Here is a 57671-nt window from a genome sequence, read left to right as displayed (position 1 = left end):
CATAGCTGGTTAGGAGGGGATGTGGCCAGGTTAGAAACTGGCTTAGGCGCATTTGGTGGAACATGGGCCAGTTGCCCTGACAGTTGGCCGGGCCACCCTCGTTGTTGACCTGCTGGAACTGTTCCCATTCGTGGCGGACGATCCGCTCGCGCAGGGATTCCTCATCCTGACATTGCTCGTCGTTTGCCATCTTTGGCTCCTTTCAGATGCTGTGCAGAACCGGATCGTCGCTGGAAATGTGGGCCTCGACGTAGGGGCGCTGCCATTCCAGGAAGGTTTCCGGGCTGTTGGTCAGGCCTTCTACTTGCAACTCTTCTACGATTCTGGCGCAGATTGACTCCACAAGCTTGGTGACGCGTTCGGCAGCCGGCCGGGCTCCCTTGCCGCCTTCGCCGAAGCCTTGCCCCCCGTAACAGGCAGCTGAAGCCAGGCGCAGGATATCCTCCAGTTGCACGGTCAGGTCGGCCAGCCTGGTGGCCATTCGTCCGCTCAATCGCCGCAGGGCTGCGAAGGTCCACTTGTAATAGGGCAGATAACCGACGGTCAGCGGATTGTTGATCAGGAAGATCAGGGAGGCGCAGGCTTTGATGAATTCGTTGATTGACAGCATGGCTGCAGCCCCGTCGCCCCGCTGCAGACTCCGCGGCAGATTGTACTGGCCCGCCTGGGCGATCATGCCCAGCCGGCGGGAGATCAGGCAGAAGCGCACATCGTCGGGCATGGCCTTGAACCCCTGCCGGGTGGCCAGCATCTGTCCCAGAGGATCCGCGAAGATTCTGCCATTGGTGGCCGCCGCCAGCGTAGCCTCATCCAAGAGCAGCCACTCGTGGGGGTGATCTTCCGGGGGTGCCTGCCGGTAGCCGGTCAGGGATTCGAAGAAGGCGCCGATCTCGAAGACACCCACGCGGCGGTCGGCTCCCTTAGCTCTGACGCTGTCGGTTCGTGAGCCGAACCCCATGAACTCGGTGGGCAGGGCCTCATAGTCCTTCTGCAGCTGGTCACCGATGGCCTGGTAATCCTCGCTGGTCAGCCACAGGCAGAAGCCGGGGCCGAAATCATGGTCCCGGGAGATGGCATCGTCAAAGCCATAGCAGTCCGAGCCATGGCCCATCAATCCCACGGCAATCCGGCCGCGATACTGGGGGTAGCGTTCCTCCAGCATGGGACGGCCCACCTGCTCCCAGTAGGCCTTGGCCAGGTCCAGCCCTTGAATATCCGGATGGGAGCCATGCCGATCGTTGTCACTGCTGTGATTTCTGGCCGGGGTCCGATCTGAGCTGGCTTTCGGCTGGCTGGATGCTGCTTCGTCGGCCTGCTTGGATTGGTCCTTGTCCCCGGCTTCTTCGGCGGCGGCCTGGGCCTGGTCCAGATTGGCCTTGGTGATCTGGTAGTAGTCGCTGCCCTTACCGTATCGATCCTCGATGATGGCCAAGGCCTTGCGATAGGTGTATGCCGACTGACTGAACCGACCGGTCATGTAGCAGACTTGAGCAAAGCCGGCCAGGGCTGAGGCATAGTGTGCGCTATTTTCCAGGTGGCCGGTTCGATAGATGTCCAGGGCTGTGCGGGCCTGGCCCCAGGCCTCTTGCAGAGCCTGCGGACTGTCACTGCGCTGCATGAGCAGAAGGGCCAGATTGGTGTGGGTGGTGGCCAGATCCAGATCCTGGGAAGGATCAGTGCTGGAATTCTCCAGGATGTCCATGGCTTGGCGCAGCTCCTGTTCGGCCTGGCCGGGTCGGTCGGTTTCGCTGTAGAGCATGGACAGGTTGTTGTGCAGGGCCGCCAGCCGCCTGTCCTTGGGTCCAAGGGTTTTGGCTGCAGAGGCAAGTGCCTGCCGGTAGAGGTCTTCAGCCTGGTCGTACTTCTTGGCTGCCCGTAGACCTGTGGCCGCATTTATCAGGGTGGTCGTCCAGGCCTCGGACCCTTCGATGCGCATGCGTGAGGCCAGCTCGATGGCGCGCTGGATCATCCACATGTTCTCCTGGTGGCGGCCCTGGGACCGATAGAATCCCATGGTTTCGTTCAGCACCGTCAGCAGTCCGGCGTCATCACCAGCGTTCTCCGCATCCACCAGCGCCTGTTGCAGATAGGGTTCAGCTTCGTCGCGGGCCTTGCCGGCGCTGAAGATGGCGTCGAGACCGTCCAGGAAGGCTTGGGTGTCGAAGCCGCCGTCCGCTTGCATATAGGCCTGTTGAGGCTCTCCCTGCTTGCTGCCTGTGATCGGTGTCTGGTCCTGGCTCATTTGGCTCCCTTGCTGTCAGGGTATCTGAAGGTGCGGGTTCCTCATGGAGCCCTAGCGCCCTGGTTGCTTCTACCTACCAGTCTAGGCTGATGGTCTTTGATGGACTTCAGTCGGCTATGTCGCCTAGGTCACACATGCTCGGTGCAGCTGCCTGAATAACGAACGAGAATCTCGGCTAAACATCGCTCATGGTTTTGGAAGTGATGGTTTCTTCGGTACTGCTCAATGACACGACAGAGCTCGTCCGCATCATTCCAATATTGACGTAAGAAAGCATATTGCTTGATCTTGTGCAACCCCAGTTTCTCCTTGCAGAATTCGCTGGGTTTCATGTTATTGACATGCGTCCAGTCCCTGTAAGCCCCCTCTTTGATGATGGCCTGGATCTCGATCTCCGGACGGGTGGTCAGTGTATATACACGGGCTTTGGACTGGTACAGAGGCGACAAGTGAAAGCGTTCATTTGGCGAGTCAATAATACGAACGATATTCACGCACGAAGAACCATAGGTAACGGAAAGGAACCGTTCCTCAATTTCCCTGTCTTTGCGGCAACGAGTATAAAGCCGACCAGTCTGCGGATCCTCAATAAGCGAATCTTTAGGAATGATCAGTTTTCCTTCTGTCAGCAGGAGTTCGAAGATGACGCTTTCGGCAGATCCTTCGCAGATAACCAAGGTAGGTTCATTATAAATCGCTTGACTGTCCATGAACCGTTTCCTTGACGTAGCTCCGCAAGGCGCTGATGGAAGTGGCTGAGGGCGCGGTTCCTTGCAGGGCACCTGACATGAACTGGACGCTCTTCTTCAGTTCACCGCGGGTGACCAGCTTGTTATACCGGATCAGTTGGAATCCGGCGTTCTCATGCCTGACAGCGAACCAAATGTTGTCTTTTCTGGTGAAATGGTCCAGCAGTTCTGGATAGTGCGTAGAAAAAACGAGCACCGCCCCATGCGGGTTAGTAGCAGGAGAGGAGAACAGGTCGATGATAGCGAAGACCAACTGCTTGTTTATGCTGTTTTCGATTTCGTCGAATAGTAAGTAGCCTCCTTGCGCAAGTGTTTCGATAGCATGTTGTGCCAAGGATGTTCCACGCAATGTTCCCGCCGATATCATGGCCATAGCTTGCGAGGGGTCATAGTCACGCTCAACCTTTTCATTGCGGAACTTGATATGCAACTGGTGATCGCTTACTTCCAAGTGTTCGATGGTCGGATCGAATAGACGTACCACTTGCGATGGGGGAGTGACAGGAATGGACATTTGCAGCGGATTTTGCAGACAGAGTGTGACCATGGTCTCCTTGGTGAGCAGAATCCCCGTCGTCAGAGAGCGATCGGGGGGCAAAAATCTCTTGACATCCTCGGCCAGCTCCTTTTCGTCGCCCGACTTATTCATTCCTCGAGTCGCTACAGTCCACCAGGATTCTTCGTCGCCATCTATGGTTCTTTTCAAACGAATCTTGCTCAGACTTCTGCCTGCATACTGGCACAGCCGTTCCTTTTCGAAAACTAAGGGGGAGTCGGCGGTGGCCTCGTCCTTATCGGCGCGCCGGAGTGTGGCATTGAGCAGCCAAGCCTCGCCGTTTTCCTCGAAGATAATGCGTGCTGTAATCGTGTGCTCAAGAATGTCCATCAGCGGATCGATGGTGGTGCGTTGAGTTCCCAATGAAGCGCCTCTGGCAATGTTGATGATTAGAGAAAGCAGGCGTAGATCAGTGGTTTTGCCGGAGGCATTGATACCGGAGATGCCAATGGCTGTGACGATGCCAAGCGGTGAGGTGGTGCTCTGAAGGCGATGGGTGAAGCTGCCATCGGTAATCCTATCTTCGGCGAACAGGATCATGCGTAGTGCGCCCTTGTCGTATAAGCGAAGTCCTTTAAGGTCAAAGGCTAAGATCCGCATTATGCTCCTTTGAACAGAATATTTGTTTATATACTACATCTGAATGCTGATGATCTGTCGCTCCGTTCCGAGGAACCTCAATTATTGATGCAGCGGATATTGGTACAGCGGAAGATTTCAGGATCGTTGGGGCTGTGATCCCAAACTGATAAAAATGCGAGAAAAAACGAGAATCGCTTTTGCCTTTTAACTTTTGCTTTTAAGAAGAGAAAGGGCATGGCAAGGTTATTGTTCTTGCACATACTGATCTCTAAAAGTTACGAATACAGAAATTCCGGCCCGTAAGGACCGGAATGCTTGTCGGGGTAGGGGGATTTGAACCCCCGGCCTCTTCGTCCCGAACGAAGCGCGCTACCAAGCTGCGCTATACCCCGTGACAACGTTCTATATAGTACACGTATGGTCGGCCAAACGCTATTGTCTGCGCGGCGCGACCATTCAACCGCTTGCCGTCAGGCGGCAACCGGGGCCAAGTACCGGCTCATGCGTAAAATAGCGATTTATGAATGACTCATCGGAAGAAACCCCTCGTCTGACGACGGTCGAGCGTGCTCAGGCGCTGCTCGACCAGGATATGGCCATCACGGAGAAGATTGATCAGGGCGCCCAGTTGGATGACGCCATTGATCCCGGCAACCTAGAGGAGAGCGCTGAAGGCCATCCCGAACAGGTGCGCATGCGCGTGGCCAAGAGGGCGCTCATGCTCAAGGAGGGTATTGAGCCCTACCCGGTCCATCTGGATGTGACCGACCGCATCGAGGATGTGCGTCGCAAGTATCAAGACCGCCTTGAGCCAGGCCAGGAGACCGAGGATGTGGTTGGCATTGCCGGCAGGGTCCTCTTCCTGCGCAACGGTGGCGGCCTCTGCTTCGTCCAGCTGGCGGCAGGCGACGGCACCCGCATCCAGGGCATGATCTCCAAGCGTGAGATCGGCGCTGATTCTTTGAAGCGCTTCAAGCAGCTGGTCGACTTGGGCGACCACCTCTACCTGCGCGGCCGTGTGGTCGCTTCCAAGACCGGTGAACTCTCTGTCTTCGCAACCGAGTGGAACATCGCAGCCAAAGCTTTACAGCCCCTGCCTGCCCTTCACAAGGAACTGACCGAGGAACAGCGCACCCGCAAGCCTTACCTGGCCATGATCGCCGATGAGGATGTGCGGGCCATGGTCCGCCGCCGTTCCAAGGCCGTCTCCTCCCTGAGGCGTACCTTCGAGGATCACGACTTCATGGAGGTCGAGACCCCCATGCTCCAGACCGTGCATGGCGGTGCCGCGGCCCGACCATTCACCACGCATATGAACGCCTTCGACATTGATCTCTATCTGCGCATCGCTCCCGAGCTCTTCCTCAAGCGCTGTCTGGTCGGCGGCATTGAGCGCGTCTTCGAGATCAACCGCGACTTCCGCAATGAGGGCGTGGATGCCACGCATGCCCCGGAGTTCACCATGCTGGAGGCCTATCAGGCTTACGGCACCTACGACACCATCGGGGAACTGACCAAGGAGCTGATCCAGAAGGCGGCCATGGCCACGTCGGGATCACTGAAGGTGACCCTGCAGGATGGCAGCCAGTACGACTTCGGCGGCGATTGGCGCCAAATCAGCATGTACGACTCCCTTTCCGAGTCCCTGGGCGAAAAGATCACCCCGCAGACCAGCGTGGACCATCTGCGGACCATTGCTGACAAACTGGGCCTGGAGGAGGAGCCTGCCGAGAACCATGGCAAGCTGGTCGAACACCTCTGGGAGCATTTCTGGCAGGACAAGCTCTACGAGCCGACCTTCGTGCGTGATTTCCCGGTCGAGACCTCGCCCCTGGTCAAGGCCCACCGCACCAAGCCGGGAGTGGTTGAAAAGTGGGATCTCTACGTTCGCGGGTTCGAGCTGGCCACGGGCTACTCCGAGCTCAATGATCCGGTGGTCCAGCGGCAGCGGTTCGTCGAGCAGGCCAAGATGGCCAGCCGCGGCGATGTCGAGGCCATGGATATTGACGAGGACTTCCTGGAGGCCCTGGGCGTAGGCATGCCTCCGGCTGGTGGCATGGGCATGGGCATCGATCGGCTGTTGATCGCCCTTACCGGCGCATCCATCCGCGAGACCATCACCTTCCCCTTGGTCAAGCCGCTGGTCTGAGACGATATGAGATGATGACAGGGAAGGGACGGTCATGAATATCAGGCTGTGGATGGATGGCATGCGTCCCAGGACGCTGCCTGCCTCGGTGGCGCCTGTCTGCGTGGGCGCTTCGGCAGCGCTCCTGGAGCGGTCACGGCTCTTGGAACAGTGCACCAGCTCCTGCTCGCCCAGGCCTGTCGACCCTGCCCTGAAGGCGACCACGCCGGGAAGGCTGGCCCTGATCGTGGTCCTGCTGGTCCTGCTCGCCCTGTCTATGCAGGTTGCAGCCAACTTCGCCAACGACTACGCCGATGGTGTTCGCGGCACTGACTCCGGCCGTGGAGGCGAGGAGGCCGCCTCTGGCAGACCGAGGCGTCTGGTGGCCGCCGGCGTGCCGCCCAAGAAGGTGCTGTACGCCACCATGATCTCGGCGGCCTTCGCCTGCCTGATGGGCCTGATTGTCATGGCTCTGACCGGTCATTGGTGGATGATCCTGGTCGGAGTCTGCTGTCTGATAGCCGGCTGGTGTTACGTAGGCGGCCCGCATCCATACGGCTACCACGGGCTGGGTGAGGTCAGCGTCTTCATCTTCTTCGGTCTGGTGGCCACCCTGGGCACCGAGTACTTCCTCATTAATAGGGTCGATGCCGCCGGCATCCTGGGCGCCTGCGTCTGCGGGCTCAATGCCGTGGGCCTGCTCATGCTCAACAATTACCGGGACCTGGATGACGACCGCCGATCCGGCAAGCACACATATGCTGTTCTGGTGGGGGCGCGTGCTGCGGCTATCTCCATCTACCTGGTCTACATCCTGAGCCTGGTCCTGGGCCTGATCCAGTTCGTTCCGGCTGTCATGCGGCGTGGCCTGCCTGGCTTCCCCCTTGTGCTGGTCCTCCTGCCTGTGGCTGTTGTCTTTCTGCTGATCTGTCGAGCCTTTGCCCGCGGCCAGGTGCCCAAGGCCTTTGGCATGGCAGGCAAGGGTACTCTGGTCTCCGCCCTGTGCTGGTCGGCGGGCCTGCTCCTGCAGCTGTGAAAATCCTGATACGCTCATAAGAGAGCAGTCCGACTTTCAAGCGATTTGGTGGATAATCAGGCAATCATGTTCATCACACTTCAGGAATACAAGGACGCACTGCGACCCTCGGCCCTGCTTTGCTCGCCCACGCCGGTGCTGATCGGCACGGCGGTGGCCCTCCGGCAGCTGTTCAGCCAAGGGTTGAGGCCGGATGCGCGCTTCTGGCTGATCGCTCTCTTGTGCTGTCTGACTGCTGTGTTCATCCACAGCACCTGCAATCTGGCCAACGACTACTTTGACGGCATCAGGGGCACTGACGAAGGTCGGAGCAGCCTTTCGGGAGCTGGCGCCGATGGTTCGGTGCCTGATCTGCCCAGAAGAGGGGTGGCCGGTGGTGTGGAGCCTCGCAAGGTCCTGCTGTCCGCCTACCTCAACATCCTTATGGCTTGCCTGTCCGGACTGACCCTCTGTTGGGTGACCGGCTACTGGTGGATGATCCTGGTCGGCATCTTCTGCCTGTTGGGAGCCTGGTTCTACACGGGAGGCAAACACCCTTACGGCTATAGGGCCATGGGCGAGCTGAGCATCATGATCTTCTTCGGCCTGGTGGGCGTGTTGGCCACTCAGTACATGGAGACCGGCATCGTCGACCGCCATGGGTTCATCGGCGCTCTGGTTGGCGGTCTTATCTGCATTCCCGTTCTGGAGATCAACAACTATCGGGACATTGATGCGGATCCTCTGGCCGGCAAGTACACGCTGTCTTCCTTCATCGGAGCCAAAGGCACACTGATTCTGATGGGGTCCTGCTATGCCCTGGCTGTGATCCTGGGCGTGGTTGAGTCATGGTTCCTGTCTGGCGGCTCCCTTGCGGCCGCTTGGCCCCGCCTGGTCTGTCTGCTGCCTGTCCTGGCGCTGGCCATTGCCACCACAGTGGCCAGTTGTCGGAACCGCTTCAGCAGGGCCTTTGCACTGTCGGGCTATACCGATCTGCTGACAGGGTTCTGCTGGCTGGGCGTCTGCCTGCTTTAAGCGACTGCTCTACAGGGGGGAGCTGTAGGTCCGCCAAACAGTCCCTCTTAGGTCTTAGAATTTTCACTATGACCTACAAACTAGTATTGCTCAGGCACGGCCAGAGCGCATGGAACAACACCAATCAGTTCACCGGCTGGGTGGACGTCCCGCTGACCGAGCAGGGCGAGCAGGAGGCCCGCAAGGGCGGCAAGCTGCTCAAGGATAAGGGTGTCCTGCCGGACATTGTTTTCACCTCCTTGCTGCGCCGCGCCATCAACACCGCCAACATCGCCTTGGACGAGGCTGACCGCCTTTGGATCCCCGTCAAGCGTGACTGGAGGCTGAACGAGCGTCACTACGGAGCACTGCAGGGCAAGAACAAGACCGAGATCCGCGAGAAGTACGGTGATGAGAAGTTCATGCTCTGGCGTCGTTCCTATGCCACCCCGCCGCCCGAGATCGACCCTGACGACGAGTACTCGCAGTCCCATGATCCCCGGTATGCCGGAGCCCCCGTGCCCCGAGCCGAGGCACTGGCCAACGTGGTCAAGCGCGTCACCCCCTACTGGGAGAGCGACATTGTCCCGGAACTCAAGACTGGCAAGACCGTCCTGATTGCCGCCCATGGCAACTCGCTGAGGGCCATCGTCAAGATGCTCGACAACCTGACTGAGGACGAGATCGCCAAGGTCAACATCCCCACGGCCATCCCCCTGGTCTACGAGCTGGATGAGAACTTCAAACCCATCAAGCCTCGCGGCGAGTATCTGGATCCGGAAGCAGCCGCTGCCGGTGCTGCTGCAGTGGCGGCCCAGGGCCAGAAGTGAGATCAAAATCCAACCGATGATCTCAATCGGACTTTGAACGCAGCACGTCCAAAGTTTTATTGAGGTGGTGCCGTCTCCTTTGTGGAGGGCACCACCTTTTCGTATTCCTGATACTTTCATACAGGAAAGGGCGGGAACGATGTTCTCGCCCCTGATGCTTGCGGGTACCTATCTGGTCCTAATGGTCAAAGCGATACTCTGCCCAGGTTCGACCTGCTCCTCCACGCCAACTGCTGAGCCATCGTGAAGATGGATAACGCTGGCTTGGTATCGTCTGCTCTGACCGTTGAGTGTGACATCTTCCAGCATGGTGTTCGGTTGCATGGCAATTTGTAAATAGGCATGCAGGGGTTCATCGGTTCTGTTCGTGAAACGAAGCGTGTCGTCTTCTTGCTCGAAATCAACATGGCCACCGCAGAAAGCCAAATCCTTCCAGCTAAAGCGGCGCCACGGCGTGTAAGGAGCGATTCTGATGCTGCGGGTTTCCTGGTCGCGCTCGACTCCCATGATGTCGTGCAGGAAGAAGCTGACGAATTCACCCGCACACCAGCCGCACTTGCCCAGGCCACGTTTGACCTTGGTGGGTTCCTGCTCAGCATGCTCGAAGGGCCACCACCAGAAAGATCCATCCAGATCGGTGGTTCTGCGCAGCTCAAGCAGGGCGTCCTTGAGTTCTTCTCGGGTGTTCGCCCTGCAGAGGCCATGGATCTGGCCGGGATAGGTAATTCCGTTGCTGTCGTCAAAGTCCCAGAAGTCGATTCCACCTGTAATCGGGGCATAATATGGGTCTCTGGTGCTGTGGGCCCATCTGGCGTGGTTGCGTATGCGCTCGTCGTCACGACTCGTGAATCCGTAAACGGAGGCCAATGTCAGGTCGCTTTCCTCTCCGTCATGGATGCCGATGATGCTTCCATCCCTGTTGGCCCCTTCCACATACATGGGGCTGCCATCAATGCTGCGGACGCATTTCTCGTTAAGTGACTGATGAAGTTCTTCAGCTATTTGCTCCAGCTGCTCTGCCTGACCGGTATCCAAGAGATCCGAGAAGTCCTCGGCCATAACCTTGGCGGCCTTCCAGGCCAGTATGTTGGACCCGGTGTGGTAGTCGCCACGTGACGGCCCGTCCGAAATGTAAAGGGTCTCATACAGTTGACCTTGCTTAGGTCGTTCGGCGATCAGATCGGAGGCCAGCCCACGGACGTACTGGGTGAATGTACTTTGTTCCGCAGTGAAAGCCTTGCGGCCATGCCGATGAACCAACATGGAAGCCAGAACTGCAGCGAGGCAGGAATTGCCCAAGGAATGTTGGAATCCGCTGGCCTCGGGATGCATTCTGGCCTCGCGCTCCCAAGCATGGTCGGGTATACCATACTGCGCAAGGAATTCGATCATGGGATTGGCGAGGTCAGGGTTGCTGTCGACCAGACCCATGGCGCAGTAGCCGAAGTCTCTGGTCCATACGTCGGGGAGTGGGTTGGCGTTGGATCCCCAGAATGAGCCAGCCGCTTTGCCGTCTGCCAGCAGAAGAAGACTTTGTCGGGCTAGTTCCGCCGAACGGGTGATGAGTTCACCGTACCATGGGTCTTCTGGAATCTGTACTTTGCCCAGGCTGCCCTTACGGGCTTTCAAGGTAACGTTCAGAGCTTTCCGGCATTCCGGAATGGAGTTGAATGTCTGGAGGTTATCCTCTTGCTCCGAAAAATCGAAGACACTGGCCACGCTCCGACTTTCTCCTGGAGCAAGCCTAAGCATGGACTTACATGTGTCACGCGCGACAGGACTGTCCGATTCACTTAGAAGATTGTATTTCAGGGGTAAAAGTTCTGTACCATTCTTGCCCTGCGTTGACGACAGAATCGATACATTTACGTCTAATGGCGTCGTTCCCCTATTGGTAAGTTGACAAAGCTGAATCAGACACAAAGGTCTGCTGGTGCTTTTCTGGGGCACGAAGACGATGGTCTGGCTGTGCAGATCCCCCATCGATGCATCGAAGACTGGTATGAGATCTTCTATGAAGCTAAGTGCGGGCGATAGACATTGACGGTTTAGACAATTGATCTGCATTCCAATGTGCCCTTGGCAGAAGGCCAGCTTCTTGTATACGTAGACGCCAGGGATGGTCTTGCCTCGCATATCCTGGCGTCCTACCGCAACAACCGCGCGTCGCACCTGTCCAGTTCTGTCTAGGGCGGCCAGAAGGCGATTGTTGGATATATCGACGCTGAAAGGATAATCAGTGTATCTGCCCAGGTCGTATTCCATGACCATATCGTCAGGCCATTCGAGGCCTGCGGCGGCAAAGAAGCTCGCACGATTGCCAGCGGCACCCTTCGCATTGAACCCCATTAAGGTTTTCTCTGTTTTGGTTTCTTGTCGATCCGAGGTTGGCGACGGCATCAACTGCTCCTTTCAGCAAGTCTGTGCGGAACGCGGGTATCGCTTCATAAGCATGCTCGAGGGCCCATCTATGGTCATGGAGTCCGCATGGCTGCAGCCATGCTTCCAAGCACATGATAACGTATACATCTGCAAAGAACAAAGAGGTCGTCGCAAGTTCGACCATCGTGTACTTAAGCTAGTGTCCGGTTGCGGATATAAGTCTTTGGAAATCCTGTCGTTGACATGCTAGCGGTGAGTCAGCGCTCCGGAGGGGCGGTCGTACTGCGAACAGCTAAGAAAGATGGCTGAATTTGCACGTTCTGGTCAGGGTCCTCGCCTTCTAGCAATTTCAGTAGTGTTTTAGCGGCCGACTTTCCCATCTCGTAGGGATCCTGATGAATAGTGGTCAGCCCGATTTCGCGGGCATATGTCGAATCGTCGAAACCTGCAACCGATACGTCTCGAGGAATTGTGTATCCCGATCGCTGCATGCAGAAAAGCAGAGGAAGGGCATATTCGTCATTCATACAGATTACGGCTGTCGGGTACTGGTCCAACCTGGCCAACTGGGATAAGGCAAAGTCCGCTCGAGTATCGTCTTTGGGTGCATATACGACTGTTGGACTGACCTGATCCCCTAATTGGGAGCAGATTGAGTGGAATGCCTGCAGACGTGCCCGACCATTCCATTTGAAATGTTCAGTCTCTGGATTCAAGCAGACATAGGCGATTTTATGATGCCCGAGGTTGACCAGATGGTTGATGATCAATCTCATGCAGCTGGTCTCGTCTATGCCTACGGTTGCCGAAAATTCCGGAATCGGTTCGGTGTTGATCCCGATAAGCGGGATGCCCGTCGTGGCTAATTTGTCGGCCTCTGTGCAAGGTATTTGGAAGGAGACCACAAGTACAGCATCAGCATTGCGTTTGATAGACATATCCGAAAAGAATGCATGGCGTTCCTGCGTATCTGATACGGCGTATAAAGCGATGTCATACCCTGCGTCATGGAGGACGGAATTGAGGCCAGCCAGAACATGTGAGTCATACCAGGAGTCCAATTCTCCGCCAGTCAAGAAGGCGATTCGTGCCGACTTGCCCGACTTCAATGCTGAAGCAGATCGTGAAATGGTGTAGTCCAGGTCCTGTGCGACTTTGAGGACTTTTTCCCTGGTTTGCGGAAGAACCTTGTCGGGGAGGGTAAATGTACGGGACACCGTGGCTATTGAAACCCCGGCTCGATCCGCTACGTCTTGAATGGATGCACCCACGATGCCCTCCTATTGTTACCGGGGCTCTTGCCTGCAAAATTTTATCATGCTTGATTAAATAATGGATACGTATACATTATGTATTGGTCTTTTGCTAGAGAGACTTGTCTCTGAACAAAGGCGATGAAGCCTTATCAGACCGAATATCAGGCAGAACTTGCTGAATTGCTTGGCGGTTAAAGAACTTGCAGGACAAAATTATAGGTGCTAACGTTTACATCAGCTGGCCGGAATGCCAATGTGGGTTTCTGTAAGTTCCATTTCGACTGGTCTAACCACAGGTCGAACCGTATTGTGCAGCGCGGCGGTTCGAACGGGCAGAGGAGAAACGTCAATGAAGATGACGAAGAACACATTGGTGCGTGTGCTCGCGGCAGCTCTTACTGCCGTGGCTCTGGCACCTCTGTCAGCATGCGGTGGATCCGGAGGCGCCAATGTGACGACGCTCAGCTTCTTCCAGACCAAACCAGAAGCAGTAGAAGATTACACCAGGATTATCGCGGACTTTGAGCGACTGCATCCGAACATCAAAGTGGTGCAGAATCAGGTCTCTTCAGCCGACACGGCCTTGAGGGCTCTTCTAGTCAAGGATCGCACGCCTGATGTTATAGCGTTGAATCCCAACGGAAGCATGGGCAAGATGGCCAAGGCTGGAGTATTTTATGATTTCAGCAACACTCCTATAAGTCATAGGATCCGCCCTGTCATGCAATCCGTGATCAATGGGTTGGGACGAGATGGCAAACAGATCAATATTGTGCCTTATGCTGGCAACGTATGCGGTATTACTTATAACGTCGATTTGTTCAAGCAGCATGGCATCAAGGTGCCCAAGACCTGGAAGGATCTTGAACAGGCAGTAGCCACTCTGGAAGCCGACGGTGTTGCTCCCTTTATCGGAACATTGGGCGATCCCAATCGAGTTTCAACGCCTTTCGACGGTCTGGCTCCTTACTACGACAACAACGGGTTCTGGGACAAAATGCGTGCTGAAGGTAAAAAGGTAGGGCCGGATTCGCCCGTTTCCTTCCAGAAAAACTTTAAACCTCTGATGGAACGGCTCTATTGGATTTATCAGCACTCGACCAAAGATGTGAGAACCATGACTTACGAGGACGGAACTTCCGCTTTCGCGAGGGGTGAGGGAGCCATGCTCTTGGCGGGGAACTGGTCCATGGCGCCGGTCCTGCAAATCAACCCCAAAATGCACATAGGCTTCTTCCCCTATCCCACAGATGAGGCCGACAAGGCCATTCTCGTCTCTGGCGGAGATGTGGCGATCACCATGGGTGCACATCCCAAGCATGAGAAGGAATCAATGGCCTTTATCAACTATCTATACTCGGACGAAGTTCAGCGTCGTTTCGTAAAGTCACAACAGCTTATTCCTTCACTCTCGTCTATTCCTGTGGACGAGAACCCGGCCATGAAGCCGGCCAAATACTGGATAGATTCTGGCAGGATCCAGGGATATGCGGATCATCAGATACCCTCCAGCATCAGCTACAACCCAATATTGAACAAAGCCATGCTGGACGGCGACCTGGATTCGGCCCTCACCACACTCGACAAAGAGTGGGGCAAGGTTGCGGCCAGGACCATCGAGTGATTGGAGGCAAACGCATGACTATGACACAGACGACAGTCGCCACAGGCACTCACCGGCATCGTCGATTTGCCGAGGCCACTTATTACTGGATGGTATGGCCTTTTATCATTCTCTTCGCCATCTTCCACACCATCCCCATGCTGGCAGGTATCTTCTTCAGCTTCACCAACTATGCCGGTTACGGAAAATGGCACATGGTGGGTCTGTCGAACTACGTCAATCTCTTTGGGGATGACAGGGTTCTTCACTCGTATCTGTTCACCATTTTCTTTTCATTGGTGGCTACCATCCTGACCAATGTCATTTCCTTGGCGATTGCCTTGGCCTTGAATGCCCGGATCAAGGCAAGAAATCTATTTAGGGGCATCTTTTTCATTCCATACGTGCTGTCCATGCTGATCATCGGATATGTCTTTCAATTCTTCTTTTCCAAGTCAGTGCCGAAGATCTTCTCAGCAGTTCCTCTGCTCCGGGATAACATCCTGACCAATGAGCACTGGGCCTGGGTGCCTATCGTTATCGTGACGGTGTGGCAGGCCTGCGCTTTTGCGATCATCATCTACCTGGCAGGTCTGCAGACTATTCCTGCAGATATCTATGAGGCAGCTTCGCTCGATGGGGCCACGGGATTTAAGGCGTTCAGGTCCATCACATTGCCTCTGATCATGGGCTACGTGACCATAAACGTGGTGCTCAATATCAAGAACTTCATGCAGGCATTCGATCAGATAGTCGCCTTGACCGATGGCGGGCCAGGGATGGCTACTGAATCGGTGACCCTGCAGATTTATCAGGGTGGATTCACAGGCGGCGAATTCGCCTACCAGTCTGCTGATGCAGCCATTCTCTTCCTGATCATCACGGCTCTTTCAGTTATACAGCTTCGTTACCTTAATCCGAAGGAGGATTAAGCGCCATGACCTCCAGTCAAGTTATGAATGCCATTCCGGCAAAGTCCTCAGGTATGAATCCACACGCACAACACGGTCATGGAAGGCGTCTCCATAGGGTCAATTGGTGGTTGACAGCCCTGGTGGCGGTATGCTCATTGACTGTTCTTGTACCGCTGTATTTTGCAGTGGCGGTCGCGCTTAAAAGTCCTGAACAGCTGGCTAAGGGGACAGGTTTTGAATGGCCCAATCCAGTGCATTGGGGCAATTTTGCAGAGGCCTGGGCCCGGACCAATTTCCCCAGAGCGCTTATGAACACGGCCATGATCACGGTGTGTTCGGTGATACTGACTCTGCTGACCAGTTCGGTCTTGGCTTATGCACTAGCCCGGAATATGCACAGGCCCTTCTTTAAGATCGCTTACTACTATTTCTTGGCAGCCATGTTCATCCCGTTCCCTATTGTGATGCTCCCGGTCGTCAAGGAAACGGGATTGCTTGGTCTTGATAACCAAGCAGGACTGATTGTGCTGTATACGCTGTACGGGTTCTCGATGAACATATTTCTGTATACGACTTACCTGCATTCCATTCCCATGGAGTTGGAAGAGGCTGCTCGGGTTGATGGGGCATCGACCTGGCGGGTGTTCTGGCAGATTATTTTCCCGCTTCTCATGCCGATGAATGCAACCGTGGGAATTCTGACCTGTGTATGGGCATGGAACGACTTCATCATGCCTTTGGTGGTGCTTACGGATCCTGGTGCAAGAACCCTGCCATTGGCCCAATATGTGTTCCAAGGTCAGTACAACACCAATTACACCGTGGCTTTCGCTTCCTATCTGATGGCTATGGCTCCCTTGCTGCTCGTCTATATATTCTCTCAGCGGTGGGTCATCTCCGGCGTAGTGCGCGGCTCCGTTAAATAGACAACTCTGGATCCAACACCACTCGAGTATAAAAAAGGAACGGCCCGCCACCCGATGAACTGTCGGGCAGCAGGTCGTTCCTTTGTTGTTTATTCAGTCCAGGTCGATGTCCAGATCCTTGGGATCCTTGGAGGGGTCGAAGCCCGAAACGATGTAGACCACACGCCGGGCCGCCGAGACGCCGTGGTCTCCCAGTCGTTCCATGAACCGTGCCACCAGGACCAGGTCGATCAGCTGCTGCCTGCTCCCCTTCCAGTCGTCCGAGAGGGCATAGCTGAAAGTTTTCTGATGGAGCTTGTCCATCTGGTCATCGCTGACGATGATCTGCTCGGCTATAGTCGTGTCCCTGTCGGAGAGCATGTCGACCAGACGGTCAGCCATGACGTCCAGAAAGTCCTGCATCTGTTTGAACAGGGGAATGACTTCGTCGGGCAGGGTCGGTTCGGGGTAGGAGCGCCTGGCTGTCTCGGCGATGTGCCTGGCCAGGTCTCCCATGCGCTCAAAGGTGGCTGACAGGCTCAGCGTGGAGACCACCACCCGCAGATCAGTGGCCACAGGGCTCTGCTTAGCCAGGAGCCTGATGCATTGATCGATGATGATGGCCTGCAGGTTGTCTATATCGGCATCCCCGTCGATGACCTCCTGGGCTGTCTCCACGTCGCAGTCCATCAGGGATCGCCCGGCCTTTTTGATGGCATCGCGAACCTTGGCAGCCATCCGATCGAGATCGTCGGCCACCAGCCCCAGTTCCTCGTTGAAAATCACGCGCATTGTTCTTCCCTTTCGGCCTCGGTCAACGATATGACTCCAGTCTATGTGACCAGGATGGCAAGAAAAAGCCAGTCCTGAAGAATGTCGGGCCATGGGAGCGGCAATCAATGTCGGATATGCGAGAATAAAGCCAGAACTGCCGATGAGACTTGGTTGATGTCGCACGTCCGGGGTCGGCGCCGGACTGGAGGGAAGTCCTTATGAGACGGTTTGTGGACCGCCTGCGCAGCTTTATGGGCAACCGCGGCAAGGATGGTGAACAGGCCGATGGCGGGGCATTGGAAGGCTCGACGCAGGCTCTGCTGGCGCTCATTCCTGCCGCCACGGTAGTGGTCGATGGCGATGACGAGGTTGTTCGCTCCAGCCCGGATGCCTACAGGCTGGGAATCGTCAGCAACGATGAGATTGCGGATCCGAAGATCACCGAAGCCATTGCGCAGGTACGCCGCTCAGGCGGTCGACGCAGCTTCAATCTCACCACGCGAACGCCTACGGAATTTGCTCTGGATGCCGCTACCGAGAGCTCGGAATCCGAAGATTTGGCTATTGACGAGGTCGAAGATCGCGTGGATGCGACCCATGTTCAGGCCCAGGCGGTATCCAGAAGGAACTGGCTCAAGGTCACCCTGGGACGCATAGACAAGTCACTGGTCGTCGTGCTGGTCGATGATGTGAGCGATTCGGTCAGGTTCATTCGGACCAGGGATGCTTTCATGACCAATGTATCCGAGCAAATGCTCAAGCCGGTCCAGGCCCTTGAGGAGCTTGCAGCGCAACTGAAAACCACCTCGCACCTGGAGGGGGATGACCCGGATCTGCTACGCAGCCACCTGCGCAGCGTCTCCAAGGATGCCTCCTCGGTTCAGCGCTACAGCGCCTATCTGGGGCATGTGCTCAAGGATCTTCTTCTGCTGATCCGGGCTCAGGAGCGGATCAAGCCCAGCAGGGAGAACGTGCTTGACGTGGCTGAGCAGATAAGGACAGTGGTGCATGATGAGCAGGATGGGGCTGATCAGGCCCATGTGACATTACGGTGGCGATGCGACCAGCCGCTGACTATTCACGGCGACGGACAACAGATCAGGGTGGCCTTGGCCAAGCTGGTGGAGAATGCCATATCCTATTCACCTTCGGGCTCGACTGTCTCCTTGGTGGCACAGGCTTCCAAGGACGGGCACTACGGGATCATCAGGGTGGTCGACCACGGCCGAGGCATATCCAAGGCGGACCAGGGCAGGATCTTCGAACGCTTCTACCGTGCAGACAATCAGAATGAGCAGACTGCAGTGGGCATCGGCCTAGGGCTGGCCATCGTCAAACATGTGGCTCTGACCCACCATGGATCGGTCACTGTCTGGAGTGCGCCGGGAGAGGGGAGCACATTTACGCTGATGCTTCCTCTGGCTCAGGGTCCGGTTGCTGGGCCAGACGGCGATAATCCCAGCGATTGAAGTGTTCCCAGATCAACAGCAGGATGCCCACGCCAACCCCGGAAAGGCAGACAATAAGGGGCTTAGTGACCGTCATTCCAGTCAGAGCTAGGATGCCGACTACGGCCAGCGCCAGAATCCAGGCTCCTGTGCCGAGCAAGAAGATGCGCCGCAGGTCCACCTGCACGGGACGCGGCGATGGCCTGCGGGCGTCCGGATCGAAAATGGGAGCCAGCTTCATACCCCTCACTGTACCGTTTGCAATGACATGCGGCGACCCCCACGCCTTGCCTAGGCCTTGGCCCTTGTCCTATCATGACGGGGATTGGTGGGTTCGTATGCACCGGCCCATGGAGGGATTTCCCGTGGAAAGGGGAGTGCGTGTATCCGATCCAAGCTGTGGAGAAGCACTACGCCTGGGGCTCGCATGACCGACTGCAGCGCATGTTCCATCTGCATGAGTCAACAGAAGGCCAGGGGGACACCCTGGCGGAGATGTGGTTCAGCGGGCATACCGAATCCCCCTCGCCCCTGACACTGCCCGACGGTTCGCTCATGCCGTTGACCGAGGCCATTCGCCGCAATCCCATGACCATGCTGGGAGAGCGCGACTCTCGCCTCTTCGGTCCTACACTGCCCTACCTGTTCAAGATCATCTCGGCCCGCATTCCTCTCTCCCTGCAGGTGCATCCCCTGGATTTCGAGGCTCGTGCCGGTTTCAACCGTGAGAATGCCCAAGGGGTGCCTGACGACGATCCGAGACGCTCCTTTCACGACAGTCTGGCCAAGAACGAAATGGTGGTAGCCTTGGAGCCCTTCCAGGCCTGTGTAGGCTTCGCAACCATTTCCACTCAGCTGACCCTTTTGCGCGCTGTGGACCACCCTCTGGCCGAGCTGATGACCCAGGCGCTGACCGCCCGTACCTTCCACTTGGGAGTTCCGCCGGCCCGCTTCGCTTCGGCTGATGCCATGATGCCGGTCTCCTCCTTGATCTGGCCGGATTCCCGCCGGCGTATTTTCCGGGCCTTCCACGCCGCCGTGACTGCCCAGCCAGAGGCGGCCCGAGGCATGGAAGAAGCCTTGGAGGCTGCCGCTGGGCGGCTGCGTTCGAAACGAGCGGGAGCCGTACTGAATCATGCCCTGTGTGCCGCCCGGGCTTTCCCGGAGGATCCGGCTGTGCTCTGTCTGCTCATGCTCAACCCTGTGGACCTGGAGGAGGGCGATTCGGTCTATATCCCTGCCGGGACTCCTCACGCATACATCCACGGCACTGCTGCAGAGATCATGACCAACTCCGACAATGTGCTCAGGGCAGGCATGACCCCCAAGCATCGGGACATTCCCAACCTCCTGCATAGCTTGGACTGCCAGCCTTCGGCCCCTATTGACCCATCCAGCTCCATGATCGCCACCCTGATCATGCACAATATGGTGACCTACCGGCCCAAGATCAACGAATACATGCTGGTCTACGGGCATGTGGAGGAGGGCGGAGCCACGTGGCCCCTGCTCAACAGACTCCAGCAGCGTTACGGGGATCTGATAGAGCGCCTAGGACCTCGTCACCTGATGATTCCGCGCCGCGGGCCGCGCATCATCGTCTGTACTGATGGTCGGATCCGTTGCGCAACCGCTGACCAGTCCTGTGTGCTGGACCAGGGCCGGGCCCTTTTCATTCCCTCCCAGGACGGCCGTGTCGACATCACCATGCTTCAGGATTCCGAGAATGCCGGCGGATCCTTCCTCTTGGCTTCGACCCCGGTTTGATCAGGGTTCGCTCAGGGTGGACCACACAGGGCTCAAAACAGAGAGACACGCCGTGGCGGATGGCACGCACGCCGGTTTGCTCATGTCCGCCTTATGTCCGTATAATCCTAACGTATTCCGTGGTTGTCGAAGATGAGCGGCCACCGAAGCCATGCTTGAGTACACCAGTGTGGACAATTCAGGCCATTTGGCCTGAGTTCTCGCTTGCGTTATGGTGTTCCCTTGTGATGGTCCGTGATACGGCACGAAAGTCGCGTCGGAACATAAACGGGAGTGATTCTACATGAAGCATGCTGCGCACAAGGCTTCGGCCGCGCGGGGCGCAGGTGGCAGTTCGCCGACCAGCCGATCGACGGGTGCAACCCGGGAGGCCGGCATTCAGGGCGTTGATGATGTCTTGGCGGCCAAGCTCAACGAGGTGGCCCCTCGAACCCGACGCTCTATCCGTTTGGCGGCCAAGGCTTCAGCCCGTCGCTCCCATATCATGACTGGTTCGGCCCTAACTGTCCTTGTCGGTGCGGCCGCTTCCTCAATGGCTGTTAATCAGGCTCGAGGCGACTGGTCCCTGCCTATGGCCGGCAGCGTCGCGATCAACCTTGTCACCCCCTCATCCTCCGCCGGCTACGCTGATGCCAGTGACAGTTCAAGGGTCTCTCGCTCCGACTACCGCCAGCCCTTGCCGACGGCTTCACAGCGCAACGAGGGCAGTTGGGACCTGGGCGAGTCTGAGCTCGATGCTGGGCAGATGTCCAAATCCTCGGCAAACAATCCGGCCGTGGCGGCGCTGATGGATGCCAACCGATCGGTTCTGCCGGCAGGGTTCAATCCCAACCATGCCACGGGAGATGTGGGCAACGCCTATGAATTCAGCCAGTGCACCTGGTGGGCCTATGTCCGTCGTCACCAGCTGGGTCTGCCGGTGGGCTCCCATATGGGCAATGCCAAGGACTGGTCAGGCTCGGCCCGCACTTTAGGCTACTGGGTGGATGACACGCCGCGCAACGTCGGCGACATCGTGGTATTCCAGGCCGGCCAGGAGGGTTCGGATTCCGCTTATGGCCATGTGGCCATTGTGGAGAAGATCAATCCTGATGGCTCTATCGTCACCTCCGAGTGCGGCGCCGTGATGAACGGGAAGACCTACTCCCGCACTCTGACGAATGTGCACGCTCTGCGCTATATCCATTACTGATCCTTGGTTACGCGGATCGTGTTGCCCAAAGTTAGTTTCTGTTCCCTACACGTGATAGAATTGTGCACGATGAAAAAAACACGCAAGTATGTGAGCATGATGGCAGCGGCCACAATCTGTGGCACGCTTTTCATCGGTATACCCGCCGTGGCCCAGGCCAGTGATGGTAGTGAGGCCGTAGCCACTTCGTCGCGTTCATTCACCCCAGGCAGCAAGGTGCGTGCCGACCTGCTGACCGAATCGACGGCGACCACCGTCGAAAAGGACAGCCGCTGGGGTGGCATCGAGTCATTGAACGTCCCTGCCACCAAGTCCCAGGCCGAGAAGGATGCCGAGGCCAGAGCTCAGCAGGCCCAGGCAGCGGCCAGCCAGCGCCAGGCCGCGCAAGTCAGTCGTTCGGCTGCTCGTGACGGTGCCTCTAGTAGAGTTGCTGACGTGCCGGCCACCGGTACGGGTGCAGATGTGGTCAACTATGCCCTTCAGTTCCAGGGGATTCCCTATGTGTACGGGGGAACCGATCCTGCCAGGGGCTTCGATTGCTCTGGATTCACCCAGTATGTGTTCGCCCACTTCGGCATCGGCCTGCCCCGAGTAGCTGCCGATCAGGGTTCCATGGGCGTGCCGGTTACGGATCCGGCTCCAGGCGACCTGATGGTAGCCCCCGATGGCAGTCATGTTGGCATCTATGTCGGCGGCGGACGCATGATCCATGCTCCGGCTCCCGGCCAGAGTGTCAAGGTTCAGGCGGTCTATCAGACTTTCAACTACCGTCGTCTGGTCTGAGGCATAGGTTTTATGCAGCGTTAACGCCCCCTATGGGGGCGTTTTGCATATTCAGAGTCGAGGTTTCTCGCATGTTGGTTCCGGCAGACTTATTGATCAGACCTGCATGCGATATTCTGACAGAAGGAGCGGTGTCGGTTTGTCATCGCCAAGTATAAAGGAGGTCGTCGGATGAGCAACGACAAGGCTGTTCTGGTAGGCGTCGATGGCTCGGACGCCAGCTACAAGGCGGCGTGGTGGGCCGCCAACTACGCTAAGCATGCAGGGTTGACCCTGCAAATCGTCTGCGCCTATTCCCTTCCCTCGTATGCGGCCGTCTCTTTCGATGCGACATATACCACCATGGGTGACGACGTGGCCGCTCACAACGACGCCCAGGAGATCCTCTCCAAAGCCAAGGCCATCGCCGATGAGCAAGGCGTCAGTGCGGCTACGCTGATCGTGACGGGGGATCCCTCCTCGGTCTTCGTGGAGCTGAGCCGCAATTACCGGCTGATCGTCATCGGGAACCGGGGCAAGGGCGGCTTGGCCGAGCGACTGCTGGGAACTACCAGCTCCAGCCTGCCCGCTTATGCTTACTGCCCCATCGTGGTCGTTCCCTACACCGACGACGACGGCAAACTGATGCACCTGAGCAACGATATCAAGCGGGTCGCCGTGGGCTCCGACGAATCCAAGTGGGGCCTCAAGGCCCTGCAGATAGCCGCCTCCTTCGCCGACAGCTGGGATGCCGAGCTGGACGTCATGTCTGCAGTGCCCAATATTTCCGGACTGACCGGTACGGGGTCGGCCGAGGAGCGCAGCGTCATGGATTCCTACCTGGATGACCTCAATACCCGAATCGCGCCGCTTATGAAGACCTATCCGAGTCTGCGCATCAACAAGACCGTGGTGCCGGGGTCGGCTGTGGAAGCTTTGACCCAGGCCAGCAAGACCCATGATGTGGTTGTGGTCGGCTCACGTGGTCGCGGCGGCTTCACAGGGCTTCTGCTGGGGTCGACCAGCCAGGGGCTCCTGCAGCATGCAGTCAGCCCGGTCTACGTGGTGCCGCGCAAGTACGTGGAGGCCGAGGAGTCCGGGCTCAAGGCCGCAGCAGAGGCGGCTGAAAGCACGGATGTGGCTGAGATTACCGGCGTGGAGCGTATCTCCGTGGATTCGGCCAAGCCCGAGCAGCTGGCTGACCTGGAGTCGACCATCGATCCCGAGCACAAGGAGTAAAGGCAATAACAAGAGCGGGGATCCCCGAAGTTCCATGAACTCAGGGGGTCCCCGCTCATCCATTGTTGCTGGATCAGTGACGAACCTTGACGGAGATCCTGACCGGTGTCTCCCGCTGGTAGGTGTGTGCCACAGTGCAGGACTTGGCTATATGGCGGCGGACCCGCTCCTCCAGCTTGTCTGCATCATCCTGGGCCAACCTGGCAGAAGTGGCATCGACGTCCACCTGCTCGTCGAAGCTCAGGTAGGCGTCGTCGTCGGCGTCATAGGTGCCGTCCACCACGATTTTCGCTCCCTTGCCCTTGCCTAGGGCGCTCTCCACGGCGAACTGGCTGGATAGGGCTCCGCAGGCGGCCAGGGCGATCTTCATCAGGTCACCGGGGTTGAACTGGTCCTCGCCCTTGCCGAAAGTGATATGGGCCCCATTGTCGCCATAGGCGTTCCAGGTACCGTCCTTGTCGCGTTCGACCCAAAGTCTCTTGCCCATCTGTTCCTCCTTGTCCGGCACACGCCCGGGTGCGCCATCCGGATCCGACCCTGTGGCCGGACCTGCTCCTCCAATCTAACCCGGACTGTGCAATTCGTCACCGGGGCGCGCTCAGCTGACCGAGGACTTGATAGTATGGCCGCATGGCCTTGACTTCCGAAGAACTGCAACGTATCCGCACACGCATCCCCGAGCGTCCCGACTCGGACATTCCCACCCCCTATGAGGATCTGGTGCGCACCATCCTGCGCGAGGGCACCCTGAAGTCCGACAGGACGGGCACCGGGACCATATCCCTGTTCGGGAGGCAGATGCGCTTCGATCTGTCGCATTCCTTCCCGCTGATCACCACCAAGAAGGTCTATTTCCGTGGCATCGCCTACGAGCTGCTTTGGTTCCTCAAGGGCTCGCAGAACGTGCGTTGGCTGCAGGAGAACCGCGTGCATATCTGGGACGAGTGGGCCGACCCGGAGACCGGGGATCTGGGCCCGGTCTATGGGGTCCAGTGGCGCAGCTGGCCCGCCCCGACGCCGGAGGACCCTCATCACACCATCGACCAGATCGCCAAGGTGCTGGATCTGATTCGCACCCACCCCGACTCCCGCCGAATGATCGTCACAGCTTGGAATCCAGCCCAGATTGACAGCATGGCCCTGCCTCCCTGCCATGCGCTCTTCCAGTTCTATGTGGCCGACGGCAGGCTGAGCTGCCAGCTCTATCAGCGCTCCTGCGACATGTTCCTTGGGGTGCCTTTCAACATCGCCTCCTACGCCCTGCTGACCCTGATGATGGCCCAGCAGGCCGATCTTGAGCCTGGGGAGTTCGTCTGGACCGGTGGCGACTGCCATATCTACGACAACCACGTGGAGCAGGTTCTGGAGCAGCTGTCGCGCAAGCCCTATCCTTACCCGACCATGCGCATCCGCAAGGCCGACTCCATCTTCTCCTATCAGTACGAAGACTTCGAGGTGGTGGACTATCAATGCCATCCCGCCATCAAGGCTCCAGTGGCGGTCTGATGGTGTGCTGAGCCGAATACGGGCACCGTCGAATCCGCAGATTAGAATGTACTCGTATATCTACTCACTATGAGGAGTGAACGCAACAGATGGAGCATGACAATAGTCGAAGCGGCTATCACGAACCCGAGCCCGGTCAGGCCGGGCTTCTAGGTGATGAGGAATGGCGGCATCAGGAAGAAGAGATAGGTCGCCGCTCATCGGTCAATATGATCTGGGCGCAGGCGCAGGCCACTGACGGTAGGCGCGGCGCCATTGGTTACCACAATGCACTTCCCTGGCATCTGAGCGAGGACATGCGGCACTTCAAGGAGCTGACCGTCTCCCATCCTGTCATCATGGGGAGGCGGACCTGGGTCTCCATAGGGGAGCGGCCCCTGCCCAAGAGGGACAACATCGTTCTGTCCAGTGATCCAGGGTTTCGGGCACCAGGCGCCACGGTGGTATCTGCGGCTGACGATGCTCTTGAGCTGGCCAGGCAGGAAGCCATTCCCGACGATGGGATGGATCGCAGTGAAATCTGGGTCATCGGCGGCGCAGGGGTCTTCAGCACCTTCTTCCCGCTGGCTGATGCCGCCTACGTGACGGATCTGGATCTGCGGACTCCAGCTGATGTCTTTGTGCCCGATATGGAGGAGCTGGTCAGCAAGCGGTTCTGGCAGGTGCGCGACGAGAGCCAGTGGATGACCCCTGCCAAACCGGATCAGGCGGCTGCCATCCCGCGGTTCCGGTACATCACCTATGGGAAGGTGCGTTGATGGGCCAGGATTCTGAAGGAAAGGCCTCACGGGGTCCCTACAACGTCATGACCGTCTGCACCGGCAACATCTGCCGGTCGCCCATGGCTGAGGTCATCCTGCGCAAGTTCTTCCAAGATCGCGGACTGGATGAGGATCAGGTCAGGGTGGAATCCAGCGGAGTCAGTGACGAGGAGTTCGGCAACCCCATAGATCGACGTGCTCAGAAAGTTCTGCGCGAGCGGGGCTATGAGGTGCCGGCTGACCACTTCGCCCACCGGATCACCCGGGAGGAGGCCGAAGACGCCGACCTGCTGCTGCCCATGACGGCCGACCATATGCGAGCCCTTCTCCGTCTGCTGCCCTCCGGCAAGCGATCCGCTGTTCACCTGTACCGCAGCTTCGACCCGGACCTGCCCAAGCCGGCACCGGGACGGGAGAGCCAAATCGACCTGGTTGACCCTTGGTATGGCGGCCCCCATGAGTTCGAGGTGGCCATCGATCAGATCGAGCACACTGCGCCCTACATCGTTGACTGGGTGGCCAGACAGCTGTCCTGAACGATAGATGCATGAAATACCAATTAAGCCCCTGGATTCCTCGTGAATCTCAGGGGCTTAATGGCTGGTGGCTCCGAGCGGGATCGAACCGTTGACCTAGCGATTTTCAGTCGCTCGCTCTACCAACTGAGCTACAGAGCCATGAACAGTCGAAAAGACCCGGAAAAACCGGGCCAGACCATTCCCAGCGACTCCGGCCGGACTTGAACCGGTGACCTCCGCCGTGACAGGGCGGCGCTCTAACCAACTGAGCTACGGAGCCGAGACTGCTTGAACAGCCAAGAGGAAAGTTTACATGAGCGCCGGAGGAATGCAAGCCCCGGCGCGTCGCTGCCTAGTCCTGTTGCTGCCAGCCATCGGTGTCGATGTGGTGGGCAGGGTTGGCCTGCCAGGCCTTCCATGCAGATTCGACGATCTCCTCGACGCCATACTTGGCATGCCAGCCCATCTCGGTGTTGATCCGGGTGGGGTCGCCGATCAGGTGCGGTGGATCGCCAGCGCGGCGGGGCTTGATGGCCTCAGTGAAGGGCAGACCCGTCACCTTCTTGACCTCGTCCACGATCTGGCGGACGGATGTACCCTGGCCGGTGCCCACATTGAAGGCATCGTAGCGGCGCTGGTCGCGGTCCAGGTAGTCCAAGGCGGCGATGTGGGCGTCAGCCAGGTCGGAGACGTGGATGTAGTCGCGCACGCAGGTGCCGTCGGGGGTGGGGTAGTCATCGCCGAAGATGGCGGGTGCCTTGCCCTGACGCAGCCTGTCGAAGAGCATGGGGATCAGGTTGAGGACCGCCGGATCCTCCAGGCTGACCGGTCCGCAGCCGGCCACGTTGAAGTAGCGCAGGGCGCAGAAGCGGATGCCGTAAGGCTGCTCGCAGGCCCGCGCCATCCACTCGCCGACCAGCTTGGTCTGGCCATAAGGGTTGATGGGGACCATGGGCTGCACGTCCTCAGGGACCACGTCGACCGGAGGCTCGCCGTATGTTGCGGCCGAGCTGGAGAAGACCAGCTTCTTGGCGTTGGTCTTTGCCATGGCGGACAGGACGTTGATCATGCCGTTCAGGTTCTGCCGGTAGTACCAGATGGGCTTCTCCACCGACTCGCCCACCTGCTTGCGGGCGGCGAAGTGGATGACCGAGTCGACCTTGTTCTCCTCAATGATCTCAGCCAGGCGCTGATCGGCGCCAGGTGCAGCCACGTCGGCGCCATAAAGCCTCGCATTGCCGATCCGGTCGGGCCTGCCGTAGCTGAGGTCATCGACCACGACGACCTCCTTGCCGGCCTCCTGCAGGGCGTGAACCACATGGGCGCCGATGTATCCGCAGCCGCCTGTAACCAAAACTGACATCCGCATGCCTTTCCTGTCGAAAACCGGACGTAAGAGACTGTTCGGTTTTGCAACATTTTGTTGTGTTTTGTTCTAGATTGAGTATATCACGGGCACATGTGCCCGCTATGTCCGCTTGTTTGTATTTTCTAGGATATATATGAGCTGTGATGAGTGAAGAAAGACAGAGCAAGGCCCCTAGGCGGTCCATCGTCTCCTATGTGAGGCGCTCCGAGAAGCTCAGTGAACGGCTGGCGAAGGCTTGGGCCCGGTATTCCTCCAGATACCTTCTCGATTTGGGCCAGGCTGAGGGTTCGTTGACAGTTGCCGAGGATCTGCGTTGTGATGCAGCAATGGTCAGGTCGGCCTGGGGGCGACAGGCCCCGCTGATCGTCGAGATCGGATCCGGCCAGGGAGAGAATGTAGTGGCCTCGGCCCGGGAACACCCTGATCGGAACTACCTGGCCCTGGAGGTCTATCAGCCGGGGTTGGCCCATACCATGCTGATGGCCGGTAAATCGGACTTGGATAATCTGCGGCTTGCCCAGGTCAACGCCCCGGACCTTCTGGCCCGAATGGATCCTGGACTGATCAAGGAGGTATGGACCTTCTTTCCTGATCCCTGGCCCAAGATGAAGCACCACAAGCGTCGTCTGGTCCAGCCGGCTCTGGCTGATGACTTGGCGGATTGTCTGGAGCCTGGTGGCCTTTGGCGAATTGCAACTGACATCGAGGATTACGCCCTGCATGTGCATGAGGTGATGGATGAGAATCCGAGATTCAGAAACCTGGGCGATCTGCGGGTCAGTCTGCCTACCCAACATGTCGGCAAGGGGACGGCTGATCAGGCCGAATCCCTACCTCATGCCATGTTCATGGAGTCGGAGCGGTTCGACGGCAGAATCGTGACCAATTTCGAGCGCAAGGGGATTGAGGCCGGCCGGGTCATCCACGACCTGACTTATCAGGTTTCGGCAGACAGACCATAGAGTGCGCATAGATAGGATATGCGTCTGTTCCCTGTAGATGTGACCTTGTAGGTGTGAAGAGTGAGGGAGGCCCCCGGTGGTCAAGAGGATAGTGGCGGGAATGCTGGCCCATGTGGATGCCGGCAAGACCACGCTCTCGGAAGCCATGCTCTACCGGGGCGGGGAAATTCGCCGTCCGGGCAGGGTGGATCATGGCGACGCCTATCTGGACACCAACGATCTGGAGCGTCAACGCGGTATTACCATCTTCTCCAAACCGGCCCGGCTGGCCTATCGTGATGTCGAGCTTACCCTTATCGATACACCCGGCCATGTCGATTTCTCGGCCGAGATGGAGCGGGTCCTGTCAGTATTGGATTATGCCCTCCTGGTCGTCGATGCAACCGCTGGATTAGAGGGGTATGTCGATACGCTCTGGCGGCTTCTGGCAGGCTACGAGGTGCCCACCTTCATTTTCGTCAACAAGTTGGATGCCCCTGGAGCTGATGCTGCCCGCATTCTTCAAAGCTGCAAGCAGCGCTGGTCTCCGGGCTGCTTCGATCTGAGCCGTGGACTTGAGCATGGCGATATGGAGGATGTGGCCTTGCTCGATGAGGACGTCATGGATGAGTACCTCAAGACCGAGGGTATATCTGATGAGAGCCTGGCACGGCTGGTTGCCGAGCGTCGTCTCTTTCCCTGCTTCCTTGGGTCTGCCCTGCGTCTGGACGGGGTCGACGCCCTCATGGAAGGGCTGGAGCGGTACACCTTTTCGCCTGGGTACGGCAGAGAGTTCGGCGCAAGGGTGTTCAAGGTATCGCATGATGACAAAGGCGCCAGGCTGACCTGGCTCAAGGTGACTGGTGGCGACCTGCCGGTCAAGTCGTCCGTGATTACCGATTTGTGCAATGGATCCGAAGGCCAATCAGGTTCCGGGAAGACAGGATACAGACAGATCAGCGAGACGATTGACCAGCTTCGGCTCTATTCGGGAGCGGCTTATAGGTTGACGGATTGTGCTCAGGCCGGGAGCGTCGTGGCTGCAACCGGGCTTGATCTGACACATCCAGGACAGGGGCTTGGCTGCGAGCGGAAGGATCTGGAGCCTGTGCTGGAGCCGGTGCTGACCTACGCAGTGACGGCTGAGGGGCTGGATCCGCATCAGGTGTTGAAGGCCTTGCGCATCCTTGAGGATGAGGATCCTCTGCTGCATGTGGTCTGGCAGGAGCAGCTTCAAGAGATTCACTTACGACTGATGGGCCAGGTCCAGTTGGAGGTGATCCAGGAGGAGCTGGAGCGGCGGTTCGGCATGCAGGTCTCCTTCAGCCAGGGCGGAATCCTCTATAGGGAGACCATCGCGACCCCCGTCGAAGGGGTTGGACATTTCGAGCCCCTCCGGCATTATGCCGAAGTCCATCTGCTCCTGGAACCTACGGGGCCGGGCAGCGGTCTCAGCTTCGCGTCGACCTGCAGCCTGGACCGCTTGGACGGCAATTGGCAGCGGCTCATCATGACCCATCTGACCGAGAAGGAGCATCTGGGCGTCCTGACAGGCTCGCCCATCACAGACATGCGCATCACCTTGCTGGACGGCCGCGGGCATATCAAGCACACCGAGGGAGGAGACTTCCGCCAGGCCACCTACCGTGCCGTCCGGCAGGGGCTGATGAAGGCAAGCAGTATTCTGCTGGAGCCCTGGTACCACTTTAGGCTCGCCCTTCCGCAGGAGAATCTGGGCAGGGCTATGTCGGACATCTACCGGATGAAGGGCAGCTTCTCGGAACCTCAGGCAGACGGGGACACGGTTGAACTGGAAGGGGATGCGCCGGTATCACAGATGCGTGATTATGCCATCGAGGTCAGCACCTACACCCACGGCCGCGGACATCTGACCTGTTTCTTCAACGGGTATCGTCCCTGCCAGGACCAGGATGCTCTTGTGGATTCCATCGGCTATGACCCCGAGTCCGACCTGGAGAACACCCCTGACTCGGTCTTCTGCGCCCACGGAGCGGGATACCCGGTCAAATGGAACAAGGTGGAGGACTTCATGCACCTGCCCGGCGGCCAATACATCTGAAGCACAGCCTTGAGGATTGAGCTTGGTTATCCCCAGCACTGAGCGGCATGCGGAAAAGATCATTCTGGGCGGTCTGCCATTGTTGGTTGATGAGTCACCTAGAATTATGGACATGATTGATCATCTGACGCTGAAGGTTCGGGACATCCAGGCTTCCATCGATTTCTATAGCAAAGCCCTGGAGCCATTGGGGTACGTGGCCAAGGCCCACCATGAGCCCACTATTGGGTTAGGCCCAGAGGACGACGGGGCCCACTCGGACTTCTATCTGACACCGAGTGAGGATGGGACTGCTTCGCCGGTGACCCATATAGCTTTCAGGGCTGCCGATGCCGCAACGGTGGATGCCTTTTACAGGGCGGCGCTCGCCGCCGGGGGCCGTGACAATGGTGCTCCAGGACTGCGCGATTACCACCCCCATTACTATTCGGCTTTCGTTTTGGACCCGGACGGGAACAATGTCGAAGCAGTGGTGGACTGGTCAGGGGCCCAGGGGTAAGTGCGTCGGTCCACATACGGAATCATGTCGGCATCCGGGCGGTTGGGAAGTCCTAGGATGACCGGTATGACCTATACAGCCGCATTCGACGTGGGGACCACGCAGGTCAAGGCCGTTCTTGTGGATGACCAGGGTTCCGCCAGGGTGTGCGCGTCCAGCGGTCTTTTGCCGCTCGACACAGGTGATGGGCGTATCGAGCAGAATCCCGAGGATTGGTTGCAGGCCTTCATCGAGGTGTCCCGTGACCTTTTGTCCAAAGCCGGGCGGAGCATCGAGCACTTCAAGAGCGACCAGGTCACCGGCATCATCATGAGCGGACAGATGCAGGACCTGATTGCCTTGGATGCACAGGGGCAGCCCGTCGGGCCGGCGATCCTGTACGCGGACGGCAGGGCCGAAGAAGAGTCTGCTGAGCTAACTGAAATCTATGGGGCTGAGTCCTTTCGAACCGTAGTGGGGAACCCGTGCGACGGGTCCCTGCCGGTGGCCAAACTGATGTGGATGTCCAGGCATCAGCCCAACCGGTATGCGCAGGTTCGCCATGTGCTCATCGATGCCAAGGATTATCTGGTTTGGTGGCTGACCGGTGCCTACTGCGGCGATATGACGGCCTGCTCGACGGCAGGCGCCATGGATCTGCATTCGCAGAAGTGGAGAAGGGACATCCTGGAGGCAGTAGGCGTGGATGCCGCAATCTTCCCGGAACTCTATTGGCCATGGGAAAGCGTCGGCACCAGCACGCCGGGCGCATCCGCTGCCACGGGGTTTGCTCCGGGAACCATGGTCTATGCGGGAATGGGGGATGCTGGCGCATCTACCTTGGGCGGCGGGGTATTCCATCCCGGTCAGTTCAATATCAACCTGGGCACATCCGGGTGGATCGCTACGGTGACAGACCGGGCTGTAACCGACCACCCTGGAATGGTCAATCTGGCCTATGTGGGCACTGACAGCATTATCAATACAGTGCCCTTCCTCAATGCCGGCAACGTGCATGCTTGGGCCACCGGAGTCTTTGCAGGGGGCAGTCCGACCGAGGGTGACAGCGACCTCTATCAGCGCATGGGGTATTTGTTGGAATCCAGCCCTGCAGGGGCACGCGGCGTGATTTGCATGCCCTATCTGGTGGGGGAGCGCTTCCCTATGATGAACCCTTCGATTCGCGGAGCCTATGTCGGCATTTCTTCCGAGACCGAGGCCTGCGACCTTGCCAGAGCCGCGCTGGAAGGCGTGTCTTATTCGATTCGTCAGGGGCTTGACCTGCTGGGCACGCCTATCGAACGCGTCACCCTGATTGGTGGCGGCACCCGCGAACCCCAATGGTGCCAGATGTTGGCGGATATCCTTGACGCGCCCGTTCAGGTGCTTGATGATGCACATCTCATGCCTGCCGTGGCCCTGGCCCAACTGGTCTCTGTTGGCAAACAGACTGGCTCGACTTCACAGCCTGATTTGCAAGCCTTGGAGGAGTTGGTGGAAGCGAACCTAGTTGGACGAGTCTATTACCCCAACGACGCAAATCGCCAAGTGTACGATGTCGGTTACAACCGGTTCCGGCGGCTATATCCGGCTTTAGATTCCCTTCGGCAATCATCTCCCGGATACGATCGTCCTTTATGATTGCTGTGACTGCGGTCGAGGCTGGCAAAGTGATCAATCTGGAAATTTAGAGTTTCCGAGCCTTTCTAATTGCAGATAATCATGTCTTCGAATGGCAACAACGATCAGTGACTGTTCTCACGTAGTCGCGAGTTCTACTATGCGAGGTTGGCGAAATCAGAGCAAGTAATGCGCCATGTCAATCCTCTAATGAATCTGACGTCAGGCTCATTAATTGAAAGTGTAGAAGTTTCAAACGTTAGGCAATTGAACTTTTATTCTTTTTAATGATTTGTGTGTGTAAAGTAAATATAAGGACAGCGGTTTGATTGCTCAAAAAACATGCTGAAAGGTAAACTAATGATGTCGGGAAATCCTAAATATATATACAGCTACAAGGGAATCGCAGATGAGCTCAAATGTGACGAAGGGGAGGTAAAAAAAGCCATGGAGTCATTAAACCTCACTTTGCCATTTTCTAGGAAAAAGCTGAAGAAGGTTGAAGAACGTATTGCTCTTTTTCATCAGGATAAAAAAATTGAATCTGCTCGAGAACGAGATCGTGAAAAAGAGGAACAAGAAGAAAAGAAAAGAGAACAGATGCAGGAAAACAGCCGGTTAAATCAAGAGTGTAAAAAGAAAAGGAACGAACGAGAAAAGAAAAATGTTCAGCCCAATTCTCATACTTTAAGCGCATCTGAACGGCTTCAGAAAGATGCTGAGGAAATTGAGTCGCAAAATCAAGAGGGTGAAGATACGCTAGATTTTGAATGATGTATCGTGTCTGTCGGTTTGACTGTGAAGCGATATATCGACATTGGGCTTCAGATATTTTATCTATTTTTACAACAGGTAAGATAATAACAACTTTATTTTTTACAAAATGTGGATTAGGGCAGATGTGATGATTCTCTTCAGGTCTGCTAAAAGCTAACAGCTTTAGTTATACGATGCATGGCAATTACACGTTTAGTGCCAAAAGTAAAAGAAGATCTCAACACCGTTATTACAGCTAAGCGTATAACTATATAAGGTTTGCCTTATATGCGCATATCTCTATTTAGTAGGAAACAGAAATAAAACGAGATCATAAATCATCAGGCTAGATGTAAATCTATATGGCGTACTTTTGTACCCCCGGAGAGAGTCGAACTCTCGCTGTCAGATTGAAAGTCTGGTGTCCTAACCGTTAGACGACGGGGGCGAACGTGGCCATGATACCCGTCACCTATGGACCAGGCAAGCCTGGTGTGCCGTCCGCCAGTCAGTGATCCTCCTGGTCCAGTTCCTGGTCGCGGCGATGGAAGAGCTCCATCTGTTCGCGGATCCAGACACGTTCCGCAGGGTTGATATCGGCGGATTCCAGGTACTTCTGGTAGACGGGGTAGAAGGCTCGCAGAATGGGGTAGATGGCGTAGAGGGTGTGCTCGGGCTTCTGTTCCCTGGTGTGTTGCGGGTGGGCGTCGAAGGTGTTCTTGAAGCGTTGCATGTAGTGGCGGAAGGATGTGAAGGAAGTGTCCATCCGGCGGGCGCTGATGCCCACGTTCATGTCCTTGCAGTAGACCGTCTTGAACCCCTGATCAATCAGGTGCAGGGAGATATCGACATCCTCGTGCATGATGTCCTCTTTGTCCCTGCAGACGTGGCTGCGTATGGCCCGCCAGGCCGTGGCGCGCAGGGCCATGTTGGAACCGTAGAGCAGGTATTGCCCGTCGTCGGCCCGGTAGATGGCCTTGCGGATGGTGTTGTCGCCCTTGAGCCCGATCCGCTTGCCTGGCATGTCATAGTAGGCCACCGGCCCAGTGGCGCCCATGGCCTTGGGGTCCCGGGTGAAGATGCCAGAGACCACCTCCACCCAATTGGGACGGAGCATGCAGTCGGCGTCAATCCGGCCCAGCACATCGCCGGTTGCCCGGTCAAGTCCGTAGTTGCGTGTGGGGATCAGCCCCTGTTCACTGTCTTGGTGGAGAAGCTTGACATGCTGGTCAGGGTGCTGATCGATGAAGTGTTGGACGATGGAGGCCGTTGCGTCTGTGGAGTGGTTGTCGACTACCAGCACCTCCTTGGGTGCCTGGCTCTGCCTGGTGGCGTTCAGGAGGCAGTCCTCAATGCGTTCTTCCTCATTCCAGGCGGGTATGACTATGGAAACGGTCAACATACCCCTCAGGATACGTGTGCCCGGATACACCGTCGGCTCAACCTGTGCCCTATGGCCCGTCATGTCAGCCATCTTGGGATAATGGAACATATGGCCAACGAGCAAAAGCAGCGCTTCGATTTCGCGACGGTCTTCCCGCCCAAGGGGGATCCGCGCCGACCTCCGGAATGGTTCGGCCGTGCCCTCCTCTATGTAGTGATAGCTGTCTTTCTGGCCTGGTTCGCCTACGCATCCTGGTGGAAGATCGAATTCCTGGTGCTGGATGTGGTGATCGCCATCTTCGTTTCCCTGGCCATGGAGCCTCTGGTGCTCAGACTGGTCAAGCATGGCTGGCGGCGGGGAGCGGCCTCTGCGGTTACGTTGATAGGTCTGATCATCATTGTGATCGTCCTTATGGGAATGTTCGGCAATTTGCTGGTTCAGCAGGTCATCGGCATGGCCAACGGGGCGCCGGCACTCTATGAGCAGGTGGCGGAATTCATCGCCAGCCGTACACCCTGGCACCTGCCGGCCATGCAGGATCTTGGCGGTGAGATCGTCAAGAACATCCAGACCTCCTGGGTGACGGACTTCGCAGGACAGGCCCTGAACACCACCGTGGGCCTGGTCGGGTCCTTCATTAATATCATGACCGTCCTGCTGGTCATCTACTACATTTCCGCCGCAGGCCCCAAACTGCGCCGCAGCCTCTGCCAGTGGCTGGCCCCCAGGAGCCAGCGCCGTTTCCTTTTTGTCTGGACCATCGCCCAGGACCAGATCTCCAGCTTCCTGTTCAGCAGAACCATTCTGGCGCTCATCTCTGCGGCCTGCATGTCGGTCTTTCTGGTCATTCTGAAGGTGCCCTACTGGCTGCCGCTGGCCCTCTTCTGCGGGCTGGTTTCCCAGTTCGTGCCAACCATCGGCACCTACATAGGCGGAGCTATTCCCGTAGTGGTGGCCTGGGGAAGCCGCGGACTGCTGGTGGCCGTGATCGTGCTGGTCTACATCATCATTTACCAGCAGATCGAAAACATGATCCTGGCCCCCAAGATCTCCCAGCGGACCATGGACCTCAACCCGGCTATCGCCTTCCTCTCCGTACTGGCCCTGGGTGCGGTCTTCGGCGCCCTGGGTGCCTTCCTGGCCCTGCCTCTGGCGGCCAGCTTCCAGGCTATATTCTCGGCTTCGGTCAAGCACTACGAGCTGATCGACTCCCCGCTCATGCAGGATCCCAAGCCGGTCGGCAAGTCCAAGGTGGTCGAGGGTGTCGAGGCCTTCAACGAGCACGTGGTTCAGCCGGTGGCCAGCCATGTGGGCAGCCGGTCGGCCAAGGGGACCAGCGCCAGGGTCCGAGTGGACGATCCGGTCATGACGATTGCCCGCGAGCTCTACCCGACCTCTTCCCCGACGGCCAAGGATCTGGATGAGTCAGCCACGGTTCCCATACCCAAGTCCGCCTCGGCTCCGGTAAGGCACAGGCCGCTCAAAGGCACCGAGACCACCAACGAGACCTCCGAGGAAGAGGATAACCCTCGCAAGGAGTGGCGCTGATGGCTCTGCTCAAAGTGCTGGACGTTCTGATGATGCTGCTGGGCGGGGTGGGCATCGTCTACCAGGCCATCTGCATCGTCATCTCCTTTGTCTCCAAGCCCACGGTTTTTCCCGAGGCCCCTTTCGACAAGCGGTTCGCCGTCCTTATTTCAGCCCGCAACGAGGAGCAGGTGGTCGGTCATCTGATCAATTCCATCAAGGAACAGACCTATCCATCCTCCATGATCGACATATGGCTGGTGGCCGATAACTGCACTGACGACACCGCCGGACTGGCCAGGTCCCTGGGCTGTCATGTGGTAGAGCGGCAGGATCCGAACCAGGTGGGCAAGGGCTACGCTCTGACCTTTCTGCTGGACCAGATACTTGAGCGGGGCCTTGCCTCCCGCTACGATGCCTATTTCGTCTTCGATGCGGACAACCTCCTGGACCGCCATTACATCGAAGAGATGAACAAGGCCTTCCAGTCCGGCTTCCGCATACTGACCAGCTACCGCAACTCGGTCAACTTTTCGGACAACTGGGTCTCCTCCGGCTCAGCCCTATGGTTCATCCGCGAATCCCGGTTCCTCAACACCTCAAGGATGGTCATCGGCTCCAGCTGCCATGTGGGCGGCACCGGGTTCATGTTTTCCAGGGAGGTTATGGAGCGCAACAACGGCTGGAAGTTCCACCTGCTGACCGAGGACCTGGAGTTCACCATGGACTCGGTTCTGCACGGCGAGCGCATCGGTTATTGCGGCACCGCCATCCTCTATGACGAGCAGCCGGTCACCTTCAAGCAGAGCTGGCGGCAGCGGCTGCGCTGGAGCAAGGGCTTCCTTCAGGTCTTCCGCTATTACGGGCCCGCCCTGATCTCCAGAGCCTTCCGTGAACGCGACTTCTCGGCCGTGGACCTGACCATTCTCATCTGCCCGCTGACCGTCCTGGCTCTGGTCCGCTGCTTCTTCGGTCTGCTCTTCCCGGCTCTGGGCTTCGTGACCTGGACCAGCCAGGTGACTGAACTGATCAATGGCATCGCAGCTGGAGTTCTGGGTGTCCTGGCCATGATGGGCCTGGCCGCACTGACGGTCCTGGCCGAGCGGGACAAGATCGGCGCATCCAACAAGGAGCTTTTCGCCTACTGCCTGAGCTTCCCCATCTTCATGCTGAGCTACCTGCCCATCTCATTCCAGGCCATCTTCGCCAATCCGGGATGGAAGCCCATCGAGCACTCGGGGCACTGAGACCGGGCATCCGCCGACATGCGAACTAGATTATGGAGGTGGCCAGGAGCGAGATAATGGTGGGATAGACTTAAGGCCATGTCCGATGAAGCCCGATCAGCCAGCATGACCGCCCACACGGCAGTGGCTCCTCCGCCCGATCCACAGGCAGCGGTCTCTATTCGCGCCCTGGTCAAGTGCTACCAGGGCCGGCCTGCTGTCAATGCCCTCTCTCTGGATATTCCCAGGGGGTCCTTCTATGGGATTGTCGGCCCCAACGGCGCGGGAAAGACCACCACGCTGAACATGGTGACCGGCCTCCTGGCGCCTGACTCCGGAAAGGTCATGATTCTGGGCAGGGACGTATGGTCTGACGTGGATACAGCCAAGCGGATCATAGGCGTCATGCCCCAAGGCGACCAGATCTTCGACAGGCTGACCGGTCTGCAATTGCTGGCCTACTCGGGCATGCTGCGTCGAATGCCGCGCGAGGAGGCGCTGAGGAGGGCCAGGGACCTGCTGGAGGCTTTTGACCTGACCGATGCCGGAGGAAAGCGCGTCTGCGATTATTCATCCGGAATGACCAAGAAGATTTGCCTGGCTACTGCCATGATTCATTCCCCCAGACTCCTTGTACTGGATGAGCCTTTCGAATCGGTCGACCCGGTCTCCAGCGCCAATCTCAAGGACATCCTTGTCGAGTATGTCGATACTGGAGGAACCGTGGTCATTTCCTCGCATGTCATGGCCCTGGTGGAGCGGATGTGCACGCATGTAGCCATCATCAATCATGGTCTGGTTCGGGCTGATGGCACGGTGGCCCAGGTCGCAGCAGGGGAGGATCTGGAGGATCGCTTCCTGGATCTCGTCGGCGGCCGCCATCAGGCCCGCCGGATCGCTTGGCTGAACGGTTCCGGGTCCGAGGAAGACCAGGAGGCGGAATGAGAACGGCAGCCACCATCATCGCCATGCGTTGGTCCATTACCTGGGGAACGGTCAAGCACTCCTCCTGGCAGATGGTCGGGGCCATCATCAGCCTGCTCATGGCCATTGGCATCTGCCTGGCCTCCTGGCAGGCTGCGCTGGCACTGGGGGGATGGCTGCCCAAGGCCGATCCGGGCGACCGCCAGCGTATGGGGACTGTATTGATCCTGTTCCTGGTCGGGCTGACTCTGGGGGTGGTCCTGATCCAACTGACCTTTCTGGGCCAGGGGTCGATCCTGGGCCCTTCGCGATTCGTCCTTTACGGGATTCCTGACGGTCAGTTGCAATTGGGGCTCTACTTGGCCGGGCTGGCCGGGCCTGCTGGATTGACCGGTCTTGTCTGCTTCCTGGCTCTGACGGCCATCTATGCCCGCATGGGTGTCGGAGCTGCGATCGTGGCTTTGGTAGCGGCACTGCTGGCTGTCATGGTGTTGCTAGCCTTGTCCCGTGCAATTTTGGACCTGGTCGGTACACTGATGGTTTCTCGGCGCACCCGGTCCGGGCTCTATCTGCTGGTCACCATGGTGATCATGGTTTTGTGCATGCTGCCCTCTTTGCTGAGCAGTGGGGTTATGAACGGCATGGCAGTGGACGCCGACTCCATGAAATCCGTGGCCGATTTGCTTGCTTGGACGCCGCTGGGTGCCGCTGTCCGTCTGCCTGAGGATCTTATTTTGGGATCATGGTGGGCTCTGGCCGGACGTCTGTTTATGGAGCTGGCCACACTGGCTCTCTGCTTCATGATCGGCATGGTGTGTCTGCGTCATGACCGTTTGCATACTGGGGCGAGGGCTGAGCGGCCGACAGCTTCCAAGGGACTGGGGATGCTGGGCCGGTCCCGGAACACTGTGGATGCTATGGCTGCGCGATTGCTGATCTATCTTCGTCAGGACTCTCGCAAGCTTGTCAGCTATCCACTTCTGCTGGTCGTGGTGATTTTATACGCAATACTCTTCCGGCAGATGCCCATGCTGATATGGCTGGGACCGGTTTTGGGCGCCCTGATACTGGAGATTCCCGAGGGCAACGCCTTGGCCTACGATGGGCTCGCCCTGCGCATGGAGATAGCTGCGGGAGTGAAGGGTCGTGAGGACCGGCTGTCCCGTGTCCGCAGCCATCTGATCGTGGCCATGCCCTGCATGCTCCTGCTTGGGCTGGTGACTTTGATTCTCTCCGGGGCAATGAAGGGCGGAAGGGACCTGGCCATCTCCTTGGATATGCTTGCTGTGACGGTCGGATTGCTTCTGTCTGGTCTGGGAGTTGCTCAGATTTTCTCGGCCCTGCTGATCTATCCGGTCCCTTCTATGGACCAGCCCTTCACTTCGCCCCAGGGGCGTGCTGTTGCCCAAGGCTTCCTGCCAATGCTGCAGTTGCTGGCTAGCCTGGTGATCATGCTGCCCACTTTATTAGTGGCGCTGCTGTCCATGACCAAAGGCGGGATGCTTCCGCTCTGGCTGCCTATGCCGGTAGCACTGGCCAACGGTTTGATTACCCTCGCCATAGGTGTAGCTTTAGGGTCCCGGATCTTCGATCGTCGACAGTCGGCCATTCTGCTGACTCTGGATCGCTACGCCTCTCTGCAGTCCTGAGGCAGTGACAGGACCAGTACTAGGCTGGTTGGATGATGCCTACCGATCCGAACTCGGTTGGCGAACACAAGTCCGGGAGTGAGCAATTGGGTGACAGACATCAGCTGCGCATGACACGCCGTCGTCGGATCAAGCGACGCTGGCGGGTGGCCCTGGCCACGCTTGTGGCTGTCATACTGGTTGCCGGCTATGCATGCATGGACTTGGCTGACCTGGTGCCTGGACCGCTGACCTTGGCCAAGACCAGTCATTCTTCGGTCCCCCCTGCGGTCATGATGGGCGTGCCGCCGACCCTTGCCGCCGACAAGCCTGGGTCCGCAGCGGATGCCGGCCAGGTCCAGCAGCTGGTCAACGCTTTCGCCGACACGCCGGGCCTGGGCAATGGCTACTCGCTGGTCGTGCGACAGGCTGACGGACGGGTGCTGGCCCAGAGGAACGCCGACCAGGCGCGCCAACCGGCCTCCACCATGAAGACCTTGACCGCAGCCGCAGCCGCCTCTGTTTTGGACATGTCCTCACAGCTGGATACTGAGGCGGTTCTGGATTCCTCTGCTCCCTCGCAGGCAACGCTGACCCTGCGCGGTCACGGCGATATGCTCCTAGGGGTAGGCAAAGACGACCCCATGCATGTCAATGGCCGGGCCGGTCTAGGGACTCTGGCCGAGAAGACGGCTCAGGCTCTGCGCCGGCAGGGGATCGACCGAGTGGCCCTGGCCTACCAAGACACGCTTTTCGGCGACGATCGGGAGCCGGAGGGAATTGCAGAAAATAATCCTGATGGAATCTACTTCCAGATGCCGGTCTCCATGGCTGTGGATGAGGCCCGGCAGGGACGGACTGAGCCTGTTGTCTACCCGGATGCAGGGGTCTACTTGCCCAGGGTCGAAAACCCGGCTCAGGCCGCTGCAGTTTCCTTCGCCAGCCGCCTGATGGAGTCCGGGATCCAGGTGGACAATGCCCAGGGGCCCGACCGGGCCGACCATGCCCAGGGCAGGGTTCTGGCCCGTATCAGCTCGGCGCGGCTCAGCGAGGTCATGTCGCTGATGCTGCGCAACTCCGACAACAGCCTGGCCGAGCTTTTCGGCCGTCTGACCGCCTTGGCCCTGAACATGCCCAACAGTCCAGCTGGGGCTGTGAAAGCCGTTGTCAGCACGCTGAACAAGCTGGGCGTGGACACCGCGGGACTCAACATGGCCGACTGCTCGGGGCTTACTCCTGGCTCCGTCCTGCGGGTGGGCACCTTGGCTGACGTCCAGCAACTGGCTCTTGCTGACAAGGGCTTGACCCCCCTAGTCAAGGGCCTGTCTGTAGTGGGCCTGACCGGCACAGCGGCCAGCCGAAAGGTGGATGACCAGGCTGATGGACTGATTAGGGTCAAGACCGGCACTCTGGATCAGGTGACCTCGCTTACGGGCAATGTGATTCGTCGCTCTGGCGGCGTTTTGGTCTTTGCTGTGATCATCAACGATTCCGAGGACGCGGCTGCTGCCCGACAGGCTGTGGACACCTTGGTCGGATCCTTGGATCGGATTTGAGCAGGAAGAAGCCTGGACCATGGTCTATTCAGCGGCAATGAAAAAGGCGGTGGGGCTCCTGCGTTCGACCCTTGACGGGGAGGGTTTGGGCCTGCAGGATCAGCGGTTCGCCCATCACGGGGTGCATCGGCACGATCCGGATGCCCCATTGATTCTGGTGGCCTGCTCTGGAGGCCGGGATTCCCTGGCCCTGGCCTGTGCGGCCCACCTGGTGGCCGACATGACCGGGCTGCGGTGCGGTGCCCTGCTGATCGATCATGGTCTGATACCTGATTCGGATCAGGTCGCAGAGCGCGCGGCTGGAACCTGCCGGAAGCTGGGATTGGATCCGGTCCGCGTCACCAGAGTGGATGTACCGGTCACCTCGGCCGGCCCTGAGGCCGATGCACGTGCAGCCCGCTACCAGGCGCTCTCCGAACAGGCCCTCGAGCTGGGGGCCAAGGCCGTCCTTCTGGCGCACACTCGTGACGATCAGGCTGAGACGGTGCTGATCGGACTGATTCGCTCACAGGGGCTGGAGGCCATCACCGGCATGGCTCGGCGTGTGGAGCGTGGGGGAATGCGTTACCTGCGTCCCTTTCTGGACCTGGACCGGAAGGATACCACGGCTATTTGCCGCCAGCAGGGGATCGACTGGTGGGATGACCCTACTAACGGCGATGATCGACCGGCTGATTCCACGCTTCCCGAGACCCTGCCGCTGCGCTCGCGGATCCGCCACGACCTGCTGCCGGCCTTGAATCGCTTCGCTGGGCGGGACATGGCCCGCCGCCTGGCCCTTGGCGCGGATATGGCCCGTCTGGATCAGGATTATTTGGACACCCAGGTGGATGGCTTGTTCCAGCGGCTGGTCTCCCGCCCCGATTCGGACCAGATAGCCAAGGGGGTGCTGGCCTGCTTGGATGCCCACGGATTGGCCGACTGCCATCCGGCTCTGCGCACCCGCTTGCTGGCCCAGGTACTGACCAAACTGGGCATACGGTTCACGGCCGTGCAGGTCCAGGCTCTGGATAATTTGGTCTGCCGGTGGCACGGCCAGCAGGGCCCTCGTTTTCCCAGCTCCCATACAGCAATCCGTAAGGGTCAAGTCATTCTCATATGCAATGATGGAGACCATGCGCATCGCTGATATTCAATCCCATATCGACCATGAACTGGTGTCCAAGGAACGGATAGAAGAGCTGATCAACCGGACGGCCAAGCAGGTCAGCCGGGATTACCGGGGCAAGAACCCGATCATGCTGGCCGTGCTCAAGGGGGCTTTCAACACGCTTGCCGCCCTCTCGCAGGCCGTCACCATTCCGGTTCAGATCGAGTTCATGAGCATCTCCAGCTATCCGGCAGGCAAGACCAGCGTTTCTGAGGGAGACCTGGACATCAGGATGGATTTGGACTGCGATGTGCGCGGTCGGCATATTCTGATCGTTGAGGATATTATCGATTCCGGCTACACCTTGCACTGGTTGGTCGAGCATCTCAAGGAGCGAGGGGCTGCATCGGTGGAGATCTTCACTCTGCTGGACAAGACCTCGCGGCACGAGGTGGAGGTGGATGTCAAATATCCAGGGTTCGCCATACCCGACGAATTCGTTGTGGGCTTTGGGCTGGATTACGACGAGCAGTACCGTAATCTCGACTCGATAGCCGTACTCAGGTCCGAGGAATACATGGACCCGACCCAGAAACAGGATCATCAGGATCAGGGGGAGCAGTCATGAGCTACTCGCAGGGACCGCAGCAGGGTCCGCCCAATGGGGGCAAGGACAACGGAGACAAGGGCAACAACCCCTTCAACTTCAACCTGGGCAACAACGGTTCTGGCCCCAATGGGGGCAACCGCTCATTCTGGCGTTCCCCTTGGCTCTGGGGGATTCTGGCCGTGGTCATCATCCTGGCCATCTTCGGCTTCTTCAGCAGCCAGAACGGCGCTCAGACCATCGATACCCAGGATGGCCTGGAGCTGCTGAACGATCGCAGCAGCATGGTCAAGAAGGCCGAGATCACCGAGAAAATGCAGGTCGTCGAGCTCAAGCTCAATAGTGACTTCGTCAAGGATGTGCCCGGCTTCCGCGGCAACCGCACCTCCAAGAACTTCGGCAAGGACGTGCAGTTCTACTACGTGGAGGCCCAGGGGCAGCAGGTGGTCAAGGCCGTAGAGAAGGCCAAGCCCTCCGAGGGGTACAACTCGGTGGTGCCGCAGACCAGCATGATGAGCTACCTGATCTCCTCCATCCTGCCCATGCTGATCATTTTGGGAGTCTTTTGGTTCCTGCTCTCGCGCATGTCCTCGGCGGCCGGCGGCGGCATGTTCGGCATGGGGGGCAAGAAGAACTCCGCCAAGCTCAGCGACGGGCAGACCCCCAAGACCAAGTTCTCGGACGTGGCCGGCGAGGAGGCCGCAGTCCAGGAGGTGGAGGAGATCAAGGAGTTCCTCAAGGATCCCTCCAAGTACAAGGCCCTGGGCGCTCGCATACCCCGTGGCGTCCTGCTCTATGGCCCCCCTGGAACCGGCAAGACCCTGCTGGCCAGGGCCATCGCCGGCGAGGCCAGCGTGCCCTTCTACTCCATGGCAGGCTCTGACTTCGTCGAGATGTTCGTCGGTCTGGGCGCCTCCCGAGTGCGCGACCTGTTCGATGAGGCCAAGAAGAACGCGCCGGCCATCATCTTCATCGATGAGATCGATGCTGTGGGCGGCAAGCGCGGCTCCGGAATGAGCGGTGGCCATGACGAGCGCGAGCAGACCCTGAACCAGTTGCTGGTGGAGATGGACGGCTTCGACAACGACACCAACCTGATCATCATTGCAGCCACCAACCGTCCCGACATTCTGGATCCGGCCCTGCTCAGGCCCGGCCGGTTCGACCGCCAGGTAGCCGTGGAAGCTCCTGATCTGGAGGGCCGTGAGGCCATCCTCAAGGTCCATGCCAAGGGCAAGCCCTTCGTGCCTGACGTGGATCTGCACACTGTGGCCGTGCGGACGCCTGGCTTCACCGGCGCCGACTTGGCCAACGTGCTCAACGAGGCTGCTCTGCTGACCGCACGTTCCGATGCCCAGCTGATCGACAACCGGGCCATCGACGAGGCCATCGACCGCGTGCTGAGCGGACCTCGGCGGCGGACCAAGGGCATGGCTCTGGCCGAGATGCGCAACACCGCCTACCATGAGGGCGGCCATGCCATGGTTGCTGCGGCCCTGCACCACACCGACCCGGTCACCAAGGTGACCATTCTGCCTCGCGGGCGGGCCCTGGGCTACACCGCGGTCATGCCCACCACGGACCGCTACTCGCAGTCCCGCAACGAGCTGCTGGACCAGATGGCCTATGCCATGGGCGGCCGCGTGGCGGAGGAGGTGGTCTTCCATGACCCGACCACTGGCGCCTCCAACGACATCGAGAAGGCCACCAGCATCGCCCGCCAGATGGTCCTGCAGTATGGGTTCTCATCCAAGTTGGGCGCCATCAAGTGGGCTGACGAAAATGACCAGGACGCCGGACTCGATGCCCTGAAGCCCCACAACTACTCAGAGAAGACGGCCGAGGCCATCGATGAGGAGGTCCACAATCTCATCGAGACGGCTCACGAAGAGGCTTGGCGGATCATCACTGAAAACCGTGACGTGCTGGATGAGCTCGTTCGACAGCTCCTGGTCAAAGAGACTCTGAACAAGGACGAGCTGGCTGCGGTCTTCGATGGTCTGCGCAAGGCTCCCGAACGTCAGCTCTGGCTGTCTGCGCCGGATCGGCCGGACTCCGAGCAGCCTCCGGTGGAGATTCCTGAGGAGCTCAGGCGCAGCGTAAACGGACCGTCCGCAGAGGACCAGCACTGAATTCTGAATCGGCTCGGTGCCCTGCATATGGTCCCGGGGCCTGTGCCAGTGAATCTTCCAAGGCGAGGGAGGAGCGTACATCATGGATTCCATCCGTCTGAGTTCCATCAAGGTCGCACCCCTGCATGGCCAGCAGAAGCCTGGGCTCGGCTACCAGGTCGATGCCGTCCTCTACCTGGATTTGAGTGAGGCAGGCAGGCTCAACGACGGCACTCAGACCGTGGACTATGTGCAGATTGTCCGGCGGATCGTCAACCTGGTCCAAAACGAGCCGGCTGATGAGATTCTGGAGTCCCTGACCGCCAAGGTGGCTGATGCCATCCTGCTCTCCCATCAGATCCGCCGCACCCGGGTCACGGTCACCCGTCTGGGTGCTGACCAGGGAACAGGGGTCGGTTTCCAGGTGGGCGTCACCCTGGAGCGTGCGGCCGACGACCAGGTGGAAGGCAACCCGGCCAGCATGGAATCTGGACGAGTCAGGGGCGGCGGGAATGCTGCTCTAGGGCATCCCTCCTTCCTGCTGTCTGGTCAGGCCGATTCTGGCCATGCGGCACAGGCCCGGCTGCGTCACCCCGTAACCTCCTCCACGCAGAACAGCCTGTCCTCAGATTTGGAGAATGATAACGAAGCGTCTAGTCAGCCGACTGTTGAGGGGGCCAAGCCAAAGGGCCTTCTGATGCGTGATGTGATTGCGCTGGAGGGAGCATCGGGAACCGACCGGCTGACCATGCTTCGTGCTCTCGCAGCATTGGACGGGATCCCCGGCAGCCAGTTGGTCGGCATCTCGCCCCTATATGCCTATCGGGACGACCAGGGTGATCAGCGTCTATCGGCCGTGGTTATTCTGCAGACACCGCTGAATCTGGAGGAACTGCGGTCGGCCCTGGACATGGTGGCCGCCCCTATCAGACAGATGGGCGGATTGGATGCAGACGTGGTCGAGGTGGAGAGCTTGGATGGTTCGGTTCTGTCCTCTCAGGACCGCCCGCCTCTGCTGGCTGCCCATGCTCCATCGCGCATTTTGATTCCCTGGGCTTACTTGGAGCCTGAACACAGTCTGCCTGGAGCTGACGGATCCTGTCTGGCAAGCCTGGCCAACCGCGCTCCTGACCGGGATCGCATCAGCCTGGTCTCGGAGGACTGGATTCTGGACGGGTTGTCATGAGGGCCCGCCGCACACCGCTCGTGCACTACCTGGTCGCCCTGGTCTTGGGGCTGATGGGAGGCGCCGGCATCTCGGAACTGGGCATGTCCACAAGGACGGACCTCATGGGGGTTCCCTGGCTGGTCAGCGTATTGCTCTTCCTGCTGGGGGCGGCCATCCTGATTATGGCCTTCCAGGTGCATCGCTATGCCAAGGGAGACCGCAAGGAGATGGATTTGCGCTTCGCGGTCAACGTGCTGATCATGAGCAAGGCCTTGGGCGTTGCCTGTGCCGCCCTGTTGGGCTGGTATGGCAGTCAGGCACTGATCAGCATGGGGCATGCAGGCGCGCCCTATTACACGCGGGTCATGCAGGAGTGCCTGGTCGCCTCCCTGGTCTGTCTGATCGATGTGGTGGCCGGAGCTGTGGGGGAGTGGCTCTGCCAGTTGCCCCCGGATGACGGGCCTGAGAACCCCGATCGGCGCAAGTCCTCACGAAGACCCATGGCCGATGCGACTGATACCGCTGACAGGGCGAAGATCAAAGCCAATTCAAGTAAAAGGCCGGGCTGAACAGCGTTCGAGGCCGTAGCCTAAGGCATTTCCGAAGATAGCCGACCTGCTGCAGACCAGGCTGTTGACTCGTCGCCTTGGAAAAATACGCGATGACCTTGTGGCCGCTCAGTTTTTAGGCACCCTAATCATGGCCTCCTGAACCATGTAGGCTGCCAAATCACCCTGACGGTTGTAAACCTTGGCCATGCACAGGCTGCGGCCGTGGTCGGCCACTGGGGACTCCTGAATAAAGCAGTGCCAGTCGCAAGGATCCAGATCCTGATACCACCACATGGCATGGTCGATGGAGGCGAAGGAGATCCCCGGGGTGGTCATGCTCAGCCCGGCACGGCGCAGGGCGGGCTCCATCATGATCTGATCGCATTCCATGGCCAGCAGGGCCCGGCGCATCAGCGGATTCAGGTCGGCACTTCCCTGGGTGCGGCTCCAAACGGCCTGGCGGCTCCTGCTGTCATCCTCGGAATTCCTTTTGTCTGCCTCATCTGCATCATCCAGCAGGACCGTGCCGCCGACGTGGCGCATGTCGAAGGGGCTCTGATGGGCATAGTAGTCAGCGAAGGGGGACTGGTCGGCATAGGGTTCCATCAGCTCCCGGGAGCCGGGCAGGTCCTCCGGATCGGGCAGCCCCGTCGGCATGGGGTCGGCATAGCGGATGCCCTCCTGGCCGACCTGCTGGTAGGAGAGCAGAGCGTTCAGGATGGTCCGTTCCCCCTGGTGCAGATCAACACGTCTGGAGGAGAAGGAGTGCCCATCTCGAATGGTCTCGACTTCAGCTTGAACGTCCTGATCCAGGAGTCCAGTGCGCAGGTAATAGGCGTGCATCGAGTGGGGCAATCGACCCTCCGGCACGGTCCGCCCGCCGGCCATGATGGCCTGACCCAGCAGCTGGCCCCCGTAAAGGCGGCCTGTGGGGAAGTCCAGCGATTTGCCTAGAAAACGGGAACGGCCATCGGCAGGCTGCTGTTTTTGCAAATTCAACCCGGCGATGGCCTGGGCCAGTGCTTCATCCTCGGTGCTCATGCTTCTCCTGGGCCCTCGATCCCTCGTGATGTGCTTCGTTCAGCGGGTCAGCTTGCGGTGGATGCGGTGGGGCCTGGAGGCCTCCTCGCCCAGACGCTTGACCTTGTTCTCCTGGTAGGCCTGGAAGTTGCCCTCGAACCAGTACCAGGAGGCCGGATTCTCGTCCGTGCCCTCCCAGGCCAGAATATGAGTGGCGATCCGGTCCAGGAACCAGCGGTCGTGGGAGATGACCACAGCGCAGCCGGGGAAGGCCAACAGGGCGTTCTCCAGGCTCTCCAGGGTTTCCACATCCAAGTCGTTGGTTGGCTCGTCCAGCAGGAGGAGGTTGCCGCCCTGCTTGAGGGTGAGTGCCAGGTTCAGTCTGTTGCGCTCGCCGCCGGATAGGACGCCGGCCGGCTTCTGCTGATCCGAACCCTTGAAGCCGAATGAGGCCACATAGGCGCGGGTGGGCACCTCGACGCCGCCGACCTCGATGAAGTCCAGCCCGCCGGAGACCACCTCCCAGAGGTTCTTGTCAGGATCAATGCCCTCGCGGTTCTGATCCACATAGGAGATCTTGACCGTGTCGCCGACCTCCAAGGAGCCCGATGTCAGAGGCTCCAAGCCCACAATGGTCTTGAAGAGCGTCGACTTGCCCACGCCATTGGGCCCGATGACGCCCACAATCCCGTTTCGAGGCAGGGTGAAGCTCAGATCGTCGATCAGGACGCGGTCGCCGAAGGCCTTGTGGATGTGCTCGGCCTCCAGCACCTTGGAGCCCAGACGGGGACCCGGCGGAATCTGAATCTCGGAGAAGTCCAGCTTCTTGTTGTTCCGGGCCTCGTTCTCCATCTGCTCATAGCGCTCCAGACGGGCCTTGTTCTTGGCCTGCCGGGCCTTGGGGGAGGAGCGGACCCATTCCAGTTCGTTGTTGAGACGCTTGGCCAGTTTGGCGTCCTTCTGCCCCTGGACCTCCAGACGCTTGGCCTTGGTCTCCAAGTAGGTGGAGTAGTTGCCCTGGTAGGGGTAGAGGTGGCCGCGGTCCACCTCGCAGATCCATTCGGCCACGTTGTCCAGGAAGTACCGGTCGTGGGTCACGGCCAGGACAGCGCCCTTATAGGTGTGCAGGTACTGTTCCAGCCAGAGGATGGACTCGGCATCCAAGTGGTTGGTGGGCTCGTCCAGCAGGAGCAGGTCGGGGGCTTCCAGCAGCAGCCGGCATAGAGCCACCCGACGGCGCTCCCCTCCAGAGATGACCGAGACCGGGGTGTCCGGGTCGGGGCACTGCAGGGCATCCATGGCCTGATCCAGCTGGGAATCCAGATCCCAGCCATTGGCGGCATCAATTTGCTCCTGGAGCTGGCCCATCTCGGTCATGAGGGCGTCGTAATCGGCATTGGGATCGGCCATCTGCTCGCCGATCTGGTTGAAGCGGTCCACCTTGCTCATGATGTCGCCGAAGGCCATGCGAATGTTCTCGCCAACGGTCTTGTCTTCGTCCAGGGGCGGCTCCTGCTGGAGGATGCCTACCGTGTAGCCGGGGGTGAGCTGAGCCTCGCCGTTGCTGACCGTGTCCAGGCCAGCCATGATCCGCAGCAGGGTGGACTTGCCCATGCCGTTGGGGCCCACCACGCCGATCTTGGCGCCGGGCAGGAAACTCAGGGTCACATCGTCCAGGATGACGCGGTCGCCGAAGGACTTGCGCGCCTTGATCATCTGATAAATGAATTCGGCCAAGAAGCTACCTCACAGAACCATAGAAAAGACAGTGGAAACTGCATTCATGGTAGTGGAAACTTCTGACTTATGCGCCGGGCTGATAAGCAAGGTCAGGCAGGCGGATGGCCGCCTATAAACAAGACCTATGACCAGACCCTGGTTCTGCCGCCGTGGTCGGGGTAGCCTTGAGTCGACGTTCCCGCCCGGCATGCGCAGGTCAAGGAACGCCGGACGGACCTTTGCCGGCTTGGGCGGGTTCCCTCCTATCGCTGTGCGCATGAGGAACGGGCCGTCCGCTCTATGACGGTCGCAAGGGAGTATCAATGACGGAGAAACAGCAGCAGGGTCGGATTTCCACAGCTCATCGGTTGCGTTGGAGGCCGCTTGACATAGCGGTCGGCGCAGGCCTGGGCGCGGTGTCGGGGTTGATTTACTGGTTGGCCAGCCTGCTCGCCTCGTGGATATTCCCGCTGATGACGGCCCTGCTTCCGGGGATGGCGGCCCTTTTGCATGGGGTCTTCTACTTTCCCTGCACCCTTTCCATGCTGATACTGCGCAAGCCAGGCGCAGCCGTCTACGTTGGCATCATCAGTGTCCTGGTCGAGATTCTGCCTGGCAACGCCTATAACGTGCCGATGATTTTGGTGGAGGCCATCGTCGAGGCCCTGTGCGCGGAACTGGCCTTCGGAATATTCCGCTACCGTCGTTGGACCCTGGGAACGACCGTTCTGGGGGGTGTCCTGATAGCCTTGGTCTATAACGCTTTTCTCCTAGCCTTCTATTATCAGGGGGTCTCCCTCCTCAGCCCGAGGGGGATCATCGGCACCATCTGCGAGCTGATCAGTGGAGTGGTCCTGGCTGGACTGGTCAGCTGGTTCCTCTTCCGGGCCATCGGCAGCACCGGTGCTCTGGATCGGCTGGCATCCGGGCAGGATGTCAGGCAGGTCTGAATATCGGCATCCTCGCCCAACCGACCGTATTGACCATATGTTTATTGACTCAGTGTTTCCCGTGCAGCTGTGACAGCCCATACCGGGCAGGAAGGGTCCTACTATGACCAAACTTCGTTCCTACCTTGCAGCAGCGGTGCTTCCGCTCATCCTGGCAGCGGGCGCCTGCGGCCCCTCCCAGGCCTCCCAAGAAGACAGGATTGACCCTCAGGCCGCCATCAGCGTCAACAATGCCGAACCTACGGCTCCGCTGATTCCCTCCAGCACCAACGACACCGCGGGCTGGAAGGTGGTGACCCAGCTCTTCGACGGGTTGGTCACCTTCGATGCCAAAGGCGGGATGACCCTGGTCGAGGCCAAATCGATTACTCCCAATGAGGATGCAAGCCAGTACACGATTGTCCTCAAACCAGGACTCACCTTCAGCGATGGGGAGAAGATCACAGCCAAGACCTATGCGGATTCCTGGTCCTTCGCTGCGAATGCAGCCAATGGGCAGCTGGGCGCCTCGGCTTTTTCGACCATCGCCGGGTACGAGCAGGTGCAGGATGAGCATGGCGACCCCAAGGCTCCTCTGTCCGGTCTCCGGGTGGTCGACGACCTGACCCTGGAGGTGACCATGGACAAGCCGGATTCCTCCTTCCCCTACAAGGTAGGAGATGTGGCCTTCCTTCCACTGCCGGCAGCCGCCTACAAGGACATCAAGGCCTTCGGCAAGAAACCGATCGGGAACGGGCCCTACCGCTTCAAATCATGGGTGCCTAATCAGGGCATCAAGCTGGAGAAGGATCCCTCATACAAGGGACCGCGCAAGGCTCGGAACGGAAGCCTGGAGTTCAGGGACTACCAGAGCCTCGATGCCGCCTATGCCGATATCCAAGCCGGTCACCTGGATGTGCTCGATACGGTTCCGGTCTCCCGCCTGAAAACCTTCCATACCGATTCGGGCCTGCAGCCCCTGATCAAGCCAGGGCCGGCCTTCCGTTCCCTGACCATCCCGCAAGGCCTGCAGCATTTCCAGGGGCAGGAGGGCGCCCTTCGCCGGGCGGCCCTGTCGTATGCTCTGGATCGCGCGAAAATAGCCGACAAGGTCTTCGCTGGTTCGGTTACGCCGGCCACTGATTTCCTGGCACCCACCATCAAGGGCAATGCCTCCGACATCACAGGCAAAGAGGTGCTGAGCCACGATCCGGACCAGGCCCGTAAACTGTGGAAGCAGGCTGATGCCATATCTCCCTGGGAAGGCACGCTTCGCATTGCGTACAGTGCCGATGGGGCAGACAAGGACTGGGTTGATGCGGTTCTGCATGAGTATGCCCAGGTTCTGGGAATCAAGACGGCACCGAATATCTTCCCGACTGGCAAGGAATTCAATACTGCAGTTCATAACCGTCAGGTCAACAGTATTTTCAATTCGGGCATCACCTCGGACTATCCCCACCCCGAAGGCTACTTGGTTCAGGGATATGCCTCTAGCCAGGCCGATGGCAAGGGTCTGAACAATGGGGACTACAAGAGCGCCGAATACGATGCCATCCTTTCCCGTGCCGCGTCAAAGACCGATCAGGACGAAGCCATGCAGGATTACCGCGAGGCTGAAGCCGTTCTCTTAAAGGATCTTCCGGTGCTGCCGCTCTGGTACAGGAAGGTCTCAGCGGTGGCCGGCAAGCAGGTTCGCCAGGCTCCTTTCGGATACATGGGTCTGCCTGTCTACAACCAGGTCACCAAGTAAGTCCGACAACCCGGATCTGGCTGATGACGAGTCGTTTTGATACCATGACTCTGGCCGGTACGGTCGGCGCGGGGCCTTAGCTCAGTCGGTTAGAGCAAACGACTCATAATCGTTCGGTCCAGGGTTCAAGCCCCTGAGGCCCCACACAGACAAGCCCCCCGGAACCTTCTAAAGGTTCCGGGGGGCTTTATTGATGGATCGAATTAAGAGGTTCAGGTTTCTCAGCCCAGCACTGGTTCGCGTCTTCGATGACTGCCAGTGCAATGACTAAGGTTTTGTCCCCCGAACTTTCTTGATAGTCTTAGTAGAAGGACCAGCCCCGGCTAATGTCGGGGCCGTCCTCTCGCCGCCTAGCTCTAGCATCCATGATTCACCGATGCAAATATGTATGGCTTCACATGTAAGCCGGGGGAAAAGAGCTAGGCGCGTTTTTTATGTCGGATCATAGAGCACCCTCGGTGTATATCCACTTCTCGGTGCCCCAAACGTGCTTACGTAGACAGCCATCAGATCTGCGCACGGCACAATAATCCGGAAGCGCTTCCGTAGAACCGCTAAGTATGAGAATTTATCAGGGAAAAGAATACGGGACGGGCTCGAGTAGGAGCCGTCGGCTTATGCCGGGAAACTATACGCATGTACATCTCCTCTGGAACTGAAAATAGTTCAGCCCCTGTAGGTCCATCGTGTATACGTCCCCCGTATATCTTGTACTAATCATACACCTTGGAGGGGGTGTGTCAAAGCTGAACAGGGCGAGCCGGGGTGCTCTGATCTGGGTCCGCAGCCGCATTGCGTATCGTGTGTAAATAGCGGTAGACGCTGGGTGAGGAGATCCCTAGAGCCCGGGCAACCGTGTCCACCGAGCCCTTGACCAGGAAGACCCCTGACCCATCCAGGCGCGTGATCAGCTGCAGTCGCTCCTGCCGGTTCATTCTTGCCGGAGGAATACCAAGCTCTGCGGCGAATTCGGCAATATTATGCGTAACTACTTCGTCTGTGTTGACTGAAAGCACTTCACGGGTCGATTGGCCGGTCCCGGTCTCAGCATCCGATTCTTCTGATGCGGCTCTATCGTCGTTCAGTACCGCAGCAGGATCGGCCAGTCCCAGAGCGTCCAGATAAGCGCTTGCTCGTCTGAGCTCTTTGCTGGCCTGTCGGAAGGCGGAGCTGTCGAAATTGATGCAGAGGAAGCCGATCACCCGTCCTCTGGAATTCCGCACGAACAGGGTGGACGAGACCACGGGATGCCCCTGGATGGTGTAGCCAGCGTAATGGGTCAAATAGTTGTGCTGGTCGTATTCGTGGTTCCGCCAGATGTGCAGGACCAGGTCGGTGGCGGGACTGCCTATGGTGCGTCCGCTCAAGTTGCCGTTGGCGATGGCAACTACCGAATGCGAGAAATCCCTGACGTTCTGAAGCACAACTTCCGTCTTGGGGCCGAGGATCTTACCCAGGAAGTCCACCAGCGGGACGAAAAGCTGCAGAGAAGATGAAACGGGCTTTGATGCACTCATTTGGTCACCCCATCCACTGACTAAAGCCAGATAGTACCATCGCTGCTCTGGTATTAGACGCAGACACTCGGACGGAGCCCACGGCTGTAGACTGGCGGAAGGTCGCTGCGAGCACATCTGCACGGGATGAGAGGTTGACTAATGACATACGATTTCACCAGTATCATGGACAGGCACGGCAAGGACGCCATTGCGGTTGACGGCCTGGGTGCCGATCCTGGATTCGCCCCCGATCCTCCCAAGGAGGGCTTCGATGTCATCCCCATGTGGATTGCCGATATGAACTTCCCTACGGTGCCGACCATACCCGAGGCCATCATCGAGCGTGCCAAGCACCCGGCTTTCGGCTATTTCAATCCCACTGACGAGTACTACGACGCCATCATCAACTGGCAGCGCACCCGCAATGGTGTGGAAGGCCTGACGGCTGAGGACATCGGCTATGAGAACGGGGTCCTGGGCGGGGTTGTCTCGACTTTGACTGCCTTCGCGGCTCCCGGCGACGCGGTTTTGCTCCACAGCCCGACCTACGTCGGCTTTACCTCCTGCATCGAGAACAATGGCTACCACATCGTGCACAGCCCCTTGAAGAAGGACGAGCAGGGCGTCTGGCGCATGGACTTCGAGGACATGGACCGCAAGCTCAAGGAGAACAACATCCATGTGGCGGTCTTCTGCAGCCCGCACAACCCCTGCGGCCGTGTCTGGGAGAAGTGGGAGATCGAGAAGGCCATGGAAGTATATAAGGAGAACGACTGCGTGGTCATCTCCGACGAGATCTGGTCAGACTTGATCCTGTCGGGCCACAGGCACATCCCCACCCAATCGGTCAGCGAGGATGCCCGCAACAGGACGGCTGCCTTCTATGCACCCAGCAAGACCTTCAACCTGGCCGGGCTGGTCGGCTCCTACCACATCATCTACAACAAGTATCTGCGCGACAGGATTGTGGCCAAGGGGTCCAAGGCCCACTACAACGACATGAACGTGCTGTCCATGCATGCCTTGATCGGGGCCTACAAGCCCCAGGGACAGGAGTGGGTGGATGAACTCCGGCAGGTTTTGACCGGCAATGTGGACTACGCTTACGAATACATCCGACAGCATTTCGAGGGAGTCGGGCTTTCCAAGCCCCAGGGTACCTACATGCTCTTCCTTGATTGCACGCAGTGGTGCAAGGACCATGATCTGGGCCTGGACCAGCTGCTCAAGCGTGCCTGGGATGTGGGTGTGGCCGTCCAGGACGGGCGGCAGTTCAAGGCTCCCTGCGCCATCCGCATGAACCTGGCTCTGCCTTTGAGCCGTGTCCAGGAGGCCATGGACCGTCTGGACAAGTACGTCTTCAACGCCTGAACGATCCCTGAATGATCGTGGGCCCTCGCTGTCGGACAGAGCCGATCGGCGAGGGTCCATCATATGCGGGCGAATCCTTGCTAAAAACTCACTGGAACTGCATGCCGCCGTCCACAATCAGGGTCTGGCCGGTGATGTAGTCAGAGTCGTGCCCAGCCAGGAAGGCTACGGCATTGGCCACATCCTCGGGCTCGGAAAGCCGCCCCAGGGCGATGCCGTCCGAGAAGGTGGACATGCCCCACTCGTCATCCTTGCCGGCGTTGGCCCCGACCTGATGTGCGATGTCCATCATCATGGGCGTCTTGACGATGCCGGGGGCGTAGGCGTTGGCGGTGATGCCCTCCTTGGCCAGATCGCGTGCAGCCACCTGGGTCAGGCCGCGGACGGCGAACTTGGTGGAGGAATAGAGCATCAAATTGGGATTGCCCACCACCCCTGCCTGGCTGGTGGCGTTGATGATCTTGCCCCCGTGGCCCCGATCACGGAAGGCCTGGACGGCGGCCTGCATGCCCCAGATGGTTCCTGCCACGTTGACGTGGTAGACCTTGTCGAACAGCTCCGGGGTGATGGAATCGATGGGGGTGGTCGGTCCCAAGCCGGCGTTGTTGACGATTACATTGAAGTCGCCCAGTTTGGTGGCCGTCTTCTCTACCGCCGAGCGCACCTGGACACGATCGGTCACGTCCAGGGTGACAGCCATGGCCCGTCCCTCAGATTGATTGATGGAGTCGGCCACTGCCTGGGCCTTGTCGGTGTTCATGTCCGCCACGGCCACGGCGAACCCGTCCTTGACCAGACGGCGGGCAATGGCCTCGCCGATTCCCTGAGCCGCCCCTGTAACGAACGCCACTTCCTGCTGCATTGCTGCCCTCCTTTGTCGCCTCGCCGGGCCGGTCGGTCCGACTGTTTGATTCTAAAGGGCGCGCGGTCCGCCACACCGGTTGGCTGATTCGGCGTGTGGCGCAAGGGGGTCGTATTCTCCCCGGGTTGCGCTAGACTATTACGCGGTTGCCGGTTCACGTCCGCCACAGGGGCGGTCGACCCGGGGCCCTTGAATCTAGGAGTAACCATGAAGCAGGGAATTCATCCCGATTATCATCCCGTTGAGGTCACGTGCTCGTGCGGCAATACCTTCATCACCCGTTCGACCGCTCCCGGCGATCATATGACGGTTGATGTCTGCTCGCACTGCCACCCCTTCTACACCGGCAAGCAGAAGATTCTGGACACCGGTGGTCGCGTGGCACGGTTCGAAGCCCGTTACGGCAAGAGGACCAAGTAGCACTTCCAACGCCAGTCCCTTCCGGGTCGCTCTGCTATGCCCGGCGGGGACTGGCGTTTTTTATGACTTGAACCATGCGGATGAGCGGACGGGAAGGGTGTAGATGAGCGAGGAGCAGTTTCCGGCGGCGGTGGCTGCCGTCGAGGAGTACGGTCGCCTGGAAAAGCAGATGAGTCAGCCCGAAACGGCTTCAGATCCGGCGCAGATCCGCAAGTTGGGCCGCAGGCATGCTGAGCTCGCACCCATCGTTGAAGCCTACAAGGCCTATCAAAGCGCCTTGGAAGACAGCCAGGCCGCCGAACAAATGGCACGGGAGGATCCTGACTTCGCGCAAGAGGCCAAGGCCATGGCTGACCGAATACCGGACCTGGAACAGGCCCTGCGCACCGCGCTTATTCCGCGTGATCCCGATGACGGCCGCGATACGATCATGGAGATCAAGGCCGGCAGCGGCGGCGAGGAGGCGGCCCTCTTCGCTGGCGATCTGATGCGCATGTATGTGCGTTATGCCGAAAAACGCGGCTGGACCACCGAGATCATGAGCGAGAACCGTACCCAGCTGGGCGGGGTCAAGGATGCCCAGCTGGCCATTCGCGCTCGCGGCCAGGTGGCTCCGGCCGACGGCGTCTGGGCTTCGCTCAAGTACGAGGGCGGCGTGCATCGGGTCCAGCGCATCCCCGTCACCGAGTCCCAGGGCCGTATTCAGACCTCAGCTGCGGGGGTCATCGTCTTTCCAGAGGCTGACGAGGACGACGACGAGATCGAGATCGACCCCAAGGACCTCAAGGTAGACATCTTCATGAGCTCCGGCCCGGGAGGACAGTCCGTCAACACCACCTACTCTGCTGTGCGGATGACCCACATTCCCACCGGCATCGTGGTCTCCATGCAGGATGAGAAATCCCAGATACAGAATCGCCAGGCCGCCCTGCGGGTGCT

50 protein-coding genes and 5 tRNA genes (2 of these 55 only partly in view) are annotated in these 57671 nt (G+C 58.8%); 36 read left to right on the top strand and 19 right to left on the bottom strand.

What is annotated here, in order from left to right; all coding sequences use genetic code 11:
* From ACUIAG_RS04710 to ACUIAG_RS04690, 5 genes are all read right to left on the bottom strand, one after another.
* Positions 1–190, bottom strand: partial view of a DUF4125 family protein gene (locus ACUIAG_RS04710; RefSeq protein ID WP_445339210.1) — the 5' portion only. Its footprint begins 446 nt before the window's first position; the window shows 190 of its 636 coding nt (coding positions 1–190); it begins with the start codon at positions 188–190; its stop codon lies beyond the left edge, outside the window.
* A 12-nt stretch (positions 191–202) separates the two neighbouring features.
* On the bottom strand, positions 203–2182 hold the full coding sequence (locus ACUIAG_RS04705; protein ID WP_445340373.1) for a DUF4037 domain-containing protein: 1980 nt from the start codon (positions 2180–2182) through the stop codon (positions 203–205).
* 188 nt (positions 2183–2370) lie between these two features.
* Positions 2371–2952, bottom strand: coding sequence for a hypothetical protein (locus ACUIAG_RS04700; RefSeq protein WP_445339209.1), 582 nt, complete (start codon positions 2950–2952; stop codon positions 2371–2373).
* The gene (locus tag ACUIAG_RS04695) at positions 2930–4147 is read right to left on the bottom strand and encodes an AAA family ATPase (protein WP_445339208.1); all 1218 of its coding nucleotides are present in this window, start codon (positions 4145–4147) and stop codon (positions 2930–2932) included. The genes ACUIAG_RS04700 and ACUIAG_RS04695 overlap by 23 nt, the downstream gene beginning before the upstream one ends.
* A 300-nt stretch (positions 4148–4447) precedes the next feature.
* Positions 4448–4521 (bottom strand) — tRNA-Pro (locus tag ACUIAG_RS04690).
* 128 nt (positions 4522–4649) lie between these two features.
* On the opposite strand from ACUIAG_RS04690, the gene lysS reads away from it, so the two are divergent.
* The 4 genes from lysS to ACUIAG_RS04670 all read left to right on the top strand — a co-directional run bounded on the left by lysS (position 4650) and on the right by ACUIAG_RS04670 (position 9116).
* On the top strand, positions 4650–6278 hold the full coding sequence (lysS, locus tag ACUIAG_RS04685; RefSeq protein ID WP_445339207.1) for a lysine--tRNA ligase: 1629 nt from the start codon (positions 4650–4652) through the stop codon (positions 6276–6278).
* Between the two features lie 34 nt (positions 6279–6312).
* Positions 6313–7293: a 1,4-dihydroxy-2-naphthoate octaprenyltransferase gene (gene menA, locus ACUIAG_RS04680; RefSeq protein ID WP_445339206.1), complete on the top strand. Its 981-nt coding sequence runs from the start codon at positions 6313–6315 to the stop codon at positions 7291–7293.
* A 66-nt stretch (positions 7294–7359) separates the two neighbouring features.
* Positions 7360–8307, top strand: coding sequence for a 1,4-dihydroxy-2-naphthoate octaprenyltransferase (menA, locus tag ACUIAG_RS04675; RefSeq protein WP_445339205.1), 948 nt, complete (start codon positions 7360–7362; stop codon positions 8305–8307).
* A gap of 68 nt (positions 8308–8375) precedes the next feature.
* Positions 8376–9116, top strand: a complete 741-nt coding sequence (locus ACUIAG_RS04670) for a phosphoglyceromutase (RefSeq protein WP_024626731.1) — start codon at positions 8376–8378, stop codon at positions 9114–9116.
* Between the two features lie 168 nt (positions 9117–9284).
* Here ACUIAG_RS04670 and ACUIAG_RS04665 read toward each other — a convergent pair whose 3' ends face one another.
* Positions 9285–11516, bottom strand: a complete 2232-nt coding sequence (locus tag ACUIAG_RS04665; protein WP_445340337.1) for a hypothetical protein — start codon at positions 11514–11516, stop codon at positions 9285–9287.
* Positions 11517–11755: 239 nt separating this feature from the next.
* Positions 11756–12769 (bottom strand): LacI family DNA-binding transcriptional regulator, encoded by a 1014-nt coding sequence (locus ACUIAG_RS04660; protein WP_445340336.1) that lies wholly within the window; start codon positions 12767–12769, stop codon positions 11756–11758.
* Between the two features lie 334 nt (positions 12770–13103).
* Here ACUIAG_RS04660 and ACUIAG_RS04655 point away from each other — a divergent pair, with 334 nt between their 5' ends.
* Genes ACUIAG_RS04655 through ACUIAG_RS04645 form a run of 3 tightly spaced genes read left to right on the top strand, consistent with a single transcriptional unit; the run spans position 13104 to position 16197 of the window.
* Positions 13104–14378 carry an ABC transporter substrate-binding protein gene (locus ACUIAG_RS04655; RefSeq protein WP_198199846.1) on the top strand — a complete coding sequence of 425 codons (1275 nt, stop codon included), beginning with the start codon at positions 13104–13106 and terminating at the stop codon, positions 14376–14378.
* Between the two features lie 14 nt (positions 14379–14392).
* A complete protein-coding gene (locus ACUIAG_RS04650; protein WP_229131825.1) occupies positions 14393–15289 on the top strand; it encodes a carbohydrate ABC transporter permease in 897 nt (298 codons plus the stop codon).
* Positions 15290–15342: 53 nt separating this feature from the next.
* Complete coding sequence (locus tag ACUIAG_RS04645) at positions 15343–16197, top strand: carbohydrate ABC transporter permease (RefSeq protein WP_445340372.1); 855 nt, start codon at positions 15343–15345, stop codon at positions 16195–16197.
* Positions 16198–16290: 93 nt separating this feature from the next.
* On the opposite strand, the gene phoU is transcribed toward ACUIAG_RS04645, so the two are convergent.
* Positions 16291–16968, bottom strand: coding sequence for a phosphate signaling complex protein PhoU (gene phoU / locus ACUIAG_RS04640; RefSeq protein WP_445340335.1), 678 nt, complete (start codon positions 16966–16968; stop codon positions 16291–16293).
* Between the two features lie 200 nt (positions 16969–17168).
* Between phoU and ACUIAG_RS04635 the strand changes: the two genes are divergently transcribed.
* Positions 17169–18419, top strand: a complete 1251-nt coding sequence (locus ACUIAG_RS04635; protein ID WP_445340334.1) for a sensor histidine kinase — start codon at positions 17169–17171, stop codon at positions 18417–18419.
* Here the strand turns inward: ACUIAG_RS04635 and ACUIAG_RS04630 are convergent.
* A complete protein-coding gene (locus ACUIAG_RS04630) occupies positions 18352–18639 on the bottom strand; it encodes a hypothetical protein (protein WP_046323256.1) in 288 nt (95 codons plus the stop codon). The two genes, ACUIAG_RS04635 and ACUIAG_RS04630, sit on opposite strands and share 68 nt — an antisense overlap.
* A 140-nt stretch (positions 18640–18779) precedes the next feature.
* Between ACUIAG_RS04630 and manA the strand changes: the two genes are divergently transcribed.
* From manA to ACUIAG_RS04610, 4 genes are all read left to right on the top strand, one after another.
* Positions 18780–20165: a mannose-6-phosphate isomerase, class I gene (manA, locus tag ACUIAG_RS04625; RefSeq protein ID WP_445340333.1), complete on the top strand. Its 1386-nt coding sequence runs from the start codon at positions 18780–18782 to the stop codon at positions 20163–20165.
* A gap of 283 nt (positions 20166–20448) precedes the next feature.
* Positions 20449–21357, top strand: a complete 909-nt coding sequence (locus ACUIAG_RS04620) for a CHAP domain-containing protein (protein ID WP_445340332.1) — start codon at positions 20449–20451, stop codon at positions 21355–21357.
* Between the two features lie 69 nt (positions 21358–21426).
* A complete protein-coding gene (locus tag ACUIAG_RS04615; protein ID WP_445340331.1) occupies positions 21427–22140 on the top strand; it encodes a C40 family peptidase in 714 nt (237 codons plus the stop codon).
* Positions 22141–22311: 171 nt separating this feature from the next.
* A complete protein-coding gene (locus tag ACUIAG_RS04610; protein ID WP_045924763.1) occupies positions 22312–23358 on the top strand; it encodes a universal stress protein in 1047 nt (348 codons plus the stop codon).
* A gap of 73 nt (positions 23359–23431) precedes the next feature.
* On the opposite strand, the gene ACUIAG_RS04605 is transcribed toward ACUIAG_RS04610, so the two are convergent.
* Complete coding sequence (locus ACUIAG_RS04605) at positions 23432–23845, bottom strand: OsmC family protein (protein ID WP_024626723.1); 414 nt, start codon at positions 23843–23845, stop codon at positions 23432–23434.
* A gap of 143 nt (positions 23846–23988) precedes the next feature.
* Between ACUIAG_RS04605 and ACUIAG_RS04600 the strand changes: the two genes are divergently transcribed.
* The 3 genes from ACUIAG_RS04600 (at position 23989) to ACUIAG_RS04590 (ending at position 26161) form a co-directional block, all read left to right on the top strand.
* Positions 23989–24864, top strand: a complete 876-nt coding sequence (locus ACUIAG_RS04600) for a thymidylate synthase (RefSeq protein ID WP_198180369.1) — start codon at positions 23989–23991, stop codon at positions 24862–24864.
* Between the two features lie 89 nt (positions 24865–24953).
* A complete protein-coding gene (locus ACUIAG_RS04595; RefSeq protein ID WP_445340330.1) occupies positions 24954–25622 on the top strand; it encodes a dihydrofolate reductase in 669 nt (222 codons plus the stop codon).
* Positions 25622–26161: a low molecular weight protein-tyrosine-phosphatase gene (locus tag ACUIAG_RS04590; RefSeq protein WP_045924760.1), complete on the top strand. Its 540-nt coding sequence runs from the start codon at positions 25622–25624 to the stop codon at positions 26159–26161. The genes ACUIAG_RS04595 and ACUIAG_RS04590 overlap by 1 nt, the downstream gene beginning before the upstream one ends.
* A gap of 65 nt (positions 26162–26226) precedes the next feature.
* Here the strand turns inward: ACUIAG_RS04590 and ACUIAG_RS04585 are convergent.
* From ACUIAG_RS04585 to galE, 3 genes are all read right to left on the bottom strand, one after another.
* A tRNA-Phe gene (locus tag ACUIAG_RS04585) sits at positions 26227–26302 on the bottom strand.
* 47 nt (positions 26303–26349) lie between these two features.
* A tRNA-Asp gene (locus ACUIAG_RS04580) sits at positions 26350–26423 on the bottom strand.
* A 72-nt stretch (positions 26424–26495) separates the two neighbouring features.
* Positions 26496–27506 carry a UDP-glucose 4-epimerase GalE gene (gene galE / locus ACUIAG_RS04575; protein ID WP_445340329.1) on the bottom strand — a complete coding sequence of 337 codons (1011 nt, stop codon included), beginning with the start codon at positions 27504–27506 and terminating at the stop codon, positions 26496–26498.
* Between the two features lie 149 nt (positions 27507–27655).
* Here galE and trmB point away from each other — a divergent pair, with 149 nt between their 5' ends.
* The 5 genes from trmB (at position 27656) to ACUIAG_RS04550 (ending at position 33405) form a co-directional block, all read left to right on the top strand.
* Entirely contained in the window at positions 27656–28474 is an 819-nt protein-coding gene (trmB, locus tag ACUIAG_RS04570; protein WP_045924758.1) for a tRNA (guanosine(46)-N7)-methyltransferase TrmB, read from the top strand.
* A 76-nt stretch (positions 28475–28550) separates the two neighbouring features.
* Positions 28551–30533 (top strand): GTP-binding protein, encoded by a 1983-nt coding sequence (locus tag ACUIAG_RS04565; RefSeq protein ID WP_445340328.1) that lies wholly within the window; start codon positions 28551–28553, stop codon positions 30531–30533.
* Positions 30534–30645: 112 nt separating this feature from the next.
* Positions 30646–31032: a VOC family protein gene (locus ACUIAG_RS04560; RefSeq protein ID WP_306221241.1), complete on the top strand. Its 387-nt coding sequence runs from the start codon at positions 30646–30648 to the stop codon at positions 31030–31032.
* A gap of 57 nt (positions 31033–31089) precedes the next feature.
* Complete coding sequence (locus ACUIAG_RS04555; RefSeq protein ID WP_445340327.1) at positions 31090–32652, top strand: xylulokinase; 1563 nt, start codon at positions 31090–31092, stop codon at positions 32650–32652.
* Between the two features lie 339 nt (positions 32653–32991).
* Positions 32992–33405: a hypothetical protein gene (locus tag ACUIAG_RS04550; RefSeq protein ID WP_445340326.1), complete on the top strand. Its 414-nt coding sequence runs from the start codon at positions 32992–32994 to the stop codon at positions 33403–33405.
* Between the two features lie 358 nt (positions 33406–33763).
* Here ACUIAG_RS04550 and ACUIAG_RS04545 read toward each other — a convergent pair.
* Positions 33764–33835 (bottom strand) — tRNA-Glu (locus ACUIAG_RS04545).
* A 60-nt stretch (positions 33836–33895) separates the two neighbouring features.
* Positions 33896–34789, bottom strand: coding sequence for a glycosyltransferase (locus ACUIAG_RS04540; RefSeq protein ID WP_045924753.1), 894 nt, complete (start codon positions 34787–34789; stop codon positions 33896–33898).
* A gap of 90 nt (positions 34790–34879) precedes the next feature.
* Here ACUIAG_RS04540 and ACUIAG_RS04535 point away from each other — a divergent pair, with 90 nt between their 5' ends.
* The 10 genes from ACUIAG_RS04535 (at position 34880) to ACUIAG_RS04490 (ending at position 47177) form a co-directional block, all read left to right on the top strand.
* Positions 34880–36319, top strand: coding sequence for an AI-2E family transporter (locus ACUIAG_RS04535; RefSeq protein WP_445340325.1), 1440 nt, complete (start codon positions 34880–34882; stop codon positions 36317–36319).
* Positions 36319–37545, top strand: a complete 1227-nt coding sequence (locus ACUIAG_RS04530) for a glycosyltransferase family 2 protein (protein ID WP_045924751.1) — start codon at positions 36319–36321, stop codon at positions 37543–37545. The genes ACUIAG_RS04535 and ACUIAG_RS04530 overlap by 1 nt, the downstream gene beginning before the upstream one ends.
* 78 nt (positions 37546–37623) lie before the next feature.
* Positions 37624–38469: an ABC transporter ATP-binding protein gene (locus ACUIAG_RS04525; protein WP_445340324.1), complete on the top strand. Its 846-nt coding sequence runs from the start codon at positions 37624–37626 to the stop codon at positions 38467–38469.
* Positions 38466–40097, top strand: a complete 1632-nt coding sequence (locus ACUIAG_RS04520; RefSeq protein WP_445340323.1) for a hypothetical protein — start codon at positions 38466–38468, stop codon at positions 40095–40097. The genes ACUIAG_RS04525 and ACUIAG_RS04520 overlap by 4 nt, the downstream gene beginning before the upstream one ends.
* A gap of 32 nt (positions 40098–40129) precedes the next feature.
* Positions 40130–41632 carry a D-alanyl-D-alanine carboxypeptidase/D-alanyl-D-alanine-endopeptidase gene (locus tag ACUIAG_RS04515; RefSeq protein ID WP_445340322.1) on the top strand — a complete coding sequence of 501 codons (1503 nt, stop codon included), beginning with the start codon at positions 40130–40132 and terminating at the stop codon, positions 41630–41632.
* Positions 41633–41651: 19 nt separating this feature from the next.
* The gene (tilS, locus tag ACUIAG_RS04510) at positions 41652–42761 is read left to right on the top strand and encodes a tRNA lysidine(34) synthetase TilS (protein WP_445340321.1); all 1110 of its coding nucleotides are present in this window, start codon (positions 41652–41654) and stop codon (positions 42759–42761) included.
* A complete protein-coding gene (gene hpt / locus ACUIAG_RS04505) occupies positions 42748–43350 on the top strand; it encodes a hypoxanthine phosphoribosyltransferase (protein ID WP_101432715.1) in 603 nt (200 codons plus the stop codon). The genes tilS and hpt overlap by 14 nt, the downstream gene beginning before the upstream one ends.
* Positions 43347–45461, top strand: coding sequence for an ATP-dependent zinc metalloprotease FtsH (gene ftsH, locus ACUIAG_RS04500; protein ID WP_445340320.1), 2115 nt, complete (start codon positions 43347–43349; stop codon positions 45459–45461). The genes hpt and ftsH overlap by 4 nt, the downstream gene beginning before the upstream one ends.
* 82 nt (positions 45462–45543) lie before the next feature.
* Positions 45544–46626: a dihydroneopterin aldolase gene (locus ACUIAG_RS04495; protein WP_045924745.1), complete on the top strand. Its 1083-nt coding sequence runs from the start codon at positions 45544–45546 to the stop codon at positions 46624–46626.
* Positions 46623–47177 (top strand): DUF3180 domain-containing protein, encoded by a 555-nt coding sequence (locus ACUIAG_RS04490; protein WP_306221231.1) that lies wholly within the window; start codon positions 46623–46625, stop codon positions 47175–47177. Before ACUIAG_RS04495 ends, ACUIAG_RS04490 begins: the two co-directional genes overlap by 4 nt.
* Positions 47178–47285: 108 nt before the next feature.
* Here the strand turns inward: ACUIAG_RS04490 and ACUIAG_RS04485 are convergent, their stop codons facing one another.
* On the bottom strand, positions 47286–48200 hold the full coding sequence (locus ACUIAG_RS04485) for an acyl-CoA thioesterase (protein WP_445340319.1): 915 nt from the start codon (positions 48198–48200) through the stop codon (positions 47286–47288).
* A gap of 39 nt (positions 48201–48239) precedes the next feature.
* Positions 48240–49916, bottom strand: a complete 1677-nt coding sequence (ettA, locus tag ACUIAG_RS04480; protein WP_313841857.1) for an energy-dependent translational throttle protein EttA — start codon at positions 49914–49916, stop codon at positions 48240–48242.
* Between the two features lie 305 nt (positions 49917–50221).
* On the opposite strand from ettA, the gene ACUIAG_RS04475 reads away from it, so the two are divergent.
* The 3 genes from ACUIAG_RS04475 (at position 50222) to ACUIAG_RS04465 (ending at position 52724) form a co-directional block, all read left to right on the top strand.
* Complete coding sequence (locus tag ACUIAG_RS04475) at positions 50222–50848, top strand: ECF transporter S component (protein WP_445340318.1); 627 nt, start codon at positions 50222–50224, stop codon at positions 50846–50848.
* A gap of 103 nt (positions 50849–50951) precedes the next feature.
* A complete protein-coding gene (locus ACUIAG_RS04470; protein WP_445340317.1) occupies positions 50952–52580 on the top strand; it encodes a peptide ABC transporter substrate-binding protein in 1629 nt (542 codons plus the stop codon).
* 70 nt (positions 52581–52650) lie between these two features.
* Positions 52651–52724 (top strand) — tRNA-Ile (locus ACUIAG_RS04465).
* A gap of 596 nt (positions 52725–53320) precedes the next feature.
* On the opposite strand, the gene ACUIAG_RS04460 is transcribed toward ACUIAG_RS04465, so the two are convergent.
* Positions 53321–54097, bottom strand: coding sequence for a helix-turn-helix transcriptional regulator (locus ACUIAG_RS04460; RefSeq protein ID WP_445340316.1), 777 nt, complete (start codon positions 54095–54097; stop codon positions 53321–53323).
* A 141-nt stretch (positions 54098–54238) separates the two neighbouring features.
* Here ACUIAG_RS04460 and ACUIAG_RS04455 point away from each other — a divergent pair, with 141 nt between their 5' ends.
* Positions 54239–55450 (top strand): MalY/PatB family protein, encoded by a 1212-nt coding sequence (locus tag ACUIAG_RS04455; RefSeq protein ID WP_445340315.1) that lies wholly within the window; start codon positions 54239–54241, stop codon positions 55448–55450.
* Positions 55451–55538: 88 nt separating this feature from the next.
* Here the strand turns inward: ACUIAG_RS04455 and ACUIAG_RS04450 are convergent, their stop codons facing one another.
* A complete protein-coding gene (locus ACUIAG_RS04450; RefSeq protein WP_445340314.1) occupies positions 55539–56312 on the bottom strand; it encodes a (S)-acetoin forming diacetyl reductase in 774 nt (257 codons plus the stop codon).
* Between the two features lie 207 nt (positions 56313–56519).
* Here ACUIAG_RS04450 and rpmE point away from each other — a divergent pair, with 207 nt between their 5' ends.
* Positions 56520–56732 carry a 50S ribosomal protein L31 gene (gene rpmE, locus ACUIAG_RS04445; RefSeq protein WP_015022244.1) on the top strand — a complete coding sequence of 71 codons (213 nt, stop codon included), beginning with the start codon at positions 56520–56522 and terminating at the stop codon, positions 56730–56732.
* 103 nt (positions 56733–56835) lie between these two features.
* A protein-coding gene (prfA, locus tag ACUIAG_RS04440; RefSeq protein ID WP_045924736.1) for a peptide chain release factor 1 crosses the window boundary here: on the top strand, positions 56836–57671 show its 5' portion. 253 nt of this gene lie beyond the right edge of the window; the window shows 836 of its 1089 coding nt (coding positions 1–836); its start codon is at positions 56836–56838; the stop codon falls past the right edge of the window.

The sequence above is a fragment of the Bifidobacterium sp. ESL0825 genome, from assembly GCF_052606465.1.
Note: the sequence above shows the minus strand (reverse complement) of the source record. Positions and strands in the feature narration are given on the sequence as shown.

Coding starts and splice junctions, on each gene's coding strand:
- menA (WP_445339205.1), top strand. CDS start 7,360: ATGTTCATCACACTTCAGGAATACAAGGACGCACTGCGACCCTCGGCC.
- ACUIAG_RS04460 (WP_445340316.1), bottom strand. CDS start 54,097: ATGAGTGCATCAAAGCCCGTTTCATCTTCTCTGCAGCTTTTCGTCCCG.
- ACUIAG_RS04470 (WP_445340317.1), top strand. CDS start 50,952: ATGACCAAACTTCGTTCCTACCTTGCAGCAGCGGTGCTTCCGCTCATC.
- ACUIAG_RS04535 (WP_445340325.1), top strand. CDS start 34,880: ATGGCCAACGAGCAAAAGCAGCGCTTCGATTTCGCGACGGTCTTCCCG.
- ACUIAG_RS04655 (WP_198199846.1), top strand. CDS start 13,104: ATGAAGATGACGAAGAACACATTGGTGCGTGTGCTCGCGGCAGCTCTT.
- ACUIAG_RS04665 (WP_445340337.1), bottom strand. CDS start 11,516: ATGCCGTCGCCAACCTCGGATCGACAAGAAACCAAAACAGAGAAAACC.
- tilS (WP_445340321.1), top strand. CDS start 41,652: ATGGTCTATTCAGCGGCAATGAAAAAGGCGGTGGGGCTCCTGCGTTCG.
- rpmE (WP_015022244.1), top strand. CDS start 56,520: ATGAAGCAGGGAATTCATCCCGATTATCATCCCGTTGAGGTCACGTGC.
- trmB (WP_045924758.1), top strand. CDS start 27,656: ATGAGTGAAGAAAGACAGAGCAAGGCCCCTAGGCGGTCCATCGTCTCC.
- ACUIAG_RS04610 (WP_045924763.1), top strand. CDS start 22,312: ATGAGCAACGACAAGGCTGTTCTGGTAGGCGTCGATGGCTCGGACGCC.
- ACUIAG_RS04530 (WP_045924751.1), top strand. CDS start 36,319: ATGGCTCTGCTCAAAGTGCTGGACGTTCTGATGATGCTGCTGGGCGGG.
- ACUIAG_RS04560 (WP_306221241.1), top strand. CDS start 30,646: ATGATTGATCATCTGACGCTGAAGGTTCGGGACATCCAGGCTTCCATC.
- ACUIAG_RS04650 (WP_229131825.1), top strand. CDS start 14,393: ATGACTATGACACAGACGACAGTCGCCACAGGCACTCACCGGCATCGT.
- ACUIAG_RS04540 (WP_045924753.1), bottom strand. CDS start 34,789: ATGTTGACCGTTTCCATAGTCATACCCGCCTGGAATGAGGAAGAACGC.
- ACUIAG_RS04645 (WP_445340372.1), top strand. CDS start 15,343: ATGAATCCACACGCACAACACGGTCATGGAAGGCGTCTCCATAGGGTC.
- ACUIAG_RS04635 (WP_445340334.1), top strand. CDS start 17,169: ATGAGACGGTTTGTGGACCGCCTGCGCAGCTTTATGGGCAACCGCGGC.
- menA (WP_445339206.1), top strand. CDS start 6,313: ATGAATATCAGGCTGTGGATGGATGGCATGCGTCCCAGGACGCTGCCT.
- ACUIAG_RS04550 (WP_445340326.1), top strand. CDS start 32,992: ATGATGTCGGGAAATCCTAAATATATATACAGCTACAAGGGAATCGCA.
- ACUIAG_RS04630 (WP_046323256.1), bottom strand. CDS start 18,639: ATGAAGCTGGCTCCCATTTTCGATCCGGACGCCCGCAGGCCATCGCCG.
- ACUIAG_RS04455 (WP_445340315.1), top strand. CDS start 54,239: ATGACATACGATTTCACCAGTATCATGGACAGGCACGGCAAGGACGCC.
- ACUIAG_RS04485 (WP_445340319.1), bottom strand. CDS start 48,200: ATGAGCACCGAGGATGAAGCACTGGCCCAGGCCATCGCCGGGTTGAAT.
- ACUIAG_RS04670 (WP_024626731.1), top strand. CDS start 8,376: ATGACCTACAAACTAGTATTGCTCAGGCACGGCCAGAGCGCATGGAAC.
- ACUIAG_RS04600 (WP_198180369.1), top strand. CDS start 23,989: ATGGCCTTGACTTCCGAAGAACTGCAACGTATCCGCACACGCATCCCC.
- ACUIAG_RS04615 (WP_445340331.1), top strand. CDS start 21,427: ATGAAAAAAACACGCAAGTATGTGAGCATGATGGCAGCGGCCACAATC.
- ACUIAG_RS04620 (WP_445340332.1), top strand. CDS start 20,449: ATGAAGCATGCTGCGCACAAGGCTTCGGCCGCGCGGGGCGCAGGTGGC.
- ACUIAG_RS04525 (WP_445340324.1), top strand. CDS start 37,624: ATGTCCGATGAAGCCCGATCAGCCAGCATGACCGCCCACACGGCAGTG.
- ACUIAG_RS04705 (WP_445340373.1), bottom strand. CDS start 2,182: ATGCAAGCGGACGGCGGCTTCGACACCCAAGCCTTCCTGGACGGTCTC.
- ACUIAG_RS04520 (WP_445340323.1), top strand. CDS start 38,466: ATGAGAACGGCAGCCACCATCATCGCCATGCGTTGGTCCATTACCTGG.
- phoU (WP_445340335.1), bottom strand. CDS start 16,968: ATGCGCGTGATTTTCAACGAGGAACTGGGGCTGGTGGCCGACGATCTC.
- ACUIAG_RS04450 (WP_445340314.1), bottom strand. CDS start 56,312: ATGCAGCAGGAAGTGGCGTTCGTTACAGGGGCGGCTCAGGGAATCGGC.
- ACUIAG_RS04700 (WP_445339209.1), bottom strand. CDS start 2,952: ATGGACAGTCAAGCGATTTATAATGAACCTACCTTGGTTATCTGCGAA.
- ACUIAG_RS04515 (WP_445340322.1), top strand. CDS start 40,130: ATGATGCCTACCGATCCGAACTCGGTTGGCGAACACAAGTCCGGGAGT.
- lysS (WP_445339207.1), top strand. CDS start 4,650: ATGAATGACTCATCGGAAGAAACCCCTCGTCTGACGACGGTCGAGCGT.
- ACUIAG_RS04475 (WP_445340318.1), top strand. CDS start 50,222: ATGACGGAGAAACAGCAGCAGGGTCGGATTTCCACAGCTCATCGGTTG.
- ftsH (WP_445340320.1), top strand. CDS start 43,347: ATGAGCTACTCGCAGGGACCGCAGCAGGGTCCGCCCAATGGGGGCAAG.
- ACUIAG_RS04595 (WP_445340330.1), top strand. CDS start 24,954: ATGGAGCATGACAATAGTCGAAGCGGCTATCACGAACCCGAGCCCGGT.
- hpt (WP_101432715.1), top strand. CDS start 42,748: ATGCGCATCGCTGATATTCAATCCCATATCGACCATGAACTGGTGTCC.
- ACUIAG_RS04605 (WP_024626723.1), bottom strand. CDS start 23,845: ATGGGCAAGAGACTTTGGGTCGAACGCGACAAGGACGGTACCTGGAAC.
- ACUIAG_RS04695 (WP_445339208.1), bottom strand. CDS start 4,147: ATGCGGATCTTAGCCTTTGACCTTAAAGGACTTCGCTTATACGACAAG.
- ACUIAG_RS04495 (WP_045924745.1), top strand. CDS start 45,544: ATGGATTCCATCCGTCTGAGTTCCATCAAGGTCGCACCCCTGCATGGC.
- galE (WP_445340329.1), bottom strand. CDS start 27,506: ATGTCAGTTTTGGTTACAGGCGGCTGCGGATACATCGGCGCCCATGTG.
- ACUIAG_RS04555 (WP_445340327.1), top strand. CDS start 31,090: ATGACCGGTATGACCTATACAGCCGCATTCGACGTGGGGACCACGCAG.
- ACUIAG_RS04490 (WP_306221231.1), top strand. CDS start 46,623: ATGAGGGCCCGCCGCACACCGCTCGTGCACTACCTGGTCGCCCTGGTC.
- ACUIAG_RS04590 (WP_045924760.1), top strand. CDS start 25,622: ATGGGCCAGGATTCTGAAGGAAAGGCCTCACGGGGTCCCTACAACGTC.